Origin of the sequence: Mycobacterium yunnanensis (assembly GCF_025823185.1) — a bacterium.
Taxonomy (GTDB): Bacteria; Actinomycetota; Actinomycetes; order Mycobacteriales; family Mycobacteriaceae; genus Mycobacterium; species Mycobacterium yunnanensis.
Genome location: NZ_JACKVK010000008.1, coordinates 1,184,161 through 1,241,831, shown reverse-complemented (window position 1 = coordinate 1,241,831; position 57,671 = coordinate 1,184,161). Strand labels below are relative to the sequence as shown.

The following is a 57,671-nucleotide window of genomic DNA, read 5'->3' as shown; positions in this document are numbered from 1 at the left end:
CGCGGGAAGCTGCACGCGGCGTTGCTCACCACCGCCGAGCAGGCCCATGACGACGCTGCGGCCCTGGGCCGATCGCGGCGCGCCGAGGCGCAGACGATTCTGGGCGCCGCCCAGGACGGTTCCTTCGGCGCTTCGCTGGCGGCGTATTGGCACCCGGGCGTGGAGACGACGTGGCCGCACGGCATCCGCACGACGGGGTTCGACTACCTCGTGCGGGCAATGGACCACGACCTGGGCGACGGGGTGCGCCAGCGTCTGACCAACGTCGTCGCCAGTCGGGACGTGGTGATCTGGGAGGCCGATTTGCTCAGCCCGCCCGACGATCCGTTCCACTGTCCGCCGGCGGTGACGTGGGTGCAATTCCTTCGCGAGGGACGGACGAGCCACGTACGTCTATTCCACCCCATCCCCAGGCCGGTTGCGAGTTGACCTATGACACAACGGCTTTCAGAACAGCGGGAAGCCGGGATCCATCCCCAGCCGGACCCGACCGGCCGCGGTCAGGAACTGAGCCGACTGGTTGGCGTGCTGCAGCGCGGCCATACCGTCGCGGAAGAGGCGCTCGATCGGGTTCCCTCGGTAGAGGGCAGCCGACCCCGCGACCTGGTAAAGATTGACCAGAGTTCGACGGCTGACCTCGGCCGCGTGCGACATCGCCGCCCGCAGTGCGGCCCGCTGCCGCAGCGTGACCCCGTCGCCGGCACCCTGCACCTCGCCGGCGGTGTGGACGAGCAGCAGGTACGCCGCGGTGACGGCCGCCTCCGAGCGGGCGATCACCTGCTGGGTGTGCGCCGAGTCGGCGACGGTGCCTCCGGTCATGGCCGCCTTGCCGGTGACCAGGTCGACGGTCTCGTCGACGGCCCGGCGGGCGACGCCCAGGGACACCGCGGTGCATCCCGGAAACACGAGAGCCGGGATGAAGCCGCGGTACAGCGGCCGGTCGATCCGCGGCGGGACGTCGAGGGCGGCGGTCAACTCCGTCGGGACGAACACTTCCTCGGCCGTGACGTTGTGGCTGCCGGTGGCCCGCATCCCGGTGACGTCCCAGGTGTTGCGCACGGTCACCTGCTCGCGGCGGACCGCCATCAACCGGACGTCGGTCGACACGCCGACCAGGACGACCCAGTCGGCACCGTTGACGCCGCTGACGATCTTCCATTCGCCGGTTAGCCGGAATCCACCGTCGACGGGCTCCGCCTGCCCGGGCTGACCGGAGTTCGCGAGCACCGGTTCGCGGCCGCCAGCCCAGATCCGGTCCACCCCGGCCGGGGGCAGCAGCGCGCCGATGAAGCCGAAGTTCGCGTTCCACACCACCAAACCGACGGAGGCGTCGAGATAGCCGAACTGTTCGTAGGTCTGCAGCGCCGTCGGCAGCGGAGTCTCCCAGCCGCCCAGCTCGGCGGGTGTGAGCAGGCGAAACGCGCCTGCTTCGAGCAGTGCGTCCCGGAGGTCGGCGGGAATCTCGCCCTGCTGCTCGGCGCGGGCAGCGGCGGCGGTGATCGCCGGGCGCAGCGATTCGGTCAGGGTGGTCGGGTCGAGGACGGGCAGAGTTTCGGGTGTCATGCCCATCCAGATGCAGCAGCCGGCCGATTAGTTCGATCCGCCGGGATCGATCACGCCGTACCGCTCGGCGAACGGCGTCATCAAGCGGGCCAAGTCACGGGCGACGTCGTGATCCGCCTCCGGGGGCATCGACACGTAACTCATCGCAAGCCGGACGATGGCCCTGGCCAGCACACCGGCATCCTCTTCGCTGGCCCGGACCCAGCTGTGCATGAACGTCGACGTGAGTCGCTGCGAACACCTCGCGATGATGGGCGCGCTGTCGGTGGTGATGATTTGCAGCAGATCGGGCTTGGCGGCTCCGGTCAGCAGCGAGATCACCAGCGGGTCGGACGCCGATTCCGCGAAGAAGGCGCGGAACCCCTCCAGGAAGGCGGCGTAGACGTTGCCGACGTTTCCCGCGATGGCGTCGTCGACGGCGTCCACCAGCCGGTCGGCCAACCGCAACGCATAACCCTCGGCCAGGCCTTGCCGCGAGCCGAACTCGTTGTAGATGGTCTGCCGGCTGATGCCGGCCGCCTTGGCGACGTCGGACAGCGTGATCGACGACCAGTCCCGCACCAACAGCATGTCCCGCATGCCGTCGAGGATCGACCCGCGGAGCAGCACGCGCGACGCCTCGGCGTACGGCACGCGCGCCGCCGTACGCCGGTCGCTCGGACTGTTCATACGGGCGAGACTATCGGGTGCGACGACGGTCAACCCCGCGCGACCTCGACCATTTCGAAGTCCGACTTCGCGGCGCCGCAGTCGGGGCAGCTCCAGTCCTCCGGGATGTCGTCCCAGCGGGTGCCCGGTGCGATGCCGTCCTCCGGCCAGCCCTTCTCCTCGTCGTACTCGAAACCGCATTGCACGCACACGAACAACTTGTAGTTCACGTCGTCACTACCCTTCCGTTGGCTGAGGTTCGAAGTCGATCTTCTCTCGGACTGCACAGTCCGGGCAGGTCCAGTCGTCGGGGACCTGATCCCAGGGCGTGCCGGCCGGAAAGCCCTCTCGGGGCGCACCCTTGGCTTCGTCGTAGGCGAAATCGCATCCGGGGCAACGGTATACGCTCACCGGGGCTCCCCGTACTTGGCCAGCACCCTTTCGCGCACCCGCGGATGGATGTTGACCCGGCCGAGGTCGCCGTCGTAGTGGGCGAGCACCCGGTGGTCCATCACTTTGCGCCACAGCGGCGGAAAGTAGGTCAGGCCGATCATCGACGCGTACCCGCTCGGCAGGTTCGGCGCGCCGTCCATGCTGCGCAGCGTCTGATACCGCCGCGTGGGGTTGGCGTGGTGATCGCTGTGTCGCTGGAGGTGGTACAGGAAGAGGTTGGTCACCAAATGGTCTGAGTTCCAGCTGTGTTGGGGCGCGCAGCGCTCGTACCGCCCGCTAGAGGTCTTCTGCCGGAGCAGACCGTAGTGCTCGAGGTAGTTCACTGTCTCCAACAGCGCGAAGCCGAACACCGCCGAGATCACCACGTAGGGAACGAGTGCGACGCCGAAGTAGGCGATCAGCGCGCCGTAGAGCACCACCGACATCGCCCAGGCGTTGAGCACGTCGTTGGACGGGTGCCAAGGGCTGCGGTCGAGCCTGCGCATCCGTTGGGCTTCGAGTTCCCAGGAGGACCTGAGGCTGCCCCACACGCTGCGCGGCAAGAACTCCCAGAACGTCTCGCCGAACCGGGCCGACGCCGGATCCTCGGGGGTGGCGACGCGAACGTGGTGCCCGCGGTTGTGCTCGATGAAGAAGTGGCCGTAGCAGGTCTGCGCCAGGGTGATCTTGCTCAGCCAGCGTTCCAGGGTGTCCTTCTTGTGGCCGAGTTCGTGGGCGGTGTTGATTCCGACGCCACCCATCATCCCGACCGACAGGGCCAGACCGATCTTCGCCGGCCAGCCGAGGGCTCCGTCGAAGCCGAGCCACCCGAGATCCGACGCCGTGAAGAGGTAGGCGCCCAGGATGACGGTGAGGTACTGGAAGGGGATGAAGCTGTAGGTGCAGTAGCGGTAATACTTGTCGTTCTCCAGCCGCTCCATGACGGCGTCGGGCGGGTTCTCCCCGTCGGGACCGAAGCGCCAATCCAGCAGCGGCAGCACGACGTAGACCAGGATCGGGCCGATCCAGAAGGGCACCTGGGCGGCTGCGTGCCACCCGAACTGGTTCAACCCCCACACCACCGGCAGCATCACCAGCACCGCCGTGGGCACGATCAGCCCCATCAGCCACAGATACCGCTTCTTGTCGCGCCATCGGTCGACGGGCGTCGTGCCGTCTGCGGATTCCACGTGGGTCGTCATCGCGTCACCTCCATGTGAGTGCCATCACCAAGTGAAGTTGACTATAGCCACGCATTTGTCCGGCGTCTAGACACAAGAACGTATTTTGTAAAGAGCCGCTAGGGCGCCGCCTCCATTGCATCGCGGCCGGCAAGCACCGACTTGCGGCGACCGTAGGCCAGATACACCGCCACGCCGACGACCATCCACACCGCAAAGCGAATCCAGGTCAACCCGGTGAGATTCACCATCAACCACACGCATGCCAGGATCGACAGGATCGGAAGCACCGGCACCCACGGAGCCCGGAAGCCGCGATGCAGGTCCGGCCGCGTCCGGCGCAACACGATCACCCCAGCCGACACCAGCACGAACGCGAACAACGTGCCCACGTTGACCATCTCCTCGAGACGGTCGATCGGGAAGACCGACGCCGCGAGCGCGACCACCACCCCGACGAGCACCGTGATGCGCACCGGCGTCCCGTGCGGTCCGGTCTTGGCCAGCTGGCGCGGCAGCAAACCGTCCCTGGCCATCGCGAACAGCACCCGAATCTGGCCCAGCAGCAACACCATCACGACGGTGGTCAGGCCTGCCAGCGCGCCGACGGAGATCACGGTCGCCGCCCAGTCGACGCCGTTCGCGCTGAACGCCGACGCCAAGTTGGCCTGACCGTCTGGTCCCGTCTTGAGGTCGGCATAGGACACCATCCCCGAGAGCACCACCGTCACCGCGACGTAGAGCAGCGTCACGATGCCCAGCGAGTACAGGATCCCGCGCGGCACGTCGCGCTGCGGGTCCTTCGTCTCCTCGGCCGTGGTGGCGACGATGTCGAAGCCGATGAACGCAAAGAACACGATCGAGGCACCGGCCAGCAGCCCGTACCAGCCGTAGGTGCTGCCCTCGGCACCGGTCAGCAACGAGAACACCGACTGGTCCAGGCCAGAGCCGGTCTCGCCGCCGGACTCCGCGGGCGGCAGGTAGGGCGAGTAGTTGGCCGCCTTGACGTAGAACGCCCCCACCATCACGACGAGCAGTACGACGGCGACCTTGACCGCGGTGATGACGGCGCTGACGTTGGACGACAGCTTGGTCCCCCGAGCCAGGAGCAGGCAGATCACCCCGATGATGAGCAGAGCGCCCCAGTCCAGGGTGACCGGACCCAGGTCGACGGTGCCGCCGGAGAAGCCGAACACCGTCCCCAGGTACGACGACCACCCCTTCGCCACCACCGCCCCCGCCACTGCGAACTCCAAGATCAGGTCCCAGCCGATGATCCACGCCGTGAACTCGCCAAAGGTGGCGTAGGAGAACGTATATGCGCTGCCCGCAACCGGAACCGTCGACGCGAACTCGGCGTAGCACAGGGCTGCCAGCCCGCAGGTGATCGCAGCGATGACGAAGGACACCGAGATGGCCGGGCCGGTCAGGTCCCCCGCCGTGGACGCGGTGATGGTGAAGATGCCGGCGCCGATGACGACGGAGACGCCGAAGACCGTGAGATCACGCCAGGTCAGATCCTTGCGGAGCCGCGTGTCCGGCTCGTCGGTGTCCGCGATCGACTGCTCGACGGATTTGATGCGCCATCGATCCGTCATCCTTTTTCACCCTTTCCGGTCGTGCTCCCGGCAACTTACCCATTACCGTCCAGGACATGGGCGAACACGCGATAGTCGTCGGAAGCAGCCTCGCCGGACTGTGCGCCGCCAGGGTGCTGTCGGACTTCTACGACCGGGTGACGCTCTACGAGCGCGACGAGCTTCCCGATGGGCCCGCCGATCGGACGGCGGTGCCGCAGGGCAAGCACGTGCACCTGCTGATGGCCCGGGGCGCCGCGGAATTCGAACGACTCTTTCCCGGGTTGCTCGACGACATGGTGGCCGCGGGGGTTCCGAAGCTGGAGAACCGACCGGACTGCATCCACTTCGGCGCTGCGGGCCACGTCCTGGGCACCAACACGACCCTCAAACGAGAGTTCACGGCCTACGTGCCGAGCCGGCCGCACCTGGAGTGGCAGATCCGCCAACGCGCGGTGGCCATCCCCAACGTCGAGTTGGTCCCCGGCCGGGTCGCCGAACTGCTCTACGACGTCGAAAGCGAACGGGTCACCGGCGTGCTGCTCGACGTGGGTGACGAGTCGACGCCCGTGCCCGCCGACCTCGTGGTCGACGCCACCGGTCGAGGCACCCGGCTGCCGGTCTGGCTCGAGCAGTGGGGCTTCGGCCGCCCGACCGAGGACACCGTCGACGTCGGCATCGACTACGCCACGCAGCGCGTACGCATTCCCGTCGACGCGTTGCAGGAGAAGGTCGTCGTCGCCGGTGCCACTCACGATCAGCCGGTCGGCTTGGGCATGCTGCTCTACGAGGACGGGCTCTGGAGCGCCACCACGTACGGCACCGGAAAGGTGCCGCCGCCGCAGAACTTCACCGAGATCTGCGATGCCGCCGACGCCCTGCTGCCGCCGCACCTCAGCGCCGCCCTGCGGGCCGGTGAACCCGTGGGCGACATGGCGTTTCACAAGTATCCCGCCAGCCGATGGCGCCGTTACGACCTGATGGAGCGGTTCCCCGCCGGGGTCATCCCGTTCGGTGACGCGGTGGTGAGCTTCAACCCGACGTACGGCCAGGGCATGACCATGACCTCCATCCAGGCGGGCAATCTCCAGACCGTGCTGAAGTCCGGGGATCCCGACCTCGCGGGGGCCCTGTCTCGAGCCACCAAGAAGACGACGTGGCCGGTGTGGACGATGAACGCGATCGGCGACGTGGCGCTGCACAACGCCACTGCCGAGGACGCGCCCTGGTGGTACTTGACCGTCGGAAATCTCTTCGAGCAGTTCCTGGGTGCGGCCGAGACCGACCCCGACCTGGCCGAGTGGTTCCTGCGCCGGTTCAGCTTGCTCGACAGTCTCTACATGATCCCCGACGCCAAGACCCTCGGCCGGACCGTCCGCCACAACATGGGGCTGCTGGCCGTCGAGAAGTTCGGCAAGGCAAGGACGTTCGTGCGGACGAGGAGGTCTAGGAGCTCACGGCGCGATCGAGATCCGGTTCCAAGTAGATGACCGTGGCCGCGGGAACCGCGGCCCGAATCGCTGCTTCTGCGGCGTCGATGGTGTTGGCCACCGTCACCAGGTCCGTACGGGGCTCGAGCGAGATCTTCGCCCCGACCAGCATGTCGTCGGGGCCCATGTACTGAGTCCTGAGGTGAATCACCCGGTCCACGTGGGCGGTCTGCTCCAGCGCCGTCCGAATCAGGCCGTCCTCCCGCGGCGTCGCGCCCTCCCCGATGAGCGCACTGTGCATCTCGACCATCAGGACGACGGCGATCACACCCAGGAGGGCGCCGATGAACAACGTGCCCACCCCGTCCCAGACCGGATTCTCGGTGAGGATCGTCAGGCCGACGCCGGCCAGCGCGAAGGCGAGGCCGATGAGCGCGCCGGTGTCCTCCAGCAGCACCACCGGCAGCTCGGGGTTGCGCGAGCTGCGGATGAAGTGCCACCAGGTGCCGTCACCCTTGATCGGCCGCGACTCGGTCATCGCGGTGCGAAAGCTGTACCCCTCCAGACAGATTGCCACGCCAAGGATCACGACGGCCACGACCGGGGACGTCAGCTCGTGGGGGTCGACGATCTTTTCGTAGCCCTCGTACATGGCGAAAGCGGAACCCAGGGAGAACAGCACCAGCGCCACGACGAACGAATAGAAGTAGCGGCTGCGGCCGTAGCCGAACTGGTGCAACGCATCCGGCTTCTTGCCGGCCTCGCGCTGACCTAGCAGCAGCAAGCCCTGATTGGAGGTGTCGGCCACCGAGTGCACGGCCTCGGCCAGCATCGACGAGCTGCCCGTGATGAGGAAGCCGACGAACTTGGCCGCCGCGATGCCCGCATTCGCCAACAGTGCGGCGACGATCGCACGCTTGCTTCCCGACGCCGACACGTCAGATGCCGACGGTCGCGCGGAACAGCGCCGCCGGTTGCTCGGCCACCAGCCGGATGGGCCCGTCGTCGGCGGCCACCCAGGCGGCGGAACCCCGTTCGAGGGTCAGCACGCTGGATTTCGCGTGGACCCGAACCGACCCCTCGGTGCAGAACAACACCTGGGGGCCGTCGTGCCGGGACGGGGCGTCGATCTCGTGTCCGAGATCCTCACCGTCGAGCCGCAACAGTGACACGGCGAACTCCGGAGCGGGCGTGTCGTAGACGATCTCGATGCCGTCGCGTGTAGACCGCGGCCGCAGTGCCGACTCGTCGGTGGGAGTGAAGTCCAGCACGCGCAGCAATTCGGGCACGTCCACGTGCTTGGGGGTCAGGCCACCGCGCAACACGTTGTCGGAGTTGGCCATCACCTCGAAGCCCAAGCCGTGCAGGTAGGCGTGCAGGTTGCCGGCGGGCAGGAAGATCGCCTCCCCCGGTTCGAGGCTGATCCGGTTCAGCAGCAGCGCGGCCAGCACTCCGGCATCCCCGGGGTACAGCTCGCCAAGCTGCAGGGCGGTCTTGGCCTCCCTGGCGAATTGCGTTGCCCCGGAACGCAAGTATGCGACCGCACCGTCCAGTACCTGGGGCACCAGCACGTCGAGGTCGGCCTGCGGCGCGGTGATCCACGTGGTGAACAAGGCCCGTAGCCCGTTGGCGTCCGCCTGGCCGGAGAGCAGGTTGACGAACGGATCGAGGTCGGCGACCGTCAACGCCCGCAGGAGCTCCACGCTCTGGGCCACCGGACGGAACCCCGCCAGCGCCTCGAAGGGGCCCAGCGCGACGAGCAGCTCGGGCTTGTGGCTCCGGTCGCGGTAGTTGCGAGTCGGCGCCGACACCGGAATGCGGAGCCGATCCTCCCTGCTGAAGCCCTCCGCGGCTTGATCGGCGCTCGGATGGGCTTGCAGCGAGAGTGGTTCCTCCGCGGCGAGCACCTTGGCCAGGAATGGCAACGCGTCTCCGAAGCGCTGGCGCGTGGCCGCGCCCAGCTGACCGTCGGGATCGTCGGTGATGGTGTCGAGCAGTGACCGCTCGCCGCCGTCGCCGGCCAGCCACGCCGGGTCACCGGGATGAGCTCCGAGCCACAGTTCGGCCTCCGGATGCGGCGTCGGACTGTGCCGCCCGGTGAATTCGGCGATGGCAGTGTGTGATCCCCACGCGTAGGTCCGCAGCGCTCCACGAAGAAGGTCCACCGGCTAACCCCGGGCCAATCGCAGATACACCGCGGCCATCTCGAAGCGCACGGCGAGCACGGCGAGTTGCTGCTCGCGCCGACCCGTGGGCCGCGGCAGTGCGCCGTCGGGCACGTCGTCGGCGCTCAGCACGTCGACGTCGTCGTAACCACTCAGCGAGGCCACCATCACGGGCCGCTCCTCGTCGGTCGCGAACACGATGGCCCGGACCCGGCGACCGAGCGGGCCGTCGATTTCGTCGTCGTGAAAGATCGACGACTCATAGGTGGTGGCGCCGTTGGTCAACCCTCGGCGAAGGGCCGCCATGGCGTCGGCCAGTCCCACCGCGGCCGCCGGTTGCTGGGCGACGCGAAGCAACGTCGAGCCCGCGTGCCGCGCGAGCGCCACGGTGGCCGATGTTCCGCCGGCCAGGACGACGTCGCGGTCGGTCATCCGCTCGGCGAGCGACTTGGCCGGGTTGGTGAAGACGTCACGGCTTGCGCTGTTGCGCAACGTCTCCGCGTCCAGCGCGTCGGCCAGCTCGGAGAGGTTCACACTCATCCCCGGCAGGACGACGTGAAGTACGGCCAACCCGACGGCGAGATAACGGACGAGCCCGAATTCGTCGGAGACCTGCAGCCGGGGTGCCAGCACGACCGCCTTGCCCGCCGCGACCTCGCGAAGCGGACCCTCGTCGGGCGCGGCCACGACGACCCTTGCGCCGCGACGGATTCCGCTGGCGGCGGACCCCACCAGCACCGGATCGGCGGCGTCGTCACCGGCGACGATCATCACGTCGAGGGCACCGATCCACGGCGGCACCTCCGATGCGACGACGATCGGGGCTCCCGTCGAGCCGCCGAGAGCTGCGGCGAGCATGTCGCCCGCCGCCTCGGCAGCACCGCGGGTGGCCACCCAGATGACGGTCCGCGGCGGATGACCGCCGGCCAGCGAGGCCAGGGCGCCCTCGTCCAATGCGGCGGCGGTCGCCCGCATCTGCGCACCCGCCATCGACGCCGCCCGCAGCAGACCCTCACGGTCAGCGGCGAGTAGCCCCTCGACGTCGTCGAGGTCGACGGTCGCGTGCGGCGCGCTCACCTCGCGGACCCACCTTCGGCAGTCTGCGCGGTGATCTGGGCGCCGATCTCGTCGACGAGGGCGGCGACGTCGTCGGCGGTCCTGGCCTCGACGTTGAGTCGCAGCAACGGTTCGGTGTTGGAGGTGCGCAGGTTGAACCAGGTGCCCTCGCCGAGGTCGACGGTCACACCGTCGAGATGGTCGATCGACACTGTGCGACTGCCGAATGCGGTCAGCACCGCGTCGACGCACGCGGGCGCGTCGGCCACGGTGAAGTTGATCTCGCCGGAGGCCTCGTACCGTTGGTAGTCGGCCATCATCTCCGACAGCGGACGATCCTGCTCGCCGAGGGCGGCTAGGACGTGCAGCGCCGCGAGCATGCCGGAATCGGCGCCCCAGAAGTCGCGGAAGTAGTAGTGCGCGGAGTGCTCGCCACCGAAGATCGCACCCGATTCGGCCATCAGCGCCTTGATGTAGGAGTGGCCGACGCGCGAGCGCAGCGCCGTGCCACCCCGTTCGACGATCAACTCGGGCACCGCCCGCGAGGTGATGAGGTTGTGGATGACGGTGGCGCCGATCTCGCGGCCCAGTTCCCGGCCTGCGACCAGAGCGGTCACCGCCGACGGCGAGACCGGCTGACCGCGTTCGTCGACGACGAAGCACCGGTCGGCATCCCCGTCGAAGGCCAGCCCGATGTCGGCGCCGGAGTCGACGACGTGGCGTTGCAGGTCGACGAGATTGGCCGGGTCGAGCGGGTTGGCCTCGTGGTTGGGGAACGTGCCGTCGAGCTCGAAGAACAACGGCGCCAACGTGATCGATTCCAGCGGCCCCAGGACGGCGGGAGTCGTGTGCCCACCCATGCCGTTGCCGGCGTCGACGGCGACCCGCAGTGGCCGCAGCGCCGAGATGTCGACCAGCGACCGCAGGAAGTGTCCGTAGTCGACGAGAACGTCGCGATCCTCGACCGTGCCGGCCGCGCCGTCGTAGCTGGGCACACCGTTGATCACCTCGTCGCTGATGGTGGTCAGGCCGCTGTCCTTGCCGACGGGCTTGGCGCCGGCGCGGCACAGTTTGATGCCGTTGTAGGCCGCGGGGTTGTGGCTCGCGGTGAACATCGCACCGGGGCAGTCGAGCAAGCCGGAGGCGAAGTAGAGCTGATCGGTCGACGCCAGTCCGATCCTGGTGACGTCGAGCCCCTGGGCGACCACGCCCTCGGCGAAGGCCGCGGCCAGCGCCGGCGAACTGTCGCGCATGTCGTAGCCAATGGCGACCCGGTCGGCCCCCTCGTCGCGCATCAGTCGGGCGAACGCACCGCCGACCTCGGCGACGAATGCCTCGTCGATTTCTTCGCCAACCAGCCCTCGCACGTCATACGCCTTGATGACGCGGTTGACAGCCGCAGCAGGCCTCGACATTGATCTCCTCGCGCAGGGGACTCTTTGAGCCAAGCCTATCGGCTCGGCAACCGTCGTGTCGGAGGGTCATGCCGGTAGGTCACGAGTGCTCCGGCAAAACGTTCGGCGGCGGGCACTGCGGGCGGCCCGAATCAGTCCAGTGGGTCCGGCAGCACGCGCAGGTGGCCGCGTTTGCGCCCATTCTGTTCGACGCGCTGGACCGGCGGGGCCATCAGCGCTTGACCGCGGACGCCGACGCCCGGATCGGAGAACCCGACCGGGGCGGTCGCCACGGCGTCCCTCCCCTCGCGCACCGCGTCGGCAAGTGCCACGAGGTCGTCGTCGTCGGTATGGGACGGCAGCGGACCCGCGTGCCTGACGAGTTCCCACCCGCGCGGCGCGGTGATGCGTCCGGCATGGATCACGCACAGATCCCAGGAGTGGGGCTCGGATGCGGTGGCCAGCGGTCCGACGACGGCGGTCGAGTCCTTGTAGACGAAGGTCAGCGTCGCCACGGCGTAGTGCGGGCACCCGGGCCTGCAGCAGCGACGGGGAACGTTCACGGACACGAGGCTATCGCGCGGGAACCTCTCGGGTAGGCGACACGCGCAGCACGCCGCGCGTCGATCTCCAACCGTTACGATCGCCGCATGGTGGACCGGCAGCCCTCACGTGGGCATCGCGGACGTCGGGAGATGCGGGGCCCGCTGCTTCCGCCGACCGTGCCGGGATGGCGTAGTCGGGCCGAGCGCTTCGACATGGCCGTGCTGGAGGCCTACGAACCCATCGAACGCCAGTGGCAGGAGCGGCTGGCGGCCCTGGACGTGGCCGTCGACGAAATTCCGCGTATCGCGCCCAAGGATCCCGACAACATTCAGTGGCCGCCGGAGGTCATCGCCGACGGCCCGATTGCGCTGGCGAGGTTGATACCTGCCGGTGTGGACGTGCGGGGCAACAGCACTCGCGCGCGAATCGTGCTGTTCCGCAAGCCGATCGAGCGACGGGCGAAGGACACCGTCGACCTGTCGGATCTGCTGCATGACGTGCTGGTGGCCCAGGTGGCCACCTACCTCGGCGTGGAGCCCTCCGTCATCGACCCGACGGTCGAGGACGACTGACGCTCGGTCGGCGCTGAATCAGATGATGCCGCGCTTGAGGCGACGACGCTCCCGCTCCGAGAGCCCGCCCCAGATGCCGAAGCGCTCGTCGTGGGCCAGCGCGTAGTCGAGGCACCGGTCCTTCACCTCGCAGCCGAGGCAGATCCGCTTGGCCTCGCGGGTCGAGCCACCCTTCTCGGGGAAGAATGCCTCGGGGTCGGTCTGCGCGCACAGTGCGCGTTCCTGCCATTGCTCGTCGTCGAGTTCCGGATCGCCGAATGCTCCCGCCGGATCGGGGACCACGCTCAACTGTGGACGGCCGATCACCCCACCCTGCGACGGCCCGGTATTGGTATGCGGTTCGCTGCCTACTGAGCCGAGCATCCGATTGTCGAACCGGATGACACGATCGAAATCAACGTGCTCATAAGACATCTTCCGCCTCCTCACCTGTCTTTGAATTGCCCTGCTTCAATCCCCACCACGCACCCTAGTGGCCCCAGTAATTCGAACAAGTGATCGAATCTCGGTCTGCGACACTGGAACCGGAAGCCAACCGGGAAATGACACTGATGTGATTAGACACGCGTTAGCTGCGGGGGTCAAGCGCAGGGGCGCGATTTCATACCATCCCGTTACCTAACGTCGGCGCGTCGGGCGCTTGGCGTGTCGCGAAAGTGACCAAGTCGGCCCCGTGATGAACCACGTTCGAGTTCGAGCGCCTAGTGTCGATCGATGTGAAGGTGACTGTTTTGGTGGGCGGCGTCGGGGGCGCCCGCTTCCTCCTTGGCGTTCAGCAGTACCTGGGTCTCGGCCAATTCGCGGGCACCGCAACGGGGCCCTCGGGTGATCATCGACTCACTGCGATCGTCAACGTGGGCGACGACGCATGGATGCACGGCGTGCGAATCTGCCCGGACCTCGACACCTGCATGTACACGTTAGGTGGAGGTATAGACCCCGAGCGGGGTTGGGGCCACGCCAATGAAACTTGGCATGCCAAGGAAGAACTCGCGGCCTACGGCGTGCAACCCGATTGGTTTGGTCTCGGCGACCGCGACCTCGCCACCCACCTGGTGCGCAGCCAGATGCTCCGGGCCGGGTACCCGCTGTCCGAGGTGACCGAGGCGCTGTGCGCTCGGTGGCAACCCGGCGCGCGGCTCTTGCCGGTCACCGACGACCGGAGCGAAACCCACGTCGTCGTCACCGATCCCGAACCGGGGGCCGACGTAGACGCCCGACGCGCCATCCATTTCCAGGAGTGGTGGGTGCGCTACCGGGCACAGATCCCGACCCATGACTTCGCCTTCATCGGCGCCGACAAGGCAACGGCGGCACCGGGAGTGCTCGAGGCCATCGCCGAGGCCGACGTCGTCTTCCTCGCCCCGTCCAATCCCGTCGTCAGCGTCGGCGCAATCCTCGCCGTCCCGGGAATCCGTGGCGCACTTCGGTCCACCCCCGCGCCGGTGATCGGCTACTCCCCCATCGTCGCGGGGCGAGCCCTGCGGGGCATGGCCGACGAATGCCTCACCGTCATCGGGGTCGAAACATCCTCGCAGGCCGTGGGTGCGCACTTCGGATCGCGGTCGGGCACGGGTCTGCTCGACGGGTGGCTCGTCGACGAGGGCGACACCGCGACGGTCGACGGCGTCGCCGTCCGCTCGGTGCCGCTGTTGATGACCGACCCACGGGCGACCGCCGAAATGGTGCGCCACGGCGTCGAACTCGCCGGCCTGGAGACGAGCTCGTGACGGACTCCGATCGGACCACCGAGCACGGAGCGGCCGCCGCCGTGGAAATCCTCCCCGTGCCAGGGCTCCCGGAGTTCCGGCCGGGAGACGACGTGGCCGCCGCGATCGCCGGGGCCGCGCCGTGGCTGCGCGACGACGACGTCGTCGTGGTCACCAGCAAGGTGCTCTCCAAGAGCGAGGGACGCATCGTCGCAGCACCCGCCGACCCCGAGGAGCGAGACGCGCTGCGGCGCAGGCTCGTCGACTCCGAGGCCGTCCGGGTGCTCGCCCGCAAGGGCAAGACCTTGATCACCGAGAACGCCATCGGCCTCATCCAGGCCGCGGCCGGCGTCGACGGCTCCAACGTCGACTCCGCCGAACTCGCGCTGCTGCCGGTCGATCCCGACGGCAGTGCCGCGCGTCTGCGCGACCGGCTCGCCGACCTCCTCGGCGTCACCGTGGGCATCGTCGTCACCGACACCATGGGACGAGCCTGGCGCAACGGGCAGACCGACGCCGCCATCGGCGCCGCGGGGCTGGCCGTGCTGCACGGCTACGGTGGCGCGCACGACGACTTCGGCAACGAGCTGGTGGTGACCGAGGTCGCCGTCGCCGACGAGATCGCCGCGGCGGCAGATCTGGTGAAGGGCAAGCTGACCAACATTCCCGTCGCCGTGGTGCGGGGGTTGACGTTGCGCGACGACGGCTCCGCCGGACGCAACCTCGTCCGCGCCGGTGAAGAGGATCTGTTCTGGCTCGGCACCGCGGAGGCCCTGGACGTGGGCCGCAAGCAAGCTCAGCTGCTGCGCCGATCCATCCGTACCTTCGACGCCCGCCCGGTCGACCCCACGGTGGTGGAAGCGGCTGTCGCCGAGGCGCTTACCGCCCCCGCGCCGCACCACACCCGGCCGGTGCGGTTCGTGTGGGTGCGCGACCGCCAGGTGCGGCTGCGGCTACTGGACGCGATGAGGGACCGGTGGCGCGCCGACCTCTTCGCCGACGGCCGACCCGCGGACGCCGTCGACCGACGGGTCGCCCGCGGCCAGATCCTCTACGACGCACCGGAGCTCGTCATTCCCTTCATGGTGCCCGACGGAGCTCACGATTACCCGGACGCCGCCAGGACTGCCGCCGAGACGACCATGTTCACGGTCGCCGCCGGAGCGGCGATTCAGGCCCTGCTCGTCGCGCTGGCGGTCCGCGAGGTCGGAAGCTGTTGGATTGGTTCGACGATCTTCGCCGCCGACCTCGCGCGCGAGGTGCTGGAGCTCCCCGGAGACTGGCATCCGTTGGGGGCCATCGCCATCGGGCATCCTGTCGAGCCGCTGGCGCCGCGCGGACCCGTGCCGACCGAGGGTCTCCTGATCATCCGATGAGCGTGCACGCATCCGTCGTCGACGTACTGAACCGTTGGCAGCCAAGCGATCCCGCTCAAGACTCCCTACGCCACGCCGTCTTGGCCTTCGTCCTGGCCAGAGACGATGCGTGTCGCCGGGACTGCGCCCCTGGTCACATCACGGCCTCGACCCTGCTGCTCGACCACACCGGCACCCGCACGCTGCTGACCCTGCACCCGCGGATCGGTCGCTGGGTGCAGCTCGGTGGTCATTGCGAGGAGTCCGATGCCGACATCGCCGCCGCGGCCGCTCGCGAGGCGCACGAAGAGTCCGGGATCGCCGGGTTGACCGTCTCGGAATTGCCCGTCGCCCTGCACGTGCATGCCCTGACGTGTTCGCTGGGCACCCCGACGCGGCACCTGGACCTGCAGTTCGTGGCCCGGGCGGCACCGGGCGACCACGCCGCCATCAGCGAGGAATCCCTGGACCTGCGGTGGTGGCCGATGGACGCCCTTCCCGATGGCGTCGACTTCGGCCTGCAGCAGTTGGTGCGCGCGGCTCAGACGTCCGTCGAGTAGCGGATGCCACCGTCGGGAATCCGAACCCCCGGCCACACCCGCGCACCGCGCAGCAGTTCGCATCGCGCCCCGATGTCGGCACCGTCGCCGATCACGCCGTCACGGATCAGTGCCCTCGGGCCGATCCGGGCGCCGAACCCGATGATCGAACGCTCGACGACCGATCCGGCCTCGATCTTCGCTCCGTCGAAGACGACCGCGCCGTCGAGTCGTGCGCCGGGGCCGATCTCGGCGCCCCGGCCGATCACCGTTCCGCCGATCAGGAGCGCGCCCGGCGCCACGGAGGCGCCGTCGTGCACGAGTTCCTCACCGCGGTGACCCTTCAACGCAGGTGAGGGCGCGATGCCCCGAACCAGGTCGGCCGAGCCCCGCACGAAGTCGTCGGGCGTCCCCATGTCGCGCCAGTAGGTGGCGTCGACGTATCCGCACACCTTGAGTCCGTCGGACAGCAGCGTCGGGAACACCTCCCGCTCGACCGACACCTCCCGGTCGGTCGGGATGCGGTCGATCACCGACCGTTTGAACACATAGCAGCCCGCGTTGATCTGGTCGGTCGGCGGATCCTGGGTCTTCTCGAGGAACGCCGTCACGACCCCGTCGGAATCGGTTGGCACACAACCGAAGGCACGCGGATCGCCGACGCGCACCAGGTGCAGCGTCAAGTCGGCGTCGCTATCGTGGTGGCTGTTGAGCAGGGCGTTGAGGTCGGCTCCGGAGAGCACGTCGCCGTTGAACACCAGAGCCGTGTCATAGCGCAGCTTCGAGGCCACGTTGGCGATGCCGCCGCCGGTGCCCCTCGGCTCGTCCTCCACCACGTAGTCGATCTGGAGACCGAGCTTGGACCCGTCGCCGAACTCGTTTTCGAACACCTGGGCCTTGTACGACGTGCCCAACACGACATGTTGGATGCCCGCCGCCGCGATGCGCGACAACAGGTGGGTCAGGAAGGGCAACCCCGCCGTGGGCAGCATCGGTTTGGGGGCCGACAACGTCAGCGGGCGCAAGCGGGTGCCCTGCCCCCCGACGAGCACGACCGCGTCGACCTCTGCCGGATTGACCGAATTTCCCATTTCCAGCCCCCACCTGTTCATCGTCGTCTGGTCTTGCGCCGAGAGTTGCCGACCACCAGTCCGGCCCGGGCGGCCAGGGCCGCCCGGATGACCCACCGAAGCGGAGCCTGCCACCGGCGGGAATGCCGGTCGGCCAGGAAAGTGTAGGTGCTTTCGTGGTGGGCGGCCAAGTTGCGGGCGGGGTCGCGGCCCGTCGAGTGCCCCTTGTCGTGGAGCACCTCCGCCGAGGGCACGTAGACGTTCTGCCAACCCGCCGCGGCGAGACGATCTCCGAGGTCAACGTCCTCCATGTACATGAAGTAACGCTCGTCGAAGCCGCCGATCGCGTCGAAGGCCTCCCGGCGCAGCAGCAGACACGAGCCCGACAACCAGCCGACGGGACGTTCGCTGGGCTCCAATCGCTCCTGGCGGTAGGCGGCCGTCCACGGATTCGACTTCCAGATGGGACCCACCACGGCGTGCATGCCGCCGCGGACCAAACTCGGCTGATGCCGAGCCGACGGGTAGACCGAGCCGTCGGGATCGCGAATGAGGGGGCCCAGCGATCCTGCCCGCGGCCACCGGCGAGCTGCCTCCAGGAGGACGTCGATGCTCCCCGGGCCCCACACCACGTCGGGATTGGCGACGACGAAGAATTCCGGATCACCGGCTCCGACGGGGTTCGCGGGGTTCGTGATGTAGTCGCGCACCGCCAGGTTGACCGCCGAGCCGTAGCCGAGATTGGCGCCGGTGTGCAGCAGCCGGGCGTCGGGGTACTGCGCGATCGCGGCCTCCGGTGACCCGTCGGTGGATCCGTTGTCGGCCATCACCACGGTGACCCGGCGCTCCGTGGCATGCCCCAACGAGGCGAGGAATCGGTCGAGGTGCGGCCCCGGGGAATAGGTCACCGTCACCACGATCAGACCCGGCGTCACGGCGTCGAGGGTAGCGGGCCGTCCGAGAGCGCCGCGGCCAGCGCGTCGCGCCACGGCCGCAGCGGCGCCAATCCGGCGGCGGCGGACTGCTCGGACCCCAGCGCCGAAAACCTCGGGCGGGGAGCGGGGCGGGGGTGTTGGTCCGACCCGACGGGCTTGACCCGACCTGGATCGGCACCCAGCAACTCGAAGACCGCTTGGGCCTGGTCGAACCGGCTGACCGCGCCCTGGTTGGCGGCGTGCAGCACCGACTCCTCGATCGGCCCGTCGGCCACCTGCAGCAGGGCGTCGACCAAGTCGCCGACATAGGTTGGCGAACCGATCTGGTCGGCCACGACGTCGACGGTCCCGTCCCCGGCGGCCTTCGTGCGCATGACGGAGACGAAGTCCTTGCCGCCGTCGGTCCCGGCGTAGATCCAGGCCGTGCGGACGACGTGTGCGGTCGGCATCGCCGACAACACCTCGAATTCGCCCTCGAGCTTGGTGCGGCCGTAGACGCTCACCGGCCCGGTCGGGTCGTCGATCTCGTAGGGACGCGGCGGCGCTGCGCCGAAGTCGCCGCTGAACACGTAGTCGGTCGAGACGTGGATCAGCTCGGCTCCGGCCCTGGCACAGGCGTGCGCAACGTTCGCGGCACCGGCGGCGTTGACGGCTTGGGCGCTTGCCTCGTCGGCCTCCGCGTCGTCGACCCTGGTGAAGGCGGCGCAGTTGACCACTACGTCGCCGGCGGCGACGTGGCGTTCCGGCGCCGAGGGGTCGGTGATGTCGCACTGGGCCGAGGTCAGGGCCAGTACTTCGCGGCCTCGACGGCGCGCCTCGACGGCCAGCCACTGACCGACCAAGCCCCCGCCCCCCGTGATCACCAAACGCTCAGACATGTCTGGAGAGTCTGGCACGCCGACCCGCGTTACCCGGTCTTCGGGCGACTCGCCAGTAGCCTGGGCTGATGCCAGGTCGCCTCTCTCGCATCGTTGCCGTGGTCGCGGCAGCGGTGATCGTCGTCGGCACCGGTGTGGCCTGGGGCAAGATCCGGTCGTTCGAGAACGGAATCAACCACGTGTCGTCGGCGGCGCTGGGTGGCGGCGGCGAGGACGGGGCCATCGACATCCTGTTGGTCGGCATGGACAGCCGAACCGACGCTCACGGCAACCCGCTCTCGGCCGAGGAGCTGGCCACGCTGCGGGCCGGCGACGACGTCTCGACCAACACCGACACGATCATCCTGGTCCGCATTCCCAACAACGGGCAGTCGGCCACGGCCATCTCGATTCCGCGCGACTCCTACGTAGAGGCCCCCGGTGACCTCGGCAAGACCAAGATCAACGGTGTCTTCGGCCAGGTCAAGCTCGAGAAGATGAAGCAACTCGTCGAACAGCAGGGCGAGGATCCCGCCGTTGCCGAACCCAAGGCCACCGAGGCCGGCCGAGAAGCCCTCATCGAGACCGTCGCGAAGCTGACGGGAGTGACCGTCGACCACTACGCCGAGATCGGGCTGCTTGGGTTCGCGCTCATCACCGACGCCCTCGGCGGCGTGAACGTATGCCTCAAGGACGCGGTCTACGAACCACTTTCGGGTGCCGACTTCCCGGCGGGCCCGCAGAAGCTCGACGGACCGCAGGCGTTGAGCTTCGTCCGACAACGTCACGATCTCCCCCGAGGTGACCTCGACCGGGTGACGCGTCAGCAGGCCGTGATGGCAGCCCTTGCCCACCAGGTCATCTCGAGCAAGACGCTGTCGAGTCCCGCCACCCTCAACCGGCTGCAGGACGCCGTGCAGCGCTCGGTGGTGCTGTCCGAGGGGTGGGACATCATGGACTTCGTCACCCAGATGCAGAAGCTGGCCGGCGGCAAGGTCGCGTTCGCCACCATTCCCGTTCTCCAGGAAGACGGTTGGAGTGACGACGGCATGCAGAGCGTCGTGCGCGTCGACCCCACTCAGGTACAGGACTTCGTCACCGGTCTGCTGCACGACCAGGCCGAGGGCAAGACCGAGGTGCTCGCCTACTCACCGAGCAAGACCACCGCGGACGTCGTGAACGACTCCGACATCAACGGCCTGGCCGCCTCGGTCTCCGAAGTGCTCACCGGCAAGGGGTTCGCCGCGGGCAACGTGGGCAACAACGAGTCCGACCGCGTGGCGAGCAGCCAGATTCGCGCTGCCAAGGTCGACGACCTTGGTGCGCAGGCGGTGTCCAAGGAACTGGGCAACTTGCCCGTCGTCGAGGACCCGTCGATGGCCGCTGGCACGGTGAAGGTCGTGTTGGCCAGTGACTACACCGGCCCCGGGTCCGGGCTCGGCAACGAGGTCGCCAGCGGTGATGCCACGGCCTCGACCGTCGACCAGGCCGCCGCGACGGCCACCGACGCACCCCTGCCCGCACCGCCAATCATCACCGCGGGCTCCGACGGACCGGAGTGCGTGAGCTGACGAATCTTGGCTCGGCGGTGCTGGATCCGCTCTTGGCCCTCCCCTCCGCACCCCGCATCACCTACTACGACGACGCCACCGGAGAGCGCATCGAGCTCTCGACGGTGACCCTGGCCAATTGGGCGGCCAAGACCGGCAACCTGTTGCGCGACGAGCTCGGCGTCGGCGCAGGGAGCCGGGTGGCGGTACTGCTGCCCGCCCACTGGCAGACCCTTGGCGTGATGTTGGGCATCTGGTTCGTCGGCGCGGAAGTCGTTCTCGGAGCAGACGATTGCGACGTCGCCTGCTGTACCGTCGACCGCCTGGACGAGGCCGACGCCGCCGTCGCACCGACCGGAGAGGTGGTCGCATTCTCGCTCGACGCCTTTGGCCGCCCGGTGGACGACCTGCCGTTCGCCATCACCGATTACGCCACCTCGGTGCGCGCCCACGGTGACCAGATCGTCCCCGAACGTCAACCCGGCCCGGCGCTCGACGGACGCTCGGTCGACGAAGTGCTTTCTGCCGCAACCGCTTCGGCCACCGCACGCGGCCTGAGCGCGGCGAGCCGGGCGCTGTCGTCGTCGCGCTGGGACACCGCCGAGGCCGTCGTCGACCGTGTGCTGGCAGTGCTGGTCTCCGGCGGATCCCTGGTTCAGGTCGCCCATCCCGACGCCGAGTCGCAGACTCGTCGCCGGGACGCCGAGAAGGTCACCGTAGAGCTGGACTAAGTCAGCGGAGCAGGGCGCGCGACATCACCACGCGTTGAATCTGGTTGGTGCCCTCGTAGATCTGGGTGATCTTGGCATCGCGCATGTACCGCTCCACCGGGAAGTCGACGGTGTAGCCATACCCGCCGAACAGCTGGACGGCGTTGGTCGTGACCTCCATCGCCACGTCGGAGGCGTAGCACTTGGCCGCCGAGGAGATGAAGCCCAAGTTGGGCTCGCCCCGCTCCGCGCGCGCTGCTGCGGTGTACACCATCAGCCGGGCGGCTTCGATCTTCATCGCCATGTCGGCGAGCATGAACTGGGTGTTCTGGAAGTCGCTGATGGACTTCCCGAACTGCTTGCGCTCCTTGGTGTAAGCGATCGACGCCTCCAGCGCACCCTGCGCGATGCCGACGGCCTGCGCACCGATGGTCGGCCGGGTGTGGTCCAGCGTCGCCAGCGCGGTCTTGAAACCGGTGCCGGGTTCACCGATGATCCGATCGCCCGGAATGCGGCAGTCCTCGAAGTACAGGTCCGTCGTCGGCGAACCCTTGATGCCCATCTTGCGTTCCTTGGCTCCGACGGTGAACCCGGGGTCGTCGGCGTGCACCACGAACGCGGAGATGCCGTTGGCACCCTTGTCCGGGTCGGTCACCGCCATCACGGTGTACCAGGTCGACTTGCCGCCGTTGGAGATCCAGCACTTGGACCCGTTGAGCACCCAGTCGTCCCCATCGGCCTTGGCCCGGGTCCGCATCGCCGCGGCGTCACTGCCAGCCTCGCGCTCGGACAGCGCGTAGGACGCGGTGGCCTCACCCGAACCGATCGAGGGCAGGACCTTCTGCTTCAACTCCTCCGAGCCCTTCAACAGCATGCCCATGGTGCCGAGCTTGTTGCAGATCGGGATCAGCGACGACGAGGCGCACACCCTGGCCACTTCCTCGATGACGATGCACGCCGCAACGGAGTCGCCGCCCTGGCCGCCGTACTCCTCCGGAATGTGGATCGCCGAGAACCCCGACGAGTTCAGCGCCTTGAGCGCCTCGTCGGTGTAGCGGGCCTTCTCGTCGACGTCGGCCGCGTACGGCGCAATCTCCTTGTCGCACAGGTCCCGCAGGATCTTGCGCATCTCGACGTGCTCATCGGACAACTGAAAGACGTCGAAGGACGGGTTACCAACGGACATGTGCCACTCCTCGCTACTCGCCGGTAACTTTACCGTGCCGCGTCAGGTTCCCAGGAGCCGGTCGCGCAACGCCGCGTCCTTCTGCAGCACCATCTCCTCCAGACCAGCCTGGAAGGCGGTCATCCGATCGCGCAGAGCTTCGTCGGAGGCGCCAAGGATGCGTACCGCCAGCAGACCGGCGTTTCGGGCACCGCCGATCGACACCGTCGCCACGGGCACGCCGGCCGGCATCTGCACGATCGACAACAGCGAGTCAAGGCCGTCGAGACGGGCCAAGGGCACCGGAACGCCGATCACCGGAAGCGGAGTCGCCGCGGCCACCATGCCGGGCAAATGGGCTGCACCGCCGGCCCCGGCGATGACGACCTGGATCCCCCGGCCGGCGGCGCCCTTGGCGTACTCGAGCATCCGGCCGGGCGTGCGGTGCGCCGACACCACGCCGACCTCGAAGGGCACCTCGAACTCGACCAGGGCGGTGACGGCGTCCTCCATCACCGTCCAGTCGCTGTCGCTGCCCATGATCACGCCGACTCGTGGCGACACGCTATGCGCCATGTTCATCCCATCCGTCCGTCCACTCGCCATGCGAAAGCCAGTGCGCCGCTCGCACCGCCCGCTCCCGAACCTCCGCGACGTACGCCGCGTCGTCGACCGAACCACCCGCAGCGCCCAGCACGTTGACGTGGCCGATCTTGCGCCCCGGTCGTTCCGACTTTCCGTACAGGTGCACCTTGGCCTCGGGCAACCGCGCGAAGAGGTGGTGGAGGCGCTCGTCCATGCCCATCTCGGGCGCGTGAGCGGCGCCCAGCACGTTGGCCATCACGGTGACCGGCGCGATCGGCGCGGTGGCACCGAGGGGGTAGTCGAGAACTGCCCGGAGGTGCTGCTCGAACTGGCTGGTGACGGCGCCGTTCATCGTCCAGTGGCCGGTGTTGTGTGGCCGCATCGCCAGCTCGTTCACCAGCAGCGTGCCGTCGACGGTCTCGAAGAGCTCGACCGCCAGGACGCCCACCACTCCGAGTTCGCCGGCCAGCCGCAATCCGAGCTGCTCGGCGGCGCCGCGCAGGTCGTCGTCCAGATTGGGCGCCGGGGCGATCACCTCGACGCAGATGCCGTCGCGCTGCACGGACTGGACGACCGGCCACGCCGCACCCTGCCCAAACGGCGAGCGAGCCACCAGCGCCGACAGCTCCCGGCGCATGTCGACCCGCTCCTCGAGCAGCACCGCCGTGCCGTCGGCCAGATAACGCTCAGTCACCGCGCGAGCCTCGGCCAGGTCGGCGGCCAGCGTGACCCCGCGACCGTCGTACCCGCCTCGTGCGGTCTTCACCACGATCGGTCCGTCGATCCGCGCCGCGAAGGCGTCGACGTCGGACGGTTCGGCGACCTCGGCGAAACGAGGAATCGGCGCCCCAAGTTCCTCGAGGCGGCGGCGCATCACGACCTTGTCCTGCGCGTGGATCAACGCCTGCGGGGGCGGCGCAACGTTCACCCCGGCGTCCACCAGGGCCGCCAGGAGCTCGGTCGGGACGTGTTCGTGGTCGAAGGTCAGCGCCGCCGCCCCCTCGGCCACTCGGGCCAGTGCGTCGGCGTCGGTGTGGGCGCCGATCACGACGTCCGGACTCACCTGTGCCGCGGGATCCTCTGGTGACGCGGCCAGCACGCGCAAGGTCTGGCCCAGGGCAATCGCGGCCTGGTGGGTCATTCTGGCCAGCTGTCCGCCACCGATCATGGCTACGACGGGGGGTGCACTCACGGGCCCTATGTTGTCACGGTCCGCACGACTGGCCGCACCCGTCGCGACCTGCACGGCTACGCGTACTATGTCGAGTTTCCGTAGACTGCGCAATCGTGCCCTTCACCGATGCCACCATTGCGCGCCTGCCGCGAGCGATTCGGCCCTTTGCGGAGCGGCATCACGAGCTCATCAAGTTCGCGATCGTGGGCGGAACCACGTTCGTCATCGACTCGGCGATCTTCTTCACGCTCAAGCTGACGATCCTGGAGCCGAAGCCCGTCACCGCCAAGATCATCTCGGGCGTCGTGGCCGTGATCGCGTCCTACATCCTCAATCGGGAATGGAGTTTCCGCGACCGCGGTGGACGGGAGCGGCACCACGAGGCCCTGCTGTTCTTCGGGGTCAGCGCCGTCGGCGTGCTGCTGAGCATGGCGCCGCTGTGGGTGAGCAGCTACGTGCTCGAGTTGCGCGTTCCGACGGTCAGTTTGGCCATGGAGAACGTCGCCGACTTCATCTCCGCGTACGTCATCGGCAACCTGCTGCAGATGGCGTTCCGGTTCTGGGCCTTTCGGCGCTGGGTGTTTCCGGACGAGTTCGGTCGCAACCCGGACAAGGCCGTCGAGGCGGCCATCACCGCAGGCGGCATCGCCGAAGCGCTGGAGGACGAGGCCGAGCAGGCACACACCCGCAGCACGGTCACCCCGCTTCGCGGCCGCCGCGCGCGCCGAGCCGGTCAGCTCGGGAACTCCTCCGAACCGAGGGTGTCGAAGACTTCGTGATACAGCAGTGAGTGAACCTGCTCTACGCGCGGAATGTCGTGGAATTCCAGGGGATCTTGCGACGCTGACTCGATGATCAGCGTGCCCGTGCGCAGCATCCGGTCCGCGAGGCCGTGACGAAACTCGACGCTGTTGATCCGGGCCAGCGGAATATCGATACCGGAGCGGGTCATGACACCGTGGCGAAACATCACCCGGCGGTCGGTGATGACGAAATGCGTTGCGCGCCAATTGGACACGGGCCAGAGCACCAACCATCCAACCAGGATGAGCCAGATCACGGCGATGACGATCATGACGATGTTCTTAGCCATCTGCTCCCACGCCATGTGGTTGACCACGCCGAGACCGAATGCCGCGACCGCGGTCGCCAGCAGCAACACGAACACCGGTCCGATCAGCCGCTTCCAATGCGGATGACGGTGCAGCACGACACGTTCGTCGCCGGCCAGCACGTTGTCGGGATATCCCACGCCAGGACTCTACCCAGCTAGACGGGCCGAAGATGCACGATGTCGCCAGCGGAGACGACCGTGACACCCTCGCCCGTGTCGATGCGCAACCGGCCCTGATCGTCGACTGACACCGCCGTGCCGACCACCTCGAGGTCACCCGGCAGCGTCGCCCGCACGCGCGCGGAAACGGTCAAGCTCTTGGCGAGGTAGTCGTCGACCAGGCCGGAATCCGCCCCACCTGCGGCGGTCAGTGCGTCGACGCGCCGTTGCAATTGCCGCAGCACGGCCACGACGAGTGCGCCACGATCGGGATCGTCGGCGAGGAGCACCCTCAGCGACGTCGCCGTGGGCTCGGGGAGTTCGTCGGCGCCGAGCGAGACGTTCACGCCGATGCCTACGACGATCACCGCGGCCGGGGAGGCGACCTCGGCGAGGATGCCGGCCAGCTTGCGACCGTCGCCCACCGAGAGCACGTCGTTGGGCCACTTCAGCCCCACGTCGATCCCCGCCACGTCGGCGACGGCGTCGACCACGGCCAACCCGGTGATGAGCGGCACCCACCCCCACGCCGCGGCGGGCAAGCCCTTGGTCGGCACGCCGACGGACATGCTGATTTGCGCGCGAGGCACCGCCGACCACACGCGACCGTTACGCCCGCGCCCCGTGGTCTGGTGTTCGGCAAGCAGGACGGAACCGGCGACGTCCTCCCCCGCCGCAGCGCGCGCAATGAGATCGGCGTTGGTCGAGCCGGTCTCGGCCACCACGTCGAGTCGCCGCCAGAGTGACCCCTGATGGACGACCAAACTGCTCAGCAAATCACGGTCGAGCGGCGGTCGCTTCTGGTGTTCGGACACGAGAGAGCACCCTACTCGTGGGGAAACCTGGCATTCCAGTTCGCCGGGGCACTGACGTGATTGCCGTCACCCCACGTGGCGAAGAGTGAGCCGGTGGTTGCTGGTCAGTACGCGCCGGATCCGGTCGCCACGGTTCGCACCGTCTTGACCGCGATCAGCACGTCGTTGGTGATCGACCAGTTCTCGATGTAGGAGAGATCCAACCGGACCGAGTCTTCCCATGACAGGTCCGACCGGCCGCTCACCTGCCACAACCCGGTGATACCCGGAAGGACCAACAGACGACGGCGAACCTGCTCGTTGTAGGTGTCCACCTCGCGGCGCAGCGGCGGCCGTGGCCCCACCACGCTCATGTCTCGATGCAACACGTTGAAGAACTGTGGTAGCTCGTCGATGCTGTACTTCCGAAGAAGCCGGCCTACTCCGGTGATCCGAGGATCTTCCTTGATCTTGAACAGAACCCCGCCGATGCTGTCGTTGGCCGCACTCAGGAGGTCGACCTGCTTGTCGGCCCCGTCGACCATCGTGCGGAACTTGATCATCTGGAATGGCTTGCCGTTGAGGCCGATGCGTTCCGAGCGGTAGAACACCGGTCCCTTGCTGGTCAGCTTGATCGCAAGCGCGCAGGCGACCATGACCGGAAGCGCAACCACGAGGGCACTGATCGACACGAAGTAGTCGAAGGCCAGCTTTTGAATCCTCTTGGTGCCGCTGTATTGCGGCTTCTCGACGTGAATCAACGGAAGACCTGCGACGGGACGCATCGTCAGACGAGGCCCGGCGACGTCGACGACGCCAGGGGTGACGACGAGATCGACGCCCAAGTCGTGGAGGTCCCAGGAGAGTTCGCGCACGCCCTCCGGCCCGAGGTGGTCGGTCGTGGTGAGCGCAACCGTATCGGTGTTGGTCTTCAGGATTGCGTCGTGAACCTCGGTTTGGTCGCCGAGCACCGGGAACGCGCCGACTCCCGGGACCTCGAAGGTGTTACCGGTGCTCCCGCCGGTGAGGCATACGCCGATCACCGAGTAGCCGTAGCCCCAGCCCCTGGCCAGGGACTGCACGAGGCTACGAACGGCCCGTGCGTCGCCCACGGCGACCACCGTGATGAGGCACCGGCCGCGCCTGCGTTGCCGAGCCAAGAACAGCCGGCAGACGTTGCGTCCGACCACCAGAGCCAACAGCCCGAGGGGAAAGGCGACCGCGAGGTATCCGCGTGCGTACTCGGGGCGGAAGATCATCAGCGCGACGGCCACCACGCCGATCGTGGCGAGCGTGGCGGACACGACGCGGCGGTATTCCTCGACGCCGGCGCCGACGATGCGAGTCGACCGCGTGCGGTAGGCCGACAGGAGGGACAGCCAGATTCCCGCGATCAAGACGGACAGGACCGAGAAGTAGATCGACGCGGGGTCGAGTGCGGTGATGGGCCGCCCCAGTTTGACCATCTGAGCACACGCGAGCGCTGCGACCACCACCACGACGTCGGCAGCGACGAGGAGGCGGACGTACTTGTCCTGCCAACCTCGGCCCATGCCGGATCCGGCTGCTGCAGCGAACGGCGTCTGGGCGGGAGCGGAGACATCTCTCGTCACGGACACGGGTTGCTACACCTCCTGTTTGCTGTCAGCACACTTTCGCTGGCCGTCGACCTATGGGCTCCTACTATTGCACCGTTAGCCAGAGAGCGCCACCGATTCGGCGTGCATCGAGGTCAGGGGCATTTGCCCTGCACGACGGCTTTAGCAAGACCACCCCACTGATACGCGTAGACGGCCTCCCACTCCAGCAGCGAAAAACGATAGCGCCGGGGTGTTTCAGCAAACACCGCGTCGCTACCTGGGACGGCGAAGCACTGCTCGAAGACGAGCCGAGCGCGCGGGAGGTGATAGCGCCAGCTGACGACGATCACCCGTTGCCAGTGGCGTTCGTCGGCGAGACGGCGCGCGAACAGTGCTTCGCCACGGGTCGTGAGTGGGTCGGGACGGATGCAGGAGACATCGACGTCGACGACGTTGCACACCCGACGCATCACCGGATCGTCGTCGGGATACGGATTGGACAGGACGACGGTCGGCGCCCAGCCTGCGCGGGCGAGGCTGAGCCCGTAGTCCTCACGGCCGTCGTGTTCGCCCCCCAGGACGATGATGGCGTCCGCCCGTACGAGGGGGTCCACCACCGCGTGCGTGAAGACGACGTAGCCGCTGATGCCCATGTCGACCATGACGATCACCACCGCGACGACGATGGCCGCCATACCCGACAGGACCTTCCTGCCGAAGGTCATCGTCGCAGCAGGCGGGTTGGACTGGTCGCGCCGAGGGCTTGGCAGCTCCGACCTCAACGCCGACACTCATTCGTCACCGGCTTGCCTGCGAATCGGTCGACGATCCAGGTCAAGGCCTGGGTGAAGTCGATGTCGCCATGCCCCTTGCCGGGCTGTTCCTCCCACGTGATCGTGTCGCCCAAAGCGCAGGCTCTTGCGATTGCGTCGGTCGTCCACCGTGCGTCGACGAGCGCGTCCGCACTGCCGTAGACCACGTACATCGGAGCGGACAGCGGCCGCTGGGGCAGCGCCCAGGCTTGCAGCCGCTCACGCATTCGGCTCGCTGCGGCGGGCGACCGTGGGAGGAAGTCCTTCGCGGTCAATTCCAGAGCAGCCGCGGGGCGCTGATCTACCAGAGGTCCGGCGCAGGCAGACAGCACGTCCCACGACCGAGCCGCCGAACCTCGTCGATAGTCGTCCCGGTTGATCGTGGGATATCTACGGGCGAGGGATTCGATCAGGAGGACGATCGCGAGCCGCTGATCCTGGGTGAGCGTGCCGGCCTGTGCCTTGTCGACGAAGCCCGAGACGTCGGCAGCGGGCGCCAGCGCAACAGCTCCGACCAGATCGAGCCCGGGCGCGTACTCCCGCGCCCATTCGTCGGCCGCCCACGCCGCGGCGCCACCCTGGGAGTGCCCGAGGGCAGCCCACCGGTTGGACACGTTCTTGAACGTGGCGCGGAGGGCCCGTACGGCGTCGATCATGTTGAGACCGGCGGTCCTGGCGTCGGTGTACGGATGAACGCCAGGGGATCCCAGCCCCTCGTAGTCCGGCATCGCCACGGCGAAACCCTTGCTCGCCAAGCCGACGACGACCCCGGAAACTCCCATCAGCGACGCCGACATCGATGGAGCGCACGGCTCGTCGATCCCGGTCGTGCCGTGCCCGAAGGCGACGACCGGCCAACCGCCCGACGGTGGGACACCAAGGGGAACGAAGACCGCACCCGACACGACGGTCGGTGCTCCACCGTCCCCCGAGGTGGAGCGATAGACGACGCGCGCGGCCTGAAGATGGACCCCGTCCGAGCTTGCCGCAAAACCCGGCATCGTCGTGGCGCTGACCAACGATCCAGGTCCGCTGTCGGTGAGATCGGCGTTTTCGATGGGGACGGCAGACGCATTCGAGCGCGACGACGTCGCGACGAGCCCCGTCACGAGGTTCCACGACACCGGCAGCGACGCCACGACCGCGACTACGCCGAGCACGGCGGCGAGCGTCAGCGCAATTCTCCGAAGCGCCTTCACGAATCAGCCGGTCCCGTCCCGATGTGCCGCGCCCAGTTCACTGCCACTCTCATTCCGAAGGTTCGACAGGTGGGAGGAGGGCGGGGCAGTCGTTGCGAGCTGGTTCCCCGGCAAAGCGATCGTTGATCCACGGAAACGCCGTGGAGCCGTCGACGTCGGCGTGCCCCTTGTCGGGCTGCAGTTCGATCTGGATGACGTCGCCCATACGACACGCCGCGTCCAACGCTCGACTCGTCCACGTCGGGGACACCAGTTGGTCCTGCCCACCGTAGACGATCAAGAGCGGGGCGGTCGCCGGCTGCCGCGGCAGGGATTCTGCGAGGAGACGCCTCCGCAGGGCGTCGGCGGCCTGGGGCGAGGCAGGCGCCACATCGTCGGCCGTCAGCCGGTCGCCCAACTGATCCCGTTCGGCCGCGTCGGGACCCTTGCAGGCAAGGAGGACGTTCCACTTCTCGGCGGCCAGGCCCCTGCGGTAGTCGTCGAGGTTGAAGTCCGTGGACTCGTCAGCCAGCGCCGCCACGATCTGCAACAGGGCAAGCCTCTGCTCCGAGGTGAGCGTGCCGGAGGCGGCCGCATCTGCGAACCCGTCGATGGCAAGCGGGGGTGAGTAGCTCGCCGAACCCACCAGTTCGAGCTCGGGTGCGTACTGCCCGGCCAACTCATTGGCGGCCCACGCGGCCTGGCCCCCTTGAGAACCACCGAAGGCGGCCCACCGCTTCGACGTGGTGGCGACCAACTTTCGGGCGGCTCGCACCGAGTCGATGAGGTTGTAGCCCTCGGTCGTGGCGTCGAGGTAGGGGTGGTAACTGCCGTCGAGTCCCAGGCCCTGATAGTCGGACACGGCGACGACGAAGCCCGCCTTGACCAACCCGGTCACGGTCGTCGACAGACCGAGGAGCATGGGATCGAGCGACGGCGCGCACTCGGGCTGGATGCCCGTGGTCGCGTGCCCGTATCCGATCACCGGCCACCCGTCGGGCGGTGGTGTGCCCGCCGGCGCGAAGACGGTGCCCGAAATCCGTTGTCGGCTACCGTCGACGCCCGAGGTACTCAAGTAGGTGATTCGCGCGGCAACCGACGACACCGCGCTCAGGCGCCGATCGACCGTCGGCATCGTGTTCGCGCTCAGCAGCGAGCCAGGGTCTTGACCGCCGAATGAGCCCGGCAGGGCCGCACCGGACTCGGCGGTCTCGGTACTCGGCGCCGTGCCCGTACGACTGCCGCATCCGCTCGCGATCAACACGATCGACATCACGCAGGCGAGCAGTGCACCGCGGCGCGTCATGTCGTCCCTTCCGCGTCGACGGAGCCGTACTTGGCAATCGCCTCCGGGCACAGGTCGCGGTAGGCCAGCCACATCCGGTTGCCGAGTTCCCGTAGGCCTGCCCCGCTGTAGTGCCGGTCGACGTCGCTGTTGAAGGAGTCCCTGGGGCCGGGCACGAACGCCGTCGACTCACGCCGGTTGGGCGTGTCCTGGTGCACCGCATCGATTCCCGAGTAGTCCTTGTGGCTGCGCTCCATCTCCTCCGGCACCATCTGACCCAGCACGAAGGGGGTGTTGGCGCCGTATCGCTTCCGCAAGTCGTCGATCATGGTGTCGAGCTTCACCTGATACGTCGCCGGGGACATCAACGGCACGTCGGTCTCCCCCTGATGCCAGAGGATGACGGCAACCTCGCTGCCTGGGTGACGTTCCAGCGCGGCGTCGATGGCGCTCACCGCCTGCCGGTAGAGGTTGACCCTGGTGGATGTGTCGGCACCGTCCCACGTATAGCCGTTCTTGGGGGTGAACGAGGTGTCTCCGCGCGCGCCCGGGATGAGCAGTACCGTCCGCCCGGTGGTATCTGCCAGCCGCTTCGCGAAGGTGACCCCGAATCCGACGTTCTTGCAGGGTATTTCGTGGAACAACGGGTCTACACCGAGGACGGCCGTCCCCTTCGAGGGCCCCGACATCGCCCACTGATGGACCATCGGGTGGGGACGGTCGAGGTCGTCGAGGTCGAGGCCGAGACCCATTCCGAAGGCGTTGGACTGTCCCAGGATCGGCACGACCAGATACGGCAGATTCGGCTCGTCGACGGGGACACCGGGTTTGGCGATGCGCCGCTTGACGATGCACTTGAGGTCGACGAGCAGTCGCCGCCACAGCGGGCTGTCGCCATCGGGGTTCCTAGGGGCATTCATTCGACACCGGCCTTCCCTGGAAACGATCGTCGAGCCATGCCAATCCTCGGGCCCAGTCCACGTCTCCGTGGCCGACGCCGGGATCTTCGCGCCAGTCGACGACACCACCGAGCGCGCAGGCGCGTGTGATCGCCGCCAGCGTCCACGGCGGGTCGATGAACGTGTCGTCGGAGCCGAATTCGACGTACAGCGGCGCGGTGAGTGGCCGCTGCGGAAGCGCCCACCGGTCGAGGAGATCACGAAGACGGTCGGCGGCTTGCGGGGTACTTGGCTTGAAGTCGTCCGGACCCAGCGCCTTCATGGCCGCCGTCCGGTCATGCACGTCGGGTCCGCCGCACGAGGACAGCACGTCCCAATAGCGGGTGGCTGCACCGTGCCGGTAGTCGTCGAGGTTCAGGTCCGGATGGAGGCGGGCAAGCGAGAAGAGGATGCCCTGGAGAACAGGTCCCTGATCCTGAGTCAACGTGCCTGACACTGCCTTGTCGACCAACCCGGAGACGTCTGCAGCCGGTGAAAGACCAACGGCGCCGAGAAGTTTCAGCTCAGGCGCGTAGGAGCCCGCCTGTTCGTTGGCCGCCCAGGCTGCTCCCCCGCCCTGCGATCCGCCAAGGGCCACCCATCGGTCCGAGACGTCGGGGAACGTGTGCCGCAACGCACGCACGGCGTCGATCATGTTCAGCCCCGCCGTCTTGGCGTCGCTGTAGGGATGGATCCCCGGCGATCCGAGGCCCTGATAGTCGGCCATGGCCACGGCGTAGCCGCGCTTGGCAAAGCCGTCTACCACGGTCTCCTGCCCGAGCAGCGTCGGGGAAAGCGATGGCCCGCAACGCTCTTCCCAGCCAAGCGTGCCGTGTCCGAACGACACCACCGGCCAGCCGCCGACCGGTGCCGGGCCTAGCGGCGTGAACACCGTTCCGGACACTTCGGTGACAGAGCCGTCGTCGCCCGACGTGGACCGGTAGACCACCCGCGCCGAACGAAGGGACCTGCCGATGTTGGTTCGATCGAAGTCCGTCATCGCGACCGCGCTGACCAACGACCCCGGACCGCTCCCCGACAGATCGGCCGACGCGATGGACTCTGCCGGGCGCGACGTGGCGTCGGTGCTGCCGAACAGGCTCGCCAACGCGGAGCGGCCGACCGTCAAGGAGATGGCCGCTGCGACGACGACGATCACCAAAGCCGACACGATGAGCACGGAGATTCGTCGGCCCTTCACCCGTCACCGGGCCCGATGTCGTCCGAGATCATTCCTCGTACCACGGTTTGGGGCTCAGCCGCAGGATCGGACCCCCCTGCACGTCACACGAATTCTGCGCGTCTTCACCGGCGAACCGCTTCTGCACCCACCCGAGCGCCACGGCCCCGTCGATGTCGTCGTGCCCCCTTCCGGGAACGCTGTAGGCCTCGATGACGTCGCCCATCGAACATGCCTGAGCCACAGCGGCTTCCGTCCACGCGGGCGTGACCACCTTGTCGAGCTCGCCGAACACGACCAGCATCGGCGCCGCCGTCGGCGTCTTCGGCAGACTCATCTGCGTCAGGTATCCGCGGAGGCGATCCGCTGCGTCCGGGGTCGACGGCCGAAGGTCGTCCGGCGTGACCTGTTCGGTCAATCCGGTACGTTGCGCGACCAGCGGACCCGAGCACGCGGAGAAGACGTCCCACTTGTCCTCGACGATTCCGCGGCGGAAGTCGTCGAGATTCAGATCGGGGTGCTCTTCCTTCAACGAGTAGAGCACCCACTGCAGCGCAGAGGCCTGCTCGGGCGTCAGGGTGCCGGCGGCGGCGGCATCGGCCAGACCAGCCACGCTGGCCGCCGGGGCCATGCTGGCCGCGCCGACCAATTGCAGGCCCTGGCCGTAGTCGCCAGCCAATTCATTTGCCGCCCATGCTGCTTGGCCACCCTGAGACACCCCGAAAGCCAGCCAACGGGTCGACGCGTTCGGCACCAGCGTTCGCGCGGCGCGCACCGCGTCGATCATGTTGTAGCCGACGGTGGTCGAATCGAGATAGGGGTGGTAGGTCTGGTCCATCCCGAGGCCCTGGTAATCGGGCAACGTGACGAGGAAGCCCGAATTGACCAGGGTGGCAACCGGATCCGCGGAACCCAGGAGGTTGGGCGACCGCGAGGGGCCGCAATCGTGCTGGATGCCGGTGGTGCCGTGACCCATCGCGACCACCGGCCATCCGCCTGGCGGCGGTTCGCCCTTGGGCACGAAGACCGAGCCCGACACCAACTGCGAACTGCCGTCGATGCCCGACTTCGACTCGAATTCGATGCGCGCGGCCAGCGATGTCACCTTCAGGAGCCGACGATCCACCGTCGGCATGGTGACGGCGGCCTTCAGCGCGCCGCTGCCGGATCCGGTGAAGTCCGCGTCGACGGGCACACCCTGCATGCTCGACGCATCGCTGCTAGGGGGCGGCGCGGGTGCGGGCGCTCGTTCGCAGCCGGAAAGCAGCGGGGCACCAACGATGCCGACCGACACCACGGCGAGCGCGACCTTCCGAAGGATCATCGACGGTCCCCGTCGTCGCCGCCGATCGACTGTTCGGCGAGATGGGCGAGTTGCCCCCTATTCAAGATGCGGTCCTGCCCAGCGCCGGTCGCCAGCACCGCGAGGCAGCTCAGCACCAGTCCGAAGATCGCGCCAAACGTTGCGTTGGGGAGCCACGACGCACCGACGACCTGCGCAGACGTGGCCTGGTCGACGAGAACCAGCGCGGGCCCCGACTCGGTCCCCGTCCATTCCGTTTCCTGGGAGGCCTCGATGAGGTGACGTGTCACCGCATTGGCGACCTTCACGGTCTCGCCCGGGTCGCTCCCGCTCACCTGCACGTTGAGGAGAGCCGAGAGCGGATAGGAGAACTGCGACAGCGTTCCGGGGACGGTCTTCACGCTGATGCGTTTCGCGAGTTCTTCGGGCGTTTCGTCGAGCCCGAGTTCGTCGATGGTCCGCAACGTCACGATGGTCGACGTCGCAAGTTGGGTGTAGGTATCCATGCGGACCGACGCCGCGCGGTTGCCCTCGTAAGCCGAGCGGGTTTGCGCGTCGCCCGGCACCACTGCGAAGAGCTGGGTCGACGCGGCGTACACCGGCTCCCGCACGTACCGGTCGGACACCACCACCGCAACGGCGGACAGAATCGTCGCCAAGACGATCACCCACCAGAATCGCGACAGCATGTGAACGTAGTCGCGGACGCGGGGAACCCCCGCAGGCGGCCTCAAGACTGCCCCGGACAGGAGTCGGGGACGGTCTCACCGGTGAGGCGGTCGCGCAGCCACGGCAGCCCGTACGTGCTGTCCAGATCGCTGTGGCCCTGCCCGATGCTCTTCTCGATCTGCAGTCGATCTCCCTGTGCGCAGGCACGATTCACCGCGGACTCGAACCATGGCAGATCCACCAGGGTGTCCTCGGTGCCGTAGATCACCAACAACGGCGTGGTCAACTTGTTCTGCGGCAATGCCATCTGCGCGAGTAGGTCGTGCAGCCGGTCGCGGTCGGCGGGCGTCTCCGGTTTCAGATCGGAGTTCGTCATCTTCGAGCGAACGGCCAGGATGTCGTCGATGTTGGGCGGGAGACAGTCCAACAGCTGATCCCAGTGTTCGGCGGTGTACCCCCGCCGGTACCGGTCAAGGTCGAGGTCGGGGTGTGACCATGCCAGCGATTGGAGTGCGAATACGAGCGCAACGCGTTGGTCGGCGGTCAGCGTCCCGTTCCACGCGGCATCGGCCATCCCAGCCATGTCGGCGGCCGGCGCCATGGCCAACGAACCCTTGAGGTCGAGGCCCTGGCCGTACACGCCTGCGCGGTCAGCCGCCGCCCATGCCGCCATCCCTCCGAGTGAATGCCCGAAGGCCACCCACTGGTTGCTGAGGTCGGCGCCGACCCGCCGCGCCGCACGCACCGCGTCGATCATGTTGTTGCCGAACGTCTTCGAGTCGAGGAAGGGATGGTAGTAGCCCGGTACGCCAAGACCCTGGTAGTCGGTCATGGTGACGGCGAAACCGTTCAACACCATCGCCTGCATCATGAAGCCGTTCCCCGGCAGAGTCGGGAACCTACTCGGTGCGCACTTGTTGAGCACGCCGGTCGTTCCGTGCCCGAAGGAGATGATCGGCCAACCACCCTTGGGCGGCTGACCGGGCGGAATCGCCACCACACCCGACACCTCGGTCGGACTGTCGTCGACACCCGACGTCGATCGATAGACGATCCGGGCGTACGTCGCGTTGGCGTCCTCGAGTTCTTCGCTTCCGTGCATCACCTCGACCGAGACGAGCGATCCCGGCCCGTCGTCGACGAGGTCGGGCGGACCCAGCTGGGCCGCGCCGGTGAAGACCGGCTCGAATGTCTTGACCGCCGTGCCGTCGTCGTTCGGGGCCGTCCGCGTCTGGGGCGCGGTCGACGAGCAACCCGCGACGAGGATCGTCGTCGCGGCCACACACGCGAGACTCCGCCACACGGCCATCAGATCATCGACTTTCGCGCTTGGCGCCCGACAACCGATGACTGCCGGTCTCACTCGAACCGGACGCCGTCGTCGCAGGCAACTCGCCGTCGGTCGTGGGCTGCCCGTAGGACGGGCCGTCGTCGACGGACGACTCCGCCGATGCGGACGACTCCGGGGCGGTTGTCGTCGTCGCAGTTCGAGAAGCCCGGGCGCCGTCCGACACCTTGGCCAGTTCGCGCCGGTGGCCGGGCTCACAGGTCACCACGGTGCCGATGAGTTCGGCGTTGGCCGACTCGAGGACCCTGAGGGACGAGGTGAGCGCCCTGGTGGTGGTGTGGCCGATCCGCGCCAACACGATTGCGCCGTCACCGAGGGCGGCGGCGACGGCACCGTCGGAGCAACTCGTCAGTGGCGGAGTGTCGATGATCACGTAATCGAAGTTGCGGCGGAGGTCCTCGATCGCTGCGGCGGCGGACGGATCGCCCCACAAGCGCCTCAGGGTCGACGCCGACGGGCCAGCGGGCAGCAACGCAAAGGGCGCGCCGCCGGCGGATTCGATGACGGCCGACACGACGTCGTGGCTGCCGACCAGGGCCGTGCCGAGACCGCGCTGGGCGGCCTGGGAACGCTCGGCGTCGGTGAGGGCGAGGCGCTCCACGAGCGACGGATCGAGGAAGTCGCCCTCGACGAGGACGACCGAGCGGCCCGCCTCGGCGAAGACCGCGGCGAGGTCGATCGCAGTCGTCGTCCGGCCATCGCCCTTCGACGGACTGGTTACCGCGATCACCTGGGGACGCTGTCCCGACGCGGTGCGCGCGAACTGGAGGTTGGTCCGCAGCTCACGCAGTCGCTCGACGGCCACGCCACCCGCCTGAAGGTTGGCCACGGCGACGTTCGATCGATTCGGATCGGCGACGAGGGCTCCGAGCGCAGGTGACTTCGTGACCGCTTCGACACGGTCGCGAGCGCGGACGCGGGTGTCGAGCACGCCGATCCCCACTGCCAGCAGCAACCCGACGAGCAACCCGCCTACCGCGCCAAGACCGATCCGAGTCAGCAAAGACAGGCCAGCCGTCGTCGTCGGGTAGTTCGCGTCGTCGAGCAGGATGGCGCCGGCGGCGGGGGTGCCGCCGCGTCGCGACGTCTCGAGTTCGCTGACCAGCTGGACCAACTGATCGGCGACCGCGTTGGAGTAGGTCTGGGCCAGCGCCGGATCGGGGTCGCTGACCGTGATGTCGAGCAGGACCGTCTTCGGCAGGGGGGTCGCGGTGATCTTGGCACGCAATTGGTCGGCCGTGATCGGCATCTTGAGCTGGTCGACGGCCCGGGCGGCCACCTGCTCGCTCGTGGCGAGCCCGGCATACGAAACGACGCGCTCCTGCGAGAACAGGTTGTTCTGGTACGCGTCACCGACGGAGGTACCACTCTGAGTGGTGACGAACAGTCGCGCCGTCGACGCATATTGCGGAGTGGTCATGAAAGTGGTCGCGTAACCAATGCCAGCGCCTAGGACGGTGAGCACGACGACGAGCCACCAAAAGCGTCTGAAGGTACGCAGATAATCCCCGATCGCCACCGGGATCTCCATTCGTTTGAAGTTTGCCGCAACGGACCAACCATAGCTGGCCGAGGAACACAAAGCACGCCGCTGGCCGGGCACCCGCAGTTGCATTCAGCGAACACAACGCCGACTATTGAGACCGTGACAAGGGCGATGCGGTCGCGCAAAGAGCTGGCCACCGGCACCACGATTGTAGTCGCGTGCCCGGTCGTCGCAGCCCTGGCTGGCAGTGCGGACTCGACGGCCACACTCGCCGTCGGCGGGCTCGCGGCCCTCGCCATTGGGCTCTACGTGGGCATACGACACCCACAGTGGCTGGCATGGGGGTTGGCTGCGGCTCTGGGGATGCTCCCCTTTGGCTACTTTCCCGGGATCCACGTGCCCCTGTACTTGCCCTTCGCCGCCGGAGTCGTGCTGGCCGCCGTGGTGCACAGGGATGAGCCGAAACCATTTCACCCGATGGAGAAGGTGCTGATCGCCCTCGTCATCGCGTCATGGGTGTCCGTCGTGTTCACCGGCCGAACCGTCACCGACGTGTCAGAAGTCATCAAGTGGTCGGTGGCCACGTTGACCGTGATTGCTTTGCTGCGATTTCCCCCGGAGCTCCTCACCAAGTTCGGCCGCATTTACGTCTACTTTGCGACGTTGAACGCACTGTTCGGCATTGCCATCGTCGCCGCCGACCCCACGCAGAGTTTCATCAGAATCTTCAGTCCGTTTGGTTACGGCTTGGTCGCGACGGGTCGCTTCGTCTACACCGAAGAGGGTGCCCAGCGGTTCGTCCGCCTCGGTGGATTGTGGGTCGACCCCAACATGGCGGGTATCGGGCTGATCATCGCCCTCGCCCTCGCAATGGTTCTGTTCACGGGCGCGACGAGAGCCCTCCTCGTGGCCATCCTGTCGGTCGCCATCGTGCTCACCCTCAGTCGCTCCGCGATCTTCAGCGTTCTGGTCGGAGTCGTGCTGGTACTGGTGTTCCACTCCATGCGGACGCGCGATCGCAGCATCGCGCTCGGAACCATCGCTCTGGTCGCAGTAGCGGCAATGCTGACCCCCGCCGTGCGGACCCGCATCTTCTCCTCGTTTGGCTCCGACGACGTCGGCAGCGCGTCGCGAGCCGACGCAATTCGACAGTGGCCGAGCCAGATGGCGGGGCATTGGCCATTCGGCCTGGGCTGGGGCCGGCCGGAATTCAAGGATGGCAACACCGCGTTCACGCTGAACTTCGTCGCTAATGCGCCGTTGATCACGATTTATCGAGCCGGCATCGTGGTCGGTCTCATATTCATCACGTTGCTCGTCTTGGGCTGCGTGGTGAGCGGACGACTCATCAGGTCGAATTCGCTGCCGTACGCCATGTTCGGCGGAATCTTCATCGGCATGTGCTTCGTGGCCCTTCAGCTCGACCACATGGTGGCGACCATCCCGCAGGTGACCCTGATGTTCTCCGTGATGCTCACGTTCCTGATCTTCGTCGACCAGGAGCGACGAAGGACACGCGACGAACTCGTCGCCGTCGAGAGTGTGTCGACTGGGCGGCCGTCGATGCCGCCGCTGGTGGGCACGAAGATCGTCTAGTCCGCGTCCCGCCGGAGAGTCCGAGGTACTGTGCGGCGCGTGCCTCTTCGGTCGGCTCGTCGCGTCATTCAGGTGGTGATCGCCGGTCTTGCCGTCTGCCTGCTCGCAGGGGTCGTGGTGTCCTGCGAACGGCCGTCGGCCCCTCCGCGGCAGGTGCACGCCGTGCCGCCCGAAGGCGCCAAGGCGACCCCTGTGACCGTTGGCGTCGGGTTTCACGATCCCGAGACGTACTTCATGTCCGACGCCCAGATGAATCAGACGTTCGACTTGATGTCGGCGACCGGCGCGACTTATGTGCGGCTGATGATTCCGTGGGCGGGCGTCGAACGGGTTCAGGATGAGTTCGACTGGACGAAGGTGGACGAGACGGTGAAGGCGGCCTCCGCGCGGAAGCTGACCGTCGTCGCCGTCGTCAACGCGAGCCCCGCGTGGGCGGTCGCGCCGAACGTGCCCGCCATCATCGGTCGACCGGCGTCCGCCGGTCGATACGCGGACTTCTGCGCGAAGGTTGCAGGGAGGTACCGGGGCCAGATCTCCGCCTACGAGGTCTGGAACGAACCCAACGGCGCGCAGTTCTTCGCACCGTCGCCCGACCCCGCTGGTTACACCGAGCTACTGAAGGCTGCGTATTCGAGCATCAAGGGCGCTGATCCCGCCGCGACCGTCATCGGCGGGGTACTCGGCTCGGTGGTGGACCAGGGCGTCACGACGGTCGATCCCGTCCGGTTCCTCCAGCAGATGTACCTCGACGGGGCGAGAGATTTCATGGACGCTCTGTCGTTCCATCCGTACCAGTACACGTTGAAGTTCTCCGACGGCGCCTCCATCGCCAATTCACCCCTGAATCAAACGATTGCCATGCGGGAGTTGATGATCGCCAACGGCGATGCGGGCAAGAAGATTTGGGCGACCGAGTACGGAGAGCCGTCGACCTCGACCGACGACGCCGGGCAGGCTGCGTTCATCGCCGACTTCCTCACCAAGTGGCCCGAGATGCCCTACGCGGGACCGATCATGATTCACACCACACGCGACCGGTTGACGGGGAGCGGCGACCCCGAGGACGTCTTCGGCGTGTACCGCTCGGATTGGTCACCAAAGCCCGCTGCCCAGGCCGTCAAGGATCGGATCGCCCAGGGGGCTCCACGATCCGCCGAGTACGAACGCTTTAGCGCCGTCACAGATCTCACTTACGGCGACGTGCTCAGCCCCGTCTACCGGGCGACGCCGACGGTCTGGGCTCAACGGCGCACCGCCGCCACTGTCTACGAGACGCCGACGGGGATGATGTCGTCGCCAAACCCGGTCGCCGACAAAGCCAGTCGATACGGCCTGGTGCCCACCACCCCGTTCGCCGACGGTTACCAAGACACGGATTCGCCCGCGGGCGTGCGGATTTGGTGGTCTGCCGCGACCGGCGCCCACGCCGCGGGTCGCGGCATCGTCGAGGCGTGGACTCCGCGGCTGGGTCTAGCCATGTCCGACGAGGAGCCCCAGACGTCCGGGGTGAAGGTTCAGTTCGAACACGGCTACATCACGTGGCAGCAGGACACCGGCGCCACGGTTCATCTCATCTGACGGGTTGCAGACCCGCCTGGACCAGCGCTTCAACCGCCTTCTGCGGCCGCTTCTGCTCCCAGTGCGTCCGATTCGCGTCGTACAGGTCACGTCCCGCCTTGACGGCCACGTCACGATCGAGCAGCATCCGGCGGCATTCTGCGACGAACTCGTCGTCGTCGTCGTACGTCGACATGCCGAGCACGGTGGTGAGGGAGCCCACCGCGGGTCCGCTTCCGACCACCGGTAGACCCTGGCTGGCGGAGTCCAGCAGCTTCACGCGTACTCCCCCGCCTGTTCTGATCGGCGCCATCAGTGCGCGACAGGTCTTGAGGAACGCAGGAAGATCGTCGACGAAGCCGAGGTCGCGAACCCGGTCGGGATACACCGGATCCGTCGACCCGGTCTTCTTGGCTCCGACGATGCACAGCTCCGCGTTGGGAATGCCCTCGGCGATCCGCGGCCACAATCGCAGTGCGATGTGGAACGCCTCCTCGTTCGGCGGCCAGTCGCGGCCACCGAGGAAGACCAACCGCTGACCACTTTGCGAGATGTCGATCTGTTCGATCGGCGGCAGCGTCACCTCCATGAAGCGCGCACCGGGAACACCGTTGGCGCGGTACATCTCGGCTTCCTCGATCTCGTAGCAGCCGACGGCGTTGGCCAATTTCGCCACCCGAAGCTCGTCGCGCAGCAGGCGAGGAGCCTCGATCTTGCCGAGTAGCCCTCGCGTCGCGAGCCACACCTGCGATTCGGTGTTGATGGTGTTCACCACGAAGCCCTTGTTGCCGAAGTGCTTACTGCGGATGAAGGATTCGGCCATGTAATTGTGCTCGCAGAAGAACACGTCGTCGTCACCGGCCTCGATCGCCTCGACCAACTCGTCGGTGTCGAACCGAATGTGGACCAGACTGCGCCGCTTCCGGATCGCTCCGGTCAGCAACCCCACCTTGTCGACCGGATGCTGGACGATGCGCTTGAGGCGAAGACCACCCTTGACCACGTCGACCGTGGTGTCACCGGGCGGCTCGTCCGACAGGCAAATGGCGCGAATGTCATAGGACTCCGCAGCCAGGCGCAACGCCACCCTTGCCAGTTCGACATCCCCACCGTGTTCGGTCTTGGGATCCTTGGACACCAGGAATGCAACCTTGGTCATGCGCCTGCGGGCTCCTTCTTTCGATAGATGGCTAGCAAGTAGATCACCAGCAGGGTGGCGTCGGTGGCGACCGTGGCGATCGCCGCCCCAATGGCCCCAAACTGCGCGAGCGCGGCGACGGCGCCGAGCTTCACGGGAACCAACCCCAGATTGGCGCTCAGCCGGATCAGGTCGCGCCGCTGCGCGTACAGGATGACGGCGAGCACGGAACTCATCGTGCGCATGGCGCAGAAGGCCGACATGATCAGCATCGCGACGCCGAGCTGGGTCGGCGCGGGCGTCAGCAGGAGTACGACTCCTGCGATGACCACCAGCGCACCGGTGCCGAGCCCGAGCATCACGATGTGCTTGAGCGAGGGTCCCGTCGACAGGTCACCGCCACTGCGGCGCAACGGCTCGTTGTAGGTCATGGCGAAGGATTGGCCAATGGCGGCCAGCGCGACCGTCACCGTCACGGTCAACGCGTAGTAGCCGACCGTCGTGCTGTCCGTGAGGAAGCCAAGGAGCAGTACGTCACCCTGGAGGTATAGGCACATTCCGAGCATCTCGCCGACGAGTGCGGCGATGAGCTTGGGCGGACCGGGTACGCCCGGACCATGTCCCCACACCCGCCGTGCGGCAAGTCCAAGCACGACGAGGTAGGGAGAGCAGTAGAGCAGGCTCGCGATCTGCAGGCTGGGGTCGTCGACGCCGAACAGGTAGCTGCCTGCGATGGCCACGCTGGTGACCTGCCGCACAGTGTCCATCCGCCAGGTGAGTTGCGGATGACCGTCGCGCGCAGCTTGGCTCTGATAGGACTTGAACACCATCTCGCCGCCGGCAATGGCCAGCCCGAACCACGCGATGTAGTTCACGCCGATCAAGCACGCGCCCAAGGCCATCAGCGTCAGGCCGAGCAGGAACCGGCTGGTTCGCTCCGCGCGGAAGTGCTCGTCGGACTCGCGCATCGCCCGTACGTTGAACGGGTTGTCCAACGGGGGGCCCACGACGGCGGACAGGGCGAATCCCATTCCGTACCTGCCGTAGTCGCCGACGCTCAACTTCCCTACCAGCGCCAGCGTCCACAGCATTCCGACGCCGCGGCCGCCGTACATCCAGCCCACGGCAACGAGTGTCTTCAGGATGTTGCGCGGGGCGGCCGCACCCTGTGTGGTGGGGTCAGGCACCTTCGGACTGACCGCCCAGGATGTCCGACCACGCCGCCACGAATGCCTCTGCAGTCATGCGCGTCGACCGCTCATCACGGGTGCGCTCGGCGTTCCTCCCCAGTTGCGCGACCCTGTCGTCGTCGTCGACGAACGATGCGATCGCGTCGGTGAAGCCGGGCGGCAGCGCATTTTCATCGCCGGCAGCCATCGGCACGACCACCGCGCCGGTCTCGGCGTCGAACTCCGCCAGCGAGCCGTAACCGGTGGCCACGATGGGGGTGCGGTAGGCCAGCGCATGCGCGGCGACCGACGAGGCGGGAAACGTGTCGGCGTAGAAGTGCCGCTTACCGTAGGGAATGACGATCGCGCGCACCGACTCGAAGAAGGCGTCCTCCTCGGCCCCGTCGATGCCCCCGACGATCTCGATGCCGTCGGCTCGCGGCAGCGCCTCGGTACCGCGCCCGGCGATGCGAATCAAGATGTCATCGGGCAACTCCTCGCGGATCTGCGCTATTTGCTCGAAACCCTTTCCGCGATAGACGAGTCCGAAGAAGCCGATCGCCTTCGGCCGGTCTTCCGGCGGCTTGATCTCGGGCTTGTCCGCGACGCGGTACGGCACGTAGTGGGTGTGCATCCTCGGATAGACCCGGTCGATCGACGCCTGCCCGGTCTTGCTGAGGGCGAAGATGTGGCGGCGGTCGTTGACCTTGCCTTCCAGCCAGCGCGAGACCGGACGAAGCGGATAGTGGAAGCCATGCATGAGCAGCTTGTGCTTGGCCACGAAACGGGTGCGGGCGGTGAACCACAGGGCTTGCGGGGGGTCGTGCACGGTGAGTGTCACCGGAACATCGTCCAAACCGGCGATCGACCAGAACGGCGACAGCATTCCGCAGCCAATCTCGCTGTGGACCAACACCTTTCCGACCGGCCACGACGCCACGAGATCGCGAATGCGCTTGCGGACCCGCCGTACGTCGGCCCAGGTCTCGTCACCGGGCCCGGAGACGCGGACCTCCGCGACGTCGCCGAAGTGCGAGCGGTAGGCCTCGACCAAGTCTTCGGTGTAGTCCCCGATCGCCGTCACGTGATTCCGCGGGCCGACGTAGATCAGGCGATAGTCCTTGAGATCGACGGCCATCAAAAGAAGAGCGGACGGTAAGGGCTGCTGTACTTCAGAGCCTCGGGATTGCGCTTGGTCAGCACCTTGGCGGGAACGCCGCCGACGACGTCGAGTTCCTCGATGTCCTTGGTGACCACGGCGTGGGCCGCGACGACTGCGCCGCGCTTGATGTGCGACGGGAGGATCATCGCCCGACTCGCGATCCACACGTAGTCCTCGATCACGGTCGGGATCGGCATGGGGAGGAAGTCCGGGTGGTTGATGTCGTGGCCACCACCGAGGATATGGGTGTCGCTGGCGATGTTCACGTTGTCGCCGATCGAGATCCCGGCCCGCGAATCCAGAAAGCAGCGGAAACCGATGGTGGTGTAGTTGCCGATGGTCAAGAACTCCGGATCGAACACCGTCACGCCGCGCATCAGGGTCGACTTCTCACCGATGGTGGTGCCGGCGACCCAGCGCAGGAAGTTCTGTCGCACGAAGTGCGACGGGATGTAGGTGACGATCATGTTGTACAAGATCGTGGAGATGCGGTTTCGCGCCTTGCGGGCGAACGTCATGCCCTGCATCTTGTAGGCCACGACGCGACCGTCCGGACCAAGTTCCCATTCGGGATCAGGGGGCAACTTCAACCCGGGGGCCGCGGCCAACTTCCTCGCGCGGTCTTCGGGGTCTGCCTTGAAGGGCTCTGGTATCACGCGTCATTCTCCCGTGTTGGTGTCGACTCGACCAGTGGTCGAGAAATGTCTTCCGGCAAGGTCTTCGAAGATGCCGCCCACCCGGCATCGGCGATGCGACCACTCACTTCGGCCTCGCCGCCAGTGCGTCCACCGCCGCCACGAGCTCCTCGGCGTAGTGCTCCTCGGTGAAGAGTTCGACGTGCGCGCGGATCTTGTCCGGATCGAAATGAGACGCGCTGAACCGGTCGAGGGCGTCGGCGATCGATCTGGAGTCGGGCTCGTCGAAGTACAGCCCAGTCACGCCCTCGGCAACCGTGTCGAGGAAGCCACCCCAGCGCAACACCACGCTGGGTTTGCCCCACACCCCCGCTTCGATCGGCGTCAACCCGTAGTCCTCGTAGCTTGCCGCGATGAGCGCCCGAGAATTGGCGTACAACCACGACATTTGACCGTCGGTGAGATCGCTGAGCATGAAGACGTTCGAGGTCTTGCCCGCCGCGATCCGCTCGGCGTCCGGCCCCCGACCCACGACGACGAGGCGTTCGGACCGGCCCGCGAAGGCGCCCACCACCGCGTCGACGTTCTTGTACGGGAGTAGTCGGGATACGCACAGATAGAACGAGTCGTCGTGATTGGTCTCACCGTCGGCGGCGAGCCACTGCGCGAGTTCCGGTATCGGCTCGGTCGTGGCGCTCGAGGTCATCGCCACCGGCGACCACAGCACGTCGGCCTTGATTCCGTACGTGGCTGCGATCCGTTGCTGGACAGCGGTCGACACCGCGAGGTACTGGTCGCACGACTTGGCCGCGCGGCGATCCCAGGCGCGCAAGAACGGCGCGGTGACAGTGAGCAACGCACGCTTGAGTGGATGGCTTCCGTCGCCGAGATACATGTCGCTCAGGTAGAGCCAGCGGGCCGGCGAGTGGCAATGCACCAGCTTCCGCCCGTTGGTCGTGAAGCCGTGCGCCCAGCCGCTCGAACTGGTCACCACGACGTCGGCGTCGATGTGCATGCCGTTCGCTGCGAACGGCAGGATCGGCAACGCGGCGCGGTGGTGTTTGCGAATGGGTCCGAGCGAATTCAATGGCGATACTCGAATATCGCAATTGGCGAATTCCGGATAAGTGTTCTCGGGGTCGTACAGCAACGTGTAAATCGGGGCGTTGGGGAAGATGCGAGACATCGAGAGGACGACCTTCTCGGCGCCCCCACGCTGGGTGAGGTAGTCGTGTGCGATCGCCACGCGCGGCCCGTCGAGGCCGTCGTATTTCCGGACAGGAGGCACCCTGGACATCCCTCTCGCAGGTGTATTATTCGGCGGGTTGCGAAACCGGTTTCCGTCCCTCCGTGGCTGCGTCCATGAAACCTCAAAGCGGGAGTAGTTTCAACTCTCGGCAAACTCCCGCAGGTCGGCTGGGCACGCATTCGGCGCCGCTCTGCGCGGCCGCCGCGGAGCCTCCGGGATGGACTCGATCACGTCACCCCAAGAGAGCTTCACCGGACCAATCGTAGCGGCAGATTCGACCGGCACCCGTTCGGGCACGTGGGCCGACCTCGGCAAGCGCACGACAGCTGCGGCACGCGGTGAGCTGTAGAGCCCGCAACGGCCCCCCGCACGTCCGCGGTCGGCTACATGAGGTCGTTGGCGGGCACGTCGTCACGGTGCTCGCGGTACCACGCCACGGTGCGTTCGAGACCTTCGTCCAATCCGGTCACCGGAGCCCATCCCAGCGCGCGCATCTTCGTGATGTCGGCGCAGCGACGTGGTGTTCCGCCGTACTTGATCTCGCCAGGCCGGATGTCGAGGTCGACGCCCACGATGGATCCGATGCGTTGCGCGAGGTCACGGATGGAGACTTCTTCGTCGCTACCGATGTGGTAGATCTCTCGGTGGCCGCCCTTGTCGTACATGGTGAGAATGCCTTGGACGACGTCGTCGACGTAGCAAAACGATCGCGTTTCAGAACCGTCACCCTGAATGTCGAACGGCGCCTTGCCTTCTGGATGTGCGTCCTGCGCCGCCAAGGCACGCATGATGAACTGCGGCTCGACGTGCTTCCACCCCATGTTGGGTCCAAACACGTTGTGCGGCCGGAAGACCTGCACCTGCCGATAGTGTTCGCGACCATAGTTGAAGGCGATCAGCTCGCTGACGATCTTGCCCCCGCCATAGGAGTACCTCGGGTTGAGGCTGTCCGGCAGCATCAACGGGATCGTCTCGGGCGTCGGGATGATGGCGGGTGTCTGGTACACCTCAGCGGTGGAGGCCACCACGAGGTCGGGCACACCCGCGGCGCGGCCCGCGTTGACGACGGCCAGCGCACCCAGCATGCCCACTTCGAGGACGAGTTCGGGTTGCGTGTAGAAGTTCTCGGTGCCGTTGACGGCGGCGAGATGCATGACCACCTCGGCGCCGGCGAACGCCTTCTCGAGAGCGGCTTGGTCGCGCACGTCGCACGTGTAGAGGTCGACGTCATCGGCGACCTCGGCGAACCGCGTGGCGTCGCCGCGCACCATGTTGTCGACGACCGCGACGTCCCAGCCGTCGCGCACCAGGCGCTTGACCAGGTAGGCGCCGATGAAGCCACCCCCACCGGTGACGACGACGCGCTTACCCACGGACTGGCTCCGCTGCACCCACGGCGCCGGCTTTGCCCACGGCAAAGTACGAATCACCGAGTTCTGACGCCGGCAGATGGCTGAAGTGGTTCCAGTAGTCGAAGACGAAGCCGTCGGGATTCATGAATTCCTTCATGGCCCTGGGCGAGATGGTCTTGAGCGACGGGTGATTGTTGCCGATCACGACGACGTCTGCCCCGTTCACGGCGTCACCCAGTCGACTGAAGTTCCGCTCCTCCGGGAACTCCTTGGCCAACTCGTCCTGCGCAGTGACCGGGTCGTACACGCCGATCTCGGCACCCGGGAGTGCCTTCTTCAGGGCGTCGAGCACCTTGATCGACATCGAGCCGCGCAAATCGCTGGTCTCGGGCAAACCCTTGAAGGCCATCCCGACCAGGTTGACCTTGAGCGGGCCCGACAGCCCCCGACGCTTGATCTCGCCGCTGATGAACGCGACGGTCTCGTCGGGCTGGCGCTCGTTCACGACGCGGCCCGCCGCCGTGATCTCCATGTCGATCCCGCGGCTGCGCGCGCTCTCCATCAGGATGTGCGGGTCCTTCTCGAGGCAGGGGCCGCCGACGAGCCCCGGTAGCGGGATGTTGGTCCGGCTGTACCCGAGCTTTCCCGCGGAGATGACCTCGTATGCGCTGACGCCGAACGCGTCGCACACTCGGGCGACTTCGTTGGCGAAGGCAAACTGGACGTCGCGGAAGGTGTTGCTCACCAGTTTGGCGATTTCCGCAGTTTCGATGCTGGACACGAGAACGATGGAATTGGTCAGTTTGCGGAAGACCGCTGCGGCGCGATCGGCCGTCGCCTGATCGTCGGCGCCGACGATTTGCGGTAGCTCGCGCAATTCCTGCAACGCCTTGCCCTCGAGGGTGCGCTCGGGACACATTGCGATGTCGAACTTCTTGCCGCTCGCGGCCAGGATCGGTGACACCACGTCACGGGTCGTGCCGACCTTGACAGTCGACCGGAGGATGACGAGGGCACCGTCCTGCATGTTGGAGGCGATGTCGCGAGCCGCGGCCTCGATCATGTCAAGCCGGGCAACACCTTCCGGAGACAGTGGCGTACCCACGGTGATGATGTAGATGTCGCAGCCGAAGCTCTCGTCGAAGGCCTCCGCGGCGACGAGTTTCTTCGACTGGGTCACGCCGGCAAGGGCGTCCGGGAGGCCCGTTTCCGTGAAGTGCGGGATGCCCGCGTTGGTCATCTCGACGAGGTCGGAGCGCTTCTCGACACCGATCACCGAGTTGCCCGCTTCGGCGAGCACGGTAGCCAGGGTGAGACCTACGTAACCAAGGCCCACAATTCCAATGTCGTACTTTGCTGGCAAACCGCTCATTCCTCAAATTATTACAGCACCTGCCCCCGCGACTCCAAGTCTGACCGCTGCGGCCCAGGACCGCATTTCGACGTGGGTGCGCCTTCACCAGCGGCTCGGTGCTGGCCCGGGCACCCCCGACCTGGTCACCGGCCGCAATCCGCGCGTACGACCGCCTGCTGCAGCAGGCCTAGGCGGCCCGAAATCAGGCCGACGTATTCTCCACGGTAAGAGGGCCCATCTCACCTTCGACGACGAACTCGCGCATCACGTGGTCCGGCGACCGGAAGTATTCGCCATCGAGCTCTCGTTTCCACTTCGCCGGCGATCCGGCGTACAAGCCGGGAGCGGGCGCGGAGCTCGTGGGCAACAGGGTCGAGTTGGCCGCAAGGATCGAGCGCGGGGGAAGATGCGCCCCCTTCAACATGACCGCACACGAGCTCACGAGAGCGTGGTGGCCGATGAAGATACGGCCGGCTGTCTGACTGTTCGTTTCGAAGTCCGGCTCATGGGTCTGCACGTAGGCGCGGCCGCCGCCAATCCGAGCGTGACGGTCCATGATTATCGTTCCGGACGCATCCAGATAGTGGCGGCTCGTGATTCCCGCCCCAAACCTCAAATCCAGCGTGCCGGCCATCGGATCGACGAGTTGGAATTGCGGTGAAGCCGACACCCAGTTCCACGAATTGATGATGACGTGGTCGCCCAAACGTACGAGGCCGAGACCCCGAAAGACGTTGAGCAATCCGATGCGGACGTCTTCACCAATCTCGAACCGCCGTACGTTCAGCACGACGTTGGGGGCGATGACGGCCGAATCCGCGACCTGGTGGCCGAACCGCCGGAGCAGAGCGTTCTTCATTCGATTTGCTGGCAACATCCATACGATCGCCTCGAGAACGAGCCGCATCATGACCACCTCCCCGTAGCGGAAATCCGCACGATGCGCCCGTAATGTTGGAGGATCCCTCGAATGACGCAACCCGCGAACGTGAGCCGAGATTACCAATCATGCTGTGATTCTGGTTCGGATCCAGCTTCCCAATCCGGGCCGCGACCGTTCGCTGAAGACGCGCTATTCAGCCCCGGCTCATGGGCCATTTCAGTCCTCACTCCGCGTTCGACTGAGACAATCGAGGACGATTCATGCCAGTTCGGCGTTGGTTGGTGCCTTTGCGTGCGAAAGGGTTTCGATGACTCCAAGTCCAGACGACGGAAGAGCCGTGACGGAGTCACAGAACTCGGCACACGGCGACGGTCACGACTACACGGTCGGCAGCCCGCATCTTCGTCACGCCCCCATCCGCGCATGCCTCGACGATCGAATCCACGAGGTAATAGGCGACGTTCTGCGGCGGCAGACCCGATGCGATGTTCTCGAAGTGGGTGCGGGACACGGATCTTTCACCGACACGGTGCTTCGTGCAGGCGGCGCGCCAACGGTGACCGAGATGTCACGGGCCAGCTTCGAATGCTTGAAGCAAAGATTCCAAGGCGTGCCCGACGTCGACGTGGTGTTCGACCCGGACGGCCAGGAAACCACCCGTCTAGGACGTCAGTACGACGTGGTGCTCCTGATCTCCGTGATCCACCACATCCCGGACTATGTGGGCACCGTAACAACTATCTGTGACGAACTGTTGAGACCTGGTGGATGCGTCCTCACATTCCAAGATCCGCTGTGGTACCCACGCCAAAGGGCTTACGCACGAACCATTTCGCAGAGTGCATATCTTGCCTGGCGCCTCACTCAGGGAGAACTGCGCCGGGGGCTGGCCACACGGTGGCGACGCCTTCGTGGTGTGTATGACGACACCGAACCCTCCGACCTGGTGGAATATCATGTCGTCCGCCAAGGCGTGGACGATCATGCGTTGATCGACCTGTTCGAGAGGCGTTTCGAGACGCTGGACGTCATGCGTTACTTTTCGACGCAATCGCCCCTGATTCAGGGGCTTGGCGGCAACCGCCTACCGCCCAATACGTTTGGGTTGCTGGCCAAGGGTCGAGTCGCGGATTGAGATTGCTACTCGTCGAGGACCGCACGAACCTCGTCGACTGCCGGCTTGGGTGTGTAATCGCGTCGAAAGAGTCCAAAGGACACATCCTCGTCGGACGGTTCCACGACGAGGTCCACCGTGTTGAAGATGAAGAAGCCGCCGATCCACGGAACCTCGCGTGACTCACGGATCGCGTCCGAGAGAATGCGTGCCTGATCGTCTTCGCTCACCGAATCCGTCGTGCTGCCCGTGGGTTGCCCAAATTCGGTAATCCAGACCTTCTTTCCATCGTCGGAGCGAGACCGCATCAACTGCCGTACCTCGTCGACGATCGAGCCCTGCCCTTCGGAGAATGACAGCGGCAGCGGGAATGTGTACGGATGCAGCGCGATCCCGTCGAAGTAAGTCTGCGCGCCACCGTCGTAGAGCTGCCGAATGAAGTCGATGTCCCGGGTGCCGGCAAGATTGCTCGACGTTCCCCCAGTGAGGACCGGCGCGACGCTTCCGGCACGGCGAATTCCTGAGAATGCCTGTTGCAGAAGGGGTATGTACGTTGCCACCGTAGGGGGATCGAGATAGTGCGGGATGTTCGGCTCGTTCCAAATCTCCCAGACAGTGGTCGCATCGGAGTAACGGCGTGCGACCGCCTCGGCGAAGCGGCCGAAGTCGTTCGCGTCCAGAGGTGGGTTCCCGTTCGCCGCGGGGTCCGCCGACGGGTCCTGCGCCCATCGCGGCGCGGGGCCTTCGAGTGTCATCGTCAGTCGCAGTCCGTGCTCCCGAGCCGCGCGCACCGCGGCATCGAGGGGCCCCCACCGAAGTGGCCCGCCGCGATCGGGCTCGATGAGGTTCCACTTCGCGGACACCCGAATGGCGTTGACACCGACGCTCGCAATGGCGTCGACCTCACGGCCGATGTCGGTGCCTGGCTGCATCGTTGCGACGGTGGAGATGCCGACGACCTGCTCGGATAGCGGCACCATCGACGTCTCGGCCTCCGCCGCGGGGTTGAACCCGCAGGCGGGTGCGGACGCCACGAGACCCGTCACGAGCGCGACCACACCGCTCGACCTGAGACGCGTTCGAATACACCGGGGCCCGTCCACGTTCCTCGCTCTCGTCGGAATGGCTGGGGCTCCACACCACGCATCCGATCGGGTGGCGCGACCGCCGAGCGGATCGGTCATTCCACTACCGATCGAAAATGGGAGGCGGTCGAGGCGTGGTGTGTTTCGAATGCCGCCCGCACCCGGGTGGAAAGGTGCTCGAAGGACATGTCGTCCATGGCCGTTATCTCCTCGACGAGGTGCGCTGCCCCCGCGACATCTCCCGGGGTCAATGCGTGGTCACCAAGTCCCAGTCGCTGCAACTGTTCCCCTATCCAGCCGATGCGCCAAGCGATGGGTACGCAGCCAGCTTCCGCGGCTTCGTACAGCACTAATGGCTGAGCTTCGTGGTGGTAGCTAGAGAGAAAGACGAAGCATCGCGCGCCAAGCAGGGCCTGCCGTTTGGGCTCGCCGTGAAGCGGTCCCAGCATGTCGAAGCGCACGCCGCGCCGACGGGCGTCGTCGAGGACCACGGTCGCCGAAGGCGGCGCACTACCGATCAAGGTGACGTGGACGCCGGTCCTGTCTGCCACCTCCAACACGGCGCCGAGTCCCTTCGCCTGCGACAGGTTCGACACGTGCACTGCCCCCGACCGGTGTGCCGGGCGGGAAGGTGGTGCCACCGGCATTAGGCCTGCGTTGTCGACCACGACGACCTTCGTCGGATCGATGTCGTATCTCCGCGCCAAGGCGTCGCCCATCGCACGGTCCAGCACCACGTGCCGTAGTCCGGGCCCGCCGACCGCGAGCGCCAACCGCATCAGGGCTGAATCCGCTCGCACGTAGTGCGCGGAGTGGTGAACGAGAGACGTCGAAACTCGACGCAACCGCGTTGCGAGAAGCGGAATCGACTCTGCCAGAACGCCGATCTCACCCGAGGCCACTACGAGTACTCGGTCCGGCGGAGTACCCCAGACGATGGATACGGCGGCCCACAGGCAGCGACGCATCTTGGTCAGGATGCCGACCTGCGTGTCGACGATCCTGACGCCGTGCCCGTCGTCCTGCAGCGCGTCGACCAACCAGCGAGTCGCTTGAGCGCGCCCGTCCACCGGCGGCGGAACCGGTCCGATCATCATGATGTCCATTGCGCGTCAACGGCGTTCGAAGAACAGATCGGCTTGATCGAGAGTCCACGTGGGGCGGCTTCCGGGCACGCGAGCGATGCCACTGAGCGCAAACCCTGCGTCCAGCATCGTCTGGATGACGTCGGATGCGTCGGATTGGCCGACGTAGACGTCGGCGAACGACACTTCGACCAGCACTGCGTCGGCTCGACCCAGCACTTCGGTGAGACCCTGCAGGACCTCGGATTCCGATCCTTGCACGTCGATCTTCACCAGGAGCGGGCGATGCAGGGGTGCGAGTTCGAGTAGGGCGTCGTCACCGACGAGAACGTCGACCTCGGGGCTTGCCACCTCCCGAAGCGCGTGCCGCGAGCCCTGAGTCGGAGCCACCGCAAGCAGGGACGAACTGTCCGATGCCGCGGTGATGTGCAAGGTTCGACTGCCCTGGCGCGAACCGAGGGCGGCGTTGACGATCTCGACGTGGCAGTCGTGTAGCTGCGCGGCGGTGGCGGATAGTCGTGCGCCGACGTCTGGGAGTGGGTCTACACAGACGATTCGCCGTGCCCCGAGGGCCTCGACTGCCCAGATTGCGAACTGGCCAAGGTTGGCGCCGACGTCGACGACGGTTTCGTAGTGTCGACCCGCCAACAGGTCGTCGTGTTCCAACGACGGGGCCACGCCGCGACGCAGCAGGGTCCACCGATTCCGACGACGCATCAACCACGAGAGCTTGCTCAGCCGCAGAGCGATCAACGCCCCGTCGACGCGTGGCCGTCGAACTCTCATCATGTGACCACCCTCGTGTGCCGTGGCGGAGCGCTCGCGGGGCGGGCGGACCAACTGGCGACCGCGATGACGCCGACGACGACGACCTCGGCGGCCACGGGAACCACCCACAGCGAAGTGTCGAGCCCGGTAGATCCCAGTGCCGCCAGCAAGCCGAGTGCAGCCACGGCGCCGGCCATAATGGCGGTGCTCGACAACGAGGGACGCCCGAGTGCCAGCAGACGCGAATTGAATGCTTGCGAGCAACCGCTGAGACCAGCTCCGATCACCATGGCGATGATGATCGGCGTGGCGTCCACGTACTGCGAACCCACGACCAACAGCACCAGGTGGGCGATTGGCCATGCCGAGAGTGCCAGCAGCGCCAGGTAGATGCCCGCAAGCCCGAGGAGGTAGTGAAAGAGTCGCTGGAATCGAGCCGGTGATTCGATGCGCTTGGCCAGTTCGGGAACGGCGACGACGGACACGGAGGCCGTCAATATCGATATCGGCCCGATCACCTTGGCGGCAATCGAATAGTTGGCGACCGTCGTGGCCGACGTCACCGCGGCAAGGACTGGGATTTGGAGTTGGCCCAGTAGCGCGGACATTGAGTAACTCCAGTACCCGAGGCCGCCCGTGAACGGATGTCGCCACTGGGCCAACGATTCTCGGACGAGCACGAGCGACATCGGTATGCAGAGGGCGACGACGACCTGGACGCACAGGGCCATCGCCAGCAGCGTAAAACTCAGGCGACCGACGACTAGGTACTCGAGGCCGACCACCAGGAGCACGAACCCCCTGTGCCACAACAGCAGCAGGTTGGCCACCCGATGCCGGTCGACGGCCGTCATGTGCGACACCGTGTAGTTGACGAAGGAGTCGCCGAGGGCCAGAAGCAGACCCGCGTAGACGGCAGGATGAGGTGCTAGCACCCAGTAGGCGAGGCCGAGGAGGGCGCCGGAGACCGCAACGAGTGCCGAATGTACGACGTAGAGCGAGCCCGGGCTGGGCTGACGATCCGTTCCCGCGCGAAGGACGCGCGTCGGGGCGCCGACGCCGGCGAATATGCCTGCCGCAAGGCCGATCGAGTAGGCCAGCATGAAGGTGCCGAACTCCGACGAGGTCACCAGTCGGGCCACCAAGGCCAGCGTGACACCAAACGCCAGAGAACTGCCCGCGCGTGCGCCGACCCGACCCAGGGCGCGGCTGGCCAGCTGGCGCGTGCCGACGGGAACTCGGCCGTCGATCACTCTGGCTCCCCCATGGTGGTTCAACGCCCCATGACTCGTAGGACTCGTCGGCGCCAAATGCGGTATTCCGGGGTCAGGCGTAGACGGAACACCCGTGACTCGACGAGGTGGCGCGCCGTCATCAGCAGCGCTGCAGCCTGCTGTCTCACTCCGTCCGCATGTCGCATCCGCACCTCGTGTCCTTCGCGAACGAATTCACGCCACAGGTTGGCCGACTTGGATGCATCGTGAAAGCGAAGCGCGCCTATGGGATCGGCGATCAGTACCTGACGCGGCCGGGCTGCCGCGATCTCCAATTGGAGGGCCAAGTCCATCGCGGTGTTCAGTTCGCGCTCGAACCCGCCAACCCTTCTGAGCAATTCCGTCTTCACGAGAATCGACCCCGAGAAGGCTGCGCACCCTCGAGTGACTATGGCCCGTGCGTCAAGCGGCCTGCCGTTGAAGGTGTCGATGCGCGAACCGTCCGCCCTGATGAGCTCGTGTCCTCCGACCACGACGTCGACGGAGTCGTCGGCGTCCAACGCTGCGCGAAGTCTGTCGAGCGCCGAGGTCAGCAACACGTCATCGGCGTTGAGCCAGAGGACCCACGGGTTCCGCGCACGCCGCAGCGCTCTGTTGAGTGCGTCCGATTGTCCGCTGTCACGCTCGACGACGGGCTTGACGCGCGAGTCCGACGCGGCAAGTTCGGCGAGGAGCCGAGGGGACCCATCGGTGGACTCGGCGTCCTGTACGACGATTTCGTCGTGCGGTCCCAGCTGCCCGAGCGCGCTCTGCAGAGCCTCTCGAAAGTACTGACCCGGGTTGTATGACGGAATTAGCACGCTGATGGCCGTTTCCCGGCCTGACGGATCACTCATCGCCATCTCCACACCGTCGCCGTGTCAATTCGCCGACGGGGTGGCGATGATCTTGCGGCCCCCTGGTCGAGACCCGTTCGATGACGGGGCGCCTCTGGCGGCGTCCGGGCTTGCGTGGCGCGCCGTCGATGGCGCCTTCATCGTGCGTGACGGCACGAGGGCGGCGACCAGCAGTCCTGCGAGCAGGCCCAGCATCCCTCCGGCTACGACCGGTTTCGCCGCTATCTGCCCGATCTTCACGATGCCTGAACTGGCCGGCTGAATCGTCAACAGTCCTTGCGCGCGGGGGCCGCCGTTGATCGGGGTCTCCATTTCCGTTGCCAACTCCGTGAGCTCGGTCGCCACGGCGTCCGCCAGACCTGCGGCGAACTTGGCGTCGTCACCCGTCACGTCGATCTCCAAGATGACGGTCCCCGGAATGGGCACGACCGTGAGTCGATCGGCAATGTAACTCGCGTCCACGCCGGAGTGGGCGCGTTGCGCGGCTCGCTCGAGCAGCAGTTGCCCCGTGGCAAGCGCGGCGTAGGTCTTGACGCGCGATTGACCCGCAATGTCGCCTTGGGCGGCGGCAATGGCGTCCGTGGCAGACGTGCTCACGAACAAGCGGGCGGTCGCGCGGTACCCACCCCCGGTCGTATAGGCATAGCCGACCCCCAGTGCTAGTCCCACGAGGACGCAGATCAGTACCCAGCTGAGCCTGCGTCGTACTTTGGTCATCGATTCCACGGGTGCCCCTCCTCACCTAGTGCAATCCCTGGCGGGACAAATGCGTCGATCCTTCTTGGACATTTCTCCGCCACATCGGCCTCCCCGGACCCCCTAGGAACGGGAGCACGCACGTCGACGGCAAGATCGCGAGAATGTATGGGACGTAGACCGATTCGAGCGCCGAGACCGAGAACAACGTCGCGAGGTACAGCAAGAGTACGTCGCGTTCGTCGTCTTCGGAGGTCAGCAATTTCAGCACCACGGCTGCGGCGAGGACGATCACACCGGACAATCCGATCGACAGGGTGACGTCCAGCCACCCGTTGTGGGGCGAGTAGTTGAGATCGTAAATGGACGTCAACCGCATCACGAACCACGTATTGGGCCCAGATCCAAGTATTGGATGTTGCGCAATCACCTGGCGCGCTTCACTCCACAACGCGCCGCGGAAGGTGAATTCGGTGCCGCCGAAGGGGTAGATCGCGGGAACCAGGGAGAAGGCCAGCGCGACACAGGCACCCAAGAGCAGTATTGCCCGGCGCTGCGCGGGCCACGACCAGATCGCCAGTACGAGCACGGCCGCGGTGATGATTCCGATTTCTGCGGTTCGACTACCAGCCAACTCGATCGTCGCCACGACGCTGGCC

Annotated in this window: 58 protein-coding genes (2 of these 58 only partly in view); 12 read left to right on the top strand and 46 right to left on the bottom strand. The window is 66.8% G+C overall.

Annotated features, from left to right (window positions below; translation table 11 throughout):
* Positions 1–429, top strand: the 3' portion of a protein-coding gene (locus tag H7K45_RS15930; RefSeq protein WP_263996757.1) for an RNA polymerase sigma factor. Its footprint begins 516 nt before the window's first position; 429 of the gene's 945 nt are visible here — the last part of the coding sequence; its start codon lies beyond the left edge, outside the window; it ends in the stop codon at positions 427–429.
* Between the two features lie 18 nt (positions 430–447).
* On the opposite strand, the gene H7K45_RS15925 is transcribed toward H7K45_RS15930, so the two are convergent.
* The 6 genes from H7K45_RS15925 to H7K45_RS15900 form a co-directional block, all read right to left on the bottom strand.
* A complete protein-coding gene (locus H7K45_RS15925; protein ID WP_263996756.1) occupies positions 448–1,563 on the bottom strand; it encodes an acyl-CoA dehydrogenase family protein in 1,116 nt (371 codons plus the stop codon).
* A gap of 27 nt (positions 1,564–1,590) precedes the next feature.
* A complete protein-coding gene (alkX, locus tag H7K45_RS15920) occupies positions 1,591–2,232 on the bottom strand; it encodes a TetR family transcriptional regulator AlkX (protein ID WP_263996755.1) in 642 nt (213 codons plus the stop codon).
* A gap of 29 nt (positions 2,233–2,261) precedes the next feature.
* Positions 2,262–2,441, bottom strand: a complete 180-nt coding sequence (locus H7K45_RS15915) for a rubredoxin (protein ID WP_056556065.1) — start codon at positions 2,439–2,441, stop codon at positions 2,262–2,264.
* A 7-nt stretch (positions 2,442–2,448) separates the two neighbouring features.
* Positions 2,449–2,622 carry a rubredoxin gene (locus H7K45_RS15910; protein ID WP_263996754.1) on the bottom strand — a complete coding sequence of 58 codons (174 nt, stop codon included), beginning with the start codon at positions 2,620–2,622 and terminating at the stop codon, positions 2,449–2,451.
* Positions 2,619–3,845 (bottom strand): alkane 1-monooxygenase, encoded by a 1,227-nt coding sequence (locus tag H7K45_RS15905; RefSeq protein ID WP_263996753.1) that lies wholly within the window; start codon positions 3,843–3,845, stop codon positions 2,619–2,621. Before H7K45_RS15905 ends, H7K45_RS15910 begins: the two co-directional genes overlap by 4 nt.
* 98 nt (positions 3,846–3,943) lie before the next feature.
* Entirely contained in the window at positions 3,944–5,422 is a 1,479-nt protein-coding gene (locus H7K45_RS15900; protein WP_263996752.1) for an APC family permease, read from the bottom strand.
* A gap of 56 nt (positions 5,423–5,478) precedes the next feature.
* On the opposite strand from H7K45_RS15900, the gene H7K45_RS15895 reads away from it, so the two are divergent.
* Positions 5,479–6,891: an FAD-dependent oxidoreductase gene (locus H7K45_RS15895; RefSeq protein ID WP_263996751.1), complete on the top strand. Its 1,413-nt coding sequence runs from the start codon at positions 5,479–5,481 to the stop codon at positions 6,889–6,891.
* Here H7K45_RS15895 and H7K45_RS15890 read toward each other — a convergent pair.
* The 5 genes from H7K45_RS15890 to H7K45_RS15870 form a co-directional block, all read right to left on the bottom strand.
* Positions 6,848–7,768, bottom strand: coding sequence for a cation diffusion facilitator family transporter (locus H7K45_RS15890; protein WP_263996750.1), 921 nt, complete (start codon positions 7,766–7,768; stop codon positions 6,848–6,850). The two genes, H7K45_RS15895 and H7K45_RS15890, sit on opposite strands and share 44 nt — an antisense overlap.
* A gap of 1 nt (position 7,769) precedes the next feature.
* Positions 7,770–8,996 carry a mannose-6-phosphate isomerase, class I gene (manA, locus tag H7K45_RS15885; RefSeq protein ID WP_263996749.1) on the bottom strand — a complete coding sequence of 409 codons (1,227 nt, stop codon included), beginning with the start codon at positions 8,994–8,996 and terminating at the stop codon, positions 7,770–7,772.
* Between the two features lie 3 nt (positions 8,997–8,999).
* Entirely contained in the window at positions 9,000–10,073 is a 1,074-nt protein-coding gene (locus H7K45_RS15880; RefSeq protein ID WP_263996748.1) for a TobH protein, read from the bottom strand.
* Complete coding sequence (locus H7K45_RS15875; protein WP_263996747.1) at positions 10,070–11,467, bottom strand: phosphomannomutase/phosphoglucomutase; 1,398 nt, start codon at positions 11,465–11,467, stop codon at positions 10,070–10,072. The genes H7K45_RS15880 and H7K45_RS15875 overlap by 4 nt, the downstream gene beginning before the upstream one ends.
* Positions 11,468–11,598: 131 nt before the next feature.
* Positions 11,599–12,009 (bottom strand): DUF3499 domain-containing protein, encoded by a 411-nt coding sequence (locus H7K45_RS15870; RefSeq protein ID WP_263996746.1) that lies wholly within the window; start codon positions 12,007–12,009, stop codon positions 11,599–11,601.
* Positions 12,010–12,141: 132 nt separating this feature from the next.
* Here H7K45_RS15870 and H7K45_RS15865 point away from each other — a divergent pair, with 132 nt between their 5' ends.
* A complete protein-coding gene (locus tag H7K45_RS15865) occupies positions 12,142–12,564 on the top strand; it encodes a metallopeptidase family protein (protein WP_263997036.1) in 423 nt (140 codons plus the stop codon).
* A gap of 18 nt (positions 12,565–12,582) precedes the next feature.
* Here the strand turns inward: H7K45_RS15865 and H7K45_RS15860 are convergent, their stop codons facing one another.
* On the bottom strand, positions 12,583–12,852 hold the full coding sequence (locus H7K45_RS15860) for a WhiB family transcriptional regulator (protein WP_263997035.1): 270 nt from the start codon (positions 12,850–12,852) through the stop codon (positions 12,583–12,585).
* A 428-nt stretch (positions 12,853–13,280) separates the two neighbouring features.
* Here H7K45_RS15860 and cofD point away from each other — a divergent pair, with 428 nt between their 5' ends.
* The 3 genes from cofD to H7K45_RS15845 are packed head-to-tail and all read left to right on the top strand — an operon-like array spanning position 13,281 to position 16,188.
* Positions 13,281–14,294, top strand: coding sequence for a 2-phospho-L-lactate transferase (gene cofD, locus H7K45_RS15855; protein WP_263996745.1), 1,014 nt, complete (start codon positions 13,281–13,283; stop codon positions 14,292–14,294).
* Positions 14,291–15,649 carry a coenzyme F420-0:L-glutamate ligase gene (locus tag H7K45_RS15850; protein WP_263996744.1) on the top strand — a complete coding sequence of 453 codons (1,359 nt, stop codon included), beginning with the start codon at positions 14,291–14,293 and terminating at the stop codon, positions 15,647–15,649. The genes cofD and H7K45_RS15850 overlap by 4 nt, the downstream gene beginning before the upstream one ends.
* Positions 15,646–16,188 (top strand): NUDIX domain-containing protein, encoded by a 543-nt coding sequence (locus H7K45_RS15845; protein WP_263996743.1) that lies wholly within the window; start codon positions 15,646–15,648, stop codon positions 16,186–16,188. Before H7K45_RS15850 ends, H7K45_RS15845 begins: the two co-directional genes overlap by 4 nt.
* Here the strand turns inward: H7K45_RS15845 and manB are convergent.
* Genes manB through rfbD form a run of 3 tightly spaced genes read right to left on the bottom strand, consistent with a single transcriptional unit; the run spans position 16,170 to position 19,050 of the window.
* Positions 16,170–17,258, bottom strand: a complete 1,089-nt coding sequence (gene manB, locus H7K45_RS15840) for a mannose-1-phosphate guanylyltransferase (RefSeq protein WP_263996742.1) — start codon at positions 17,256–17,258, stop codon at positions 16,170–16,172. The genes H7K45_RS15845 and manB overlap by 19 nt on opposite strands.
* Before the next feature lie 17 nt (positions 17,259–17,275).
* Positions 17,276–18,172: a glycosyltransferase family 2 protein gene (locus tag H7K45_RS15835; protein ID WP_263996741.1), complete on the bottom strand. Its 897-nt coding sequence runs from the start codon at positions 18,170–18,172 to the stop codon at positions 17,276–17,278.
* Positions 18,169–19,050 carry a dTDP-4-dehydrorhamnose reductase gene (rfbD, locus tag H7K45_RS15830; protein WP_263996740.1) on the bottom strand — a complete coding sequence of 294 codons (882 nt, stop codon included), beginning with the start codon at positions 19,048–19,050 and terminating at the stop codon, positions 18,169–18,171. Before rfbD ends, H7K45_RS15835 begins: the two co-directional genes overlap by 4 nt.
* Positions 19,051–19,118: 68 nt before the next feature.
* Here rfbD and H7K45_RS15825 point away from each other — a divergent pair, with 68 nt between their 5' ends.
* Together H7K45_RS15825 and H7K45_RS15820 are read left to right on the top strand one after the other, a co-directional pair.
* A complete protein-coding gene (locus H7K45_RS15825; RefSeq protein WP_263996739.1) occupies positions 19,119–20,600 on the top strand; it encodes an LCP family protein in 1,482 nt (493 codons plus the stop codon).
* Entirely contained in the window at positions 20,588–21,310 is a 723-nt protein-coding gene (locus H7K45_RS15820) for a TIGR03089 family protein (RefSeq protein WP_372512554.1), read from the top strand. Before H7K45_RS15825 ends, H7K45_RS15820 begins: the two co-directional genes overlap by 13 nt.
* 1 nt (position 21,311) lies before the next feature.
* On the opposite strand, the gene H7K45_RS15815 is transcribed toward H7K45_RS15820, so the two are convergent.
* From H7K45_RS15815 to H7K45_RS15805, 3 genes are read right to left on the bottom strand one after another with little or no spacing between them, the layout of a single operon-like run.
* On the bottom strand, positions 21,312–22,475 hold the full coding sequence (locus H7K45_RS15815) for an acyl-CoA dehydrogenase (RefSeq protein WP_263996738.1): 1,164 nt from the start codon (positions 22,473–22,475) through the stop codon (positions 21,312–21,314).
* A 42-nt stretch (positions 22,476–22,517) separates the two neighbouring features.
* On the bottom strand, positions 22,518–23,030 hold the full coding sequence (purE, locus tag H7K45_RS15810; protein WP_263996737.1) for a 5-(carboxyamino)imidazole ribonucleotide mutase: 513 nt from the start codon (positions 23,028–23,030) through the stop codon (positions 22,518–22,520).
* Entirely contained in the window at positions 23,020–24,207 is a 1,188-nt protein-coding gene (locus tag H7K45_RS15805) for a 5-(carboxyamino)imidazole ribonucleotide synthase (protein ID WP_263997033.1), read from the bottom strand. The genes purE and H7K45_RS15805 overlap by 11 nt, the downstream gene beginning before the upstream one ends.
* Positions 24,208–24,326: 119 nt before the next feature.
* Between H7K45_RS15805 and H7K45_RS15800 the strand changes: the two genes are divergently transcribed.
* Positions 24,327–24,992 (top strand): GtrA family protein, encoded by a 666-nt coding sequence (locus H7K45_RS15800; RefSeq protein ID WP_263996736.1) that lies wholly within the window; start codon positions 24,327–24,329, stop codon positions 24,990–24,992.
* Here the strand turns inward: H7K45_RS15800 and H7K45_RS15795 are convergent.
* The 12 genes from H7K45_RS15795 to H7K45_RS15740 all read right to left on the bottom strand — a co-directional run bounded on the left by H7K45_RS15795 (position 24,947) and on the right by H7K45_RS15740 (position 38,104).
* The gene (locus tag H7K45_RS15795) at positions 24,947–25,465 is read right to left on the bottom strand and encodes a PH domain-containing protein (protein WP_263996735.1); all 519 of its coding nucleotides are present in this window, start codon (positions 25,463–25,465) and stop codon (positions 24,947–24,949) included. The genes H7K45_RS15800 and H7K45_RS15795 overlap by 46 nt on opposite strands.
* Before the next feature lie 17 nt (positions 25,466–25,482).
* On the bottom strand, positions 25,483–26,301 hold the full coding sequence (locus H7K45_RS15790; RefSeq protein WP_372512553.1) for a biotin--[acetyl-CoA-carboxylase] ligase: 819 nt from the start codon (positions 26,299–26,301) through the stop codon (positions 25,483–25,485).
* 104 nt (positions 26,302–26,405) lie between these two features.
* Entirely contained in the window at positions 26,406–27,833 is a 1,428-nt protein-coding gene (locus H7K45_RS15785) for a sugar transferase (RefSeq protein WP_276070154.1), read from the bottom strand.
* A gap of 179 nt (positions 27,834–28,012) precedes the next feature.
* Positions 28,013–28,585 (bottom strand): YdcF family protein, encoded by a 573-nt coding sequence (locus H7K45_RS15780; protein ID WP_263996733.1) that lies wholly within the window; start codon positions 28,583–28,585, stop codon positions 28,013–28,015.
* A 53-nt stretch (positions 28,586–28,638) separates the two neighbouring features.
* The gene (locus H7K45_RS15775; protein ID WP_263996732.1) at positions 28,639–29,871 is read right to left on the bottom strand and encodes a lipase family protein; all 1,233 of its coding nucleotides are present in this window, start codon (positions 29,869–29,871) and stop codon (positions 28,639–28,641) included.
* Positions 29,872–29,920: 49 nt separating this feature from the next.
* Positions 29,921–31,156 (bottom strand): lipase family protein, encoded by a 1,236-nt coding sequence (locus H7K45_RS15770; protein WP_263996731.1) that lies wholly within the window; start codon positions 31,154–31,156, stop codon positions 29,921–29,923.
* Entirely contained in the window at positions 31,153–32,055 is a 903-nt protein-coding gene (locus H7K45_RS15765; protein WP_263996730.1) for a sialate O-acetylesterase, read from the bottom strand. Before H7K45_RS15765 ends, H7K45_RS15770 begins: the two co-directional genes overlap by 4 nt.
* Positions 32,042–33,274: a lipase family protein gene (locus H7K45_RS15760; RefSeq protein ID WP_263996729.1), complete on the bottom strand. Its 1,233-nt coding sequence runs from the start codon at positions 33,272–33,274 to the stop codon at positions 32,042–32,044. The genes H7K45_RS15765 and H7K45_RS15760 overlap by 14 nt, the downstream gene beginning before the upstream one ends.
* 28 nt (positions 33,275–33,302) lie before the next feature.
* Positions 33,303–34,577: a lipase family protein gene (locus tag H7K45_RS15755; RefSeq protein ID WP_263996728.1), complete on the bottom strand. Its 1,275-nt coding sequence runs from the start codon at positions 34,575–34,577 to the stop codon at positions 33,303–33,305.
* A complete protein-coding gene (locus tag H7K45_RS15750; RefSeq protein WP_263996727.1) occupies positions 34,574–35,245 on the bottom strand; it encodes a YveK family protein in 672 nt (223 codons plus the stop codon). Before H7K45_RS15750 ends, H7K45_RS15755 begins: the two co-directional genes overlap by 4 nt.
* Positions 35,246–35,286: 41 nt before the next feature.
* Positions 35,287–36,507: an alpha/beta fold hydrolase gene (locus tag H7K45_RS15745; protein ID WP_263996726.1), complete on the bottom strand. Its 1,221-nt coding sequence runs from the start codon at positions 36,505–36,507 to the stop codon at positions 35,287–35,289.
* 31 nt (positions 36,508–36,538) lie between these two features.
* Positions 36,539–38,104, bottom strand: coding sequence for a tyrosine-protein kinase domain-containing protein (locus H7K45_RS15740; protein ID WP_263996725.1), 1,566 nt, complete (start codon positions 38,102–38,104; stop codon positions 36,539–36,541).
* A gap of 114 nt (positions 38,105–38,218) precedes the next feature.
* Here H7K45_RS15740 and H7K45_RS15735 point away from each other — a divergent pair, with 114 nt between their 5' ends.
* Both H7K45_RS15735 and H7K45_RS15730 read left to right on the top strand, forming a co-directional pair.
* On the top strand, positions 38,219–39,655 hold the full coding sequence (locus H7K45_RS15735; protein WP_263996724.1) for an O-antigen ligase family protein: 1,437 nt from the start codon (positions 38,219–38,221) through the stop codon (positions 39,653–39,655).
* A gap of 39 nt (positions 39,656–39,694) precedes the next feature.
* Positions 39,695–41,233 (top strand): cellulase family glycosylhydrolase, encoded by a 1,539-nt coding sequence (locus H7K45_RS15730; RefSeq protein ID WP_263996723.1) that lies wholly within the window; start codon positions 39,695–39,697, stop codon positions 41,231–41,233.
* Here the strand turns inward: H7K45_RS15730 and H7K45_RS15725 are convergent.
* The 9 genes from H7K45_RS15725 to H7K45_RS31525 form a co-directional block, all read right to left on the bottom strand.
* A complete protein-coding gene (locus tag H7K45_RS15725; RefSeq protein WP_263996722.1) occupies positions 41,226–42,371 on the bottom strand; it encodes a glycosyltransferase in 1,146 nt (381 codons plus the stop codon). The two genes, H7K45_RS15730 and H7K45_RS15725, sit on opposite strands and share 8 nt — an antisense overlap.
* The gene (locus H7K45_RS15720) at positions 42,368–43,537 is read right to left on the bottom strand and encodes a lipopolysaccharide biosynthesis protein (RefSeq protein WP_263996721.1); all 1,170 of its coding nucleotides are present in this window, start codon (positions 43,535–43,537) and stop codon (positions 42,368–42,370) included. Before H7K45_RS15720 ends, H7K45_RS15725 begins: the two co-directional genes overlap by 4 nt.
* Positions 43,530–44,657: a glycosyltransferase family protein gene (locus tag H7K45_RS15715; RefSeq protein ID WP_263996720.1), complete on the bottom strand. Its 1,128-nt coding sequence runs from the start codon at positions 44,655–44,657 to the stop codon at positions 43,530–43,532. The genes H7K45_RS15720 and H7K45_RS15715 overlap by 8 nt, the downstream gene beginning before the upstream one ends.
* Entirely contained in the window at positions 44,657–45,337 is a 681-nt protein-coding gene (locus H7K45_RS15710; protein WP_263996719.1) for an acyltransferase, read from the bottom strand. The genes H7K45_RS15715 and H7K45_RS15710 overlap by 1 nt, the downstream gene beginning before the upstream one ends.
* A 103-nt stretch (positions 45,338–45,440) precedes the next feature.
* Positions 45,441–46,613, bottom strand: a complete 1,173-nt coding sequence (locus H7K45_RS15705) for a glycosyltransferase (protein ID WP_263996718.1) — start codon at positions 46,611–46,613, stop codon at positions 45,441–45,443.
* A 335-nt stretch (positions 46,614–46,948) separates the two neighbouring features.
* Entirely contained in the window at positions 46,949–47,938 is a 990-nt protein-coding gene (locus H7K45_RS15700; protein ID WP_263996717.1) for an NAD-dependent epimerase/dehydratase family protein, read from the bottom strand.
* The gene (locus tag H7K45_RS15695) at positions 47,931–49,289 is read right to left on the bottom strand and encodes a nucleotide sugar dehydrogenase (RefSeq protein WP_263996716.1); all 1,359 of its coding nucleotides are present in this window, start codon (positions 49,287–49,289) and stop codon (positions 47,931–47,933) included. The genes H7K45_RS15700 and H7K45_RS15695 overlap by 8 nt, the downstream gene beginning before the upstream one ends.
* Positions 49,290–49,473: 184 nt before the next feature.
* Positions 49,474–50,181: an acyltransferase gene (locus H7K45_RS15690; protein ID WP_263996715.1), complete on the bottom strand. Its 708-nt coding sequence runs from the start codon at positions 50,179–50,181 to the stop codon at positions 49,474–49,476.
* 319 nt (positions 50,182–50,500) lie between these two features.
* A complete protein-coding gene (locus H7K45_RS31525; RefSeq protein ID WP_263997048.1) occupies positions 50,501–50,665 on the bottom strand; it encodes a hypothetical protein in 165 nt (54 codons plus the stop codon).
* Here H7K45_RS31525 and H7K45_RS15680 point away from each other — a divergent pair.
* Positions 50,651–51,289, top strand: coding sequence for a class I SAM-dependent methyltransferase (locus tag H7K45_RS15680; RefSeq protein WP_263997031.1), 639 nt, complete (start codon positions 50,651–50,653; stop codon positions 51,287–51,289). The genes H7K45_RS31525 and H7K45_RS15680 overlap by 15 nt on opposite strands.
* 5 nt (positions 51,290–51,294) lie before the next feature.
* On the opposite strand, the gene H7K45_RS15675 is transcribed toward H7K45_RS15680, so the two are convergent.
* From H7K45_RS15675 to H7K45_RS15645, 7 genes are all read right to left on the bottom strand, one after another.
* Positions 51,295–52,314, bottom strand: a complete 1,020-nt coding sequence (locus H7K45_RS15675; RefSeq protein ID WP_263996714.1) for a cellulase family glycosylhydrolase — start codon at positions 52,312–52,314, stop codon at positions 51,295–51,297.
* 134 nt (positions 52,315–52,448) lie between these two features.
* Positions 52,449–53,450 carry a glycosyltransferase gene (locus tag H7K45_RS15670; protein ID WP_263996713.1) on the bottom strand — a complete coding sequence of 334 codons (1,002 nt, stop codon included), beginning with the start codon at positions 53,448–53,450 and terminating at the stop codon, positions 52,449–52,451.
* Between the two features lie 15 nt (positions 53,451–53,465).
* Positions 53,466–54,227, bottom strand: coding sequence for an FkbM family methyltransferase (locus H7K45_RS15665; protein ID WP_263996712.1), 762 nt, complete (start codon positions 54,225–54,227; stop codon positions 53,466–53,468).
* Positions 54,224–55,459, bottom strand: a complete 1,236-nt coding sequence (locus H7K45_RS15660) for a lipopolysaccharide biosynthesis protein (RefSeq protein ID WP_263996711.1) — start codon at positions 55,457–55,459, stop codon at positions 54,224–54,226. Before H7K45_RS15660 ends, H7K45_RS15665 begins: the two co-directional genes overlap by 4 nt.
* Positions 55,460–55,479: 20 nt before the next feature.
* Complete coding sequence (locus H7K45_RS15655) at positions 55,480–56,316, bottom strand: glycosyltransferase (RefSeq protein WP_263996710.1); 837 nt, start codon at positions 56,314–56,316, stop codon at positions 55,480–55,482.
* Positions 56,317–56,340: 24 nt separating this feature from the next.
* Positions 56,341–57,042, bottom strand: a complete 702-nt coding sequence (locus H7K45_RS15650; RefSeq protein WP_263996709.1) for a YveK family protein — start codon at positions 57,040–57,042, stop codon at positions 56,341–56,343.
* 16 nt (positions 57,043–57,058) lie between these two features.
* Positions 57,059–57,671, bottom strand: the end of a protein-coding gene (locus tag H7K45_RS15645) for an O-antigen ligase family protein (RefSeq protein ID WP_263996708.1). 683 nt of this gene lie beyond the right edge of the window; the window shows 613 of its 1,296 coding nt (coding positions 684–1,296); its start codon lies off the right edge, out of view; its stop codon occupies positions 57,059–57,061.

Bases quoted from the DNA above. Each gene is read 5' to 3' on its own strand.
- alkX (WP_263996755.1), bottom strand. From the start codon at position 2,232: ATGAACAGTCCGAGCGACCGGCGTACGGCGGCGCGCGTGCCGTACGCC.
- H7K45_RS15905 (WP_263996753.1), bottom strand. From the start codon at position 3,845: ATGACGACCCACGTGGAATCCGCAGACGGCACGACGCCCGTCGACCGA.
- H7K45_RS15755 (WP_263996728.1), bottom strand. From the start codon at position 34,577: ATGATCCTTCGGAAGGTCGCGCTCGCCGTGGTGTCGGTCGGCATCGTT.
- H7K45_RS15865 (WP_263997036.1), top strand. From the start codon at position 12,142: ATGCGGGGCCCGCTGCTTCCGCCGACCGTGCCGGGATGGCGTAGTCGG.
- manB (WP_263996742.1), bottom strand. From the start codon at position 17,258: ATGGGAAATTCGGTCAATCCGGCAGAGGTCGACGCGGTCGTGCTCGTC.
- H7K45_RS15765 (WP_263996730.1), bottom strand. From the start codon at position 32,055: ATGAATGCCCCTAGGAACCCCGATGGCGACAGCCCGCTGTGGCGGCGA.
- H7K45_RS15705 (WP_263996718.1), bottom strand. From the start codon at position 46,613: ATGTCCAGGGTGCCTCCTGTCCGGAAATACGACGGCCTCGACGGGCCG.
- H7K45_RS15770 (WP_263996731.1), bottom strand. From the start codon at position 31,156: ATGACGCGCCGCGGTGCACTGCTCGCCTGCGTGATGTCGATCGTGTTG.
- H7K45_RS15785 (WP_276070154.1), bottom strand. From the start codon at position 27,833: ATGGGCCGAGGTTGGCAGGACAAGTACGTCCGCCTCCTCGTCGCTGCC.
- H7K45_RS15925 (WP_263996756.1), bottom strand. From the start codon at position 1,563: ATGACACCCGAAACTCTGCCCGTCCTCGACCCGACCACCCTGACCGAA.
- H7K45_RS15725 (WP_263996722.1), bottom strand. From the start codon at position 42,371: ATGACCAAGGTTGCATTCCTGGTGTCCAAGGATCCCAAGACCGAACAC.
- H7K45_RS15690 (WP_263996715.1), bottom strand. From the start codon at position 50,181: ATGATGCGGCTCGTTCTCGAGGCGATCGTATGGATGTTGCCAGCAAAT.
- H7K45_RS15900 (WP_263996752.1), bottom strand. From the start codon at position 5,422: ATGACGGATCGATGGCGCATCAAATCCGTCGAGCAGTCGATCGCGGAC.
- H7K45_RS15780 (WP_263996733.1), bottom strand. From the start codon at position 28,585: ATGACCTTCGGCAGGAAGGTCCTGTCGGGTATGGCGGCCATCGTCGTC.
- H7K45_RS15815 (WP_263996738.1), bottom strand. From the start codon at position 22,475: ATGTCCGTTGGTAACCCGTCCTTCGACGTCTTTCAGTTGTCCGATGAG.
- H7K45_RS15670 (WP_263996713.1), bottom strand. From the start codon at position 53,450: ATGATGATCGGACCGGTTCCGCCGCCGGTGGACGGGCGCGCTCAAGCG.
- H7K45_RS15715 (WP_263996720.1), bottom strand. From the start codon at position 44,657: ATGGCCGTCGATCTCAAGGACTATCGCCTGATCTACGTCGGCCCGCGG.
- H7K45_RS15695 (WP_263996716.1), bottom strand. From the start codon at position 49,289: ATGAGCGGTTTGCCAGCAAAGTACGACATTGGAATTGTGGGCCTTGGT.
- H7K45_RS15740 (WP_263996725.1), bottom strand. From the start codon at position 38,104: ATGGAGATCCCGGTGGCGATCGGGGATTATCTGCGTACCTTCAGACGC.
- H7K45_RS15665 (WP_263996712.1), bottom strand. From the start codon at position 54,227: ATGATGAGAGTTCGACGGCCACGCGTCGACGGGGCGTTGATCGCTCTG.
- H7K45_RS15750 (WP_263996727.1), bottom strand. From the start codon at position 35,245: ATGCTGTCGCGATTCTGGTGGGTGATCGTCTTGGCGACGATTCTGTCC.
- rfbD (WP_263996740.1), bottom strand. From the start codon at position 19,050: ATGTCTGAGCGTTTGGTGATCACGGGGGGCGGGGGCTTGGTCGGTCAG.
- H7K45_RS15895 (WP_263996751.1), top strand. From the start codon at position 5,479: ATGGGCGAACACGCGATAGTCGTCGGAAGCAGCCTCGCCGGACTGTGC.
- H7K45_RS15655 (WP_263996710.1), bottom strand. From the start codon at position 56,316: ATGAGTGATCCGTCAGGCCGGGAAACGGCCATCAGCGTGCTAATTCCG.
- H7K45_RS15825 (WP_263996739.1), top strand. From the start codon at position 19,119: ATGCCAGGTCGCCTCTCTCGCATCGTTGCCGTGGTCGCGGCAGCGGTG.
- purE (WP_263996737.1), bottom strand. From the start codon at position 23,030: ATGGCGCATAGCGTGTCGCCACGAGTCGGCGTGATCATGGGCAGCGAC.
- H7K45_RS15875 (WP_263996747.1), bottom strand. From the start codon at position 11,467: ATGTCGAGGCCTGCTGCGGCTGTCAACCGCGTCATCAAGGCGTATGAC.
- H7K45_RS15805 (WP_263997033.1), bottom strand. From the start codon at position 24,207: ATGATCGGTGGCGGACAGCTGGCCAGAATGACCCACCAGGCCGCGATT.
- H7K45_RS15845 (WP_263996743.1), top strand. From the start codon at position 15,646: ATGAGCGTGCACGCATCCGTCGTCGACGTACTGAACCGTTGGCAGCCA.